This window comes from Sutcliffiella tianshenii, from assembly GCF_016908565.1.
GTDB lineage: Bacteria > Bacillota > Bacilli > Bacillales > Bacillaceae_I > Sutcliffiella_A > Sutcliffiella_A tianshenii.
The window spans coordinates 1-48,570 of the sequence record NZ_JAFBED010000018.1 but is presented as its reverse complement, the minus strand read 5'-3'; the positions used below and the strand labels follow the sequence as shown (position 1 = coordinate 48,570).

At 43.9% G+C, this 48,570-nt stretch carries 60 protein-coding genes, 2 pseudogenes and 2 other annotated features; all 62 genes and pseudogenes read left to right on the top strand.

Translation table 11 applies throughout. The annotated features are described in order from the left end of the window. Positions 1 to 205 precede the first annotated feature (205 nt). Positions 206 to 349: a hypothetical protein gene (locus tag JOC95_RS20860; RefSeq protein ID WP_204420083.1), complete on the top strand. Its 144-nt coding sequence runs from the start codon at positions 206 to 208 to the stop codon at positions 347 to 349. A gap of 1,044 nt (positions 350 to 1,393) precedes the next feature. Next, the gene (locus JOC95_RS20855) at positions 1,394 to 1,855 is read left to right on the top strand and encodes a CtsR family transcriptional regulator (protein ID WP_204420081.1); all 462 of its coding nucleotides are present in this window, start codon (positions 1,394 to 1,396) and stop codon (positions 1,853 to 1,855) included. 13 nt (positions 1,856 to 1,868) lie between these two features. Continuing rightward, a complete protein-coding gene (locus tag JOC95_RS20850; protein WP_204420078.1) occupies positions 1,869 to 2,417 on the top strand; it encodes a protein-arginine kinase activator protein McsA in 549 nt (182 codons plus the stop codon). After that, positions 2,418 to 3,482 (top strand): protein-arginine kinase McsB, encoded by a 1,065-nt coding sequence (locus JOC95_RS20845; protein WP_204420075.1) that lies wholly within the window; start codon positions 2,418 to 2,420, stop codon positions 3,480 to 3,482. A gap of 22 nt (positions 3,483 to 3,504) precedes the next feature. Further along, positions 3,505 to 5,943 carry an ATP-dependent protease ATP-binding subunit ClpC gene (gene clpC, locus JOC95_RS20840; RefSeq protein WP_204420073.1) on the top strand — a complete coding sequence of 813 codons (2,439 nt, stop codon included), beginning with the start codon at positions 3,505 to 3,507 and terminating at the stop codon, positions 5,941 to 5,943. Positions 5,944 to 6,123: 180 nt separating this feature from the next. Further along, positions 6,124 to 7,500 carry a DNA repair protein RadA gene (gene radA / locus JOC95_RS20835; RefSeq protein WP_204420071.1) on the top strand — a complete coding sequence of 459 codons (1,377 nt, stop codon included), beginning with the start codon at positions 6,124 to 6,126 and terminating at the stop codon, positions 7,498 to 7,500. A gap of 2 nt (positions 7,501 to 7,502) precedes the next feature. Beyond that, complete coding sequence (gene disA, locus JOC95_RS20830; protein ID WP_204420069.1) at positions 7,503 to 8,576, top strand: DNA integrity scanning diadenylate cyclase DisA; 1,074 nt, start codon at positions 7,503 to 7,505, stop codon at positions 8,574 to 8,576. Between the two features lie 123 nt (positions 8,577 to 8,699). Then, the gene (locus JOC95_RS20825) at positions 8,700 to 9,791 is read left to right on the top strand and encodes a PIN/TRAM domain-containing protein (protein WP_204420067.1); all 1,092 of its coding nucleotides are present in this window, start codon (positions 8,700 to 8,702) and stop codon (positions 9,789 to 9,791) included. A 113-nt stretch (positions 9,792 to 9,904) separates the two neighbouring features. Then, the gene (gene ispD / locus JOC95_RS20820) at positions 9,905 to 10,594 is read left to right on the top strand and encodes a 2-C-methyl-D-erythritol 4-phosphate cytidylyltransferase (RefSeq protein WP_204420065.1); all 690 of its coding nucleotides are present in this window, start codon (positions 9,905 to 9,907) and stop codon (positions 10,592 to 10,594) included. A 22-nt stretch (positions 10,595 to 10,616) separates the two neighbouring features. Continuing rightward, complete coding sequence (gene ispF / locus JOC95_RS20815) at positions 10,617 to 11,093, top strand: 2-C-methyl-D-erythritol 2,4-cyclodiphosphate synthase (RefSeq protein ID WP_204420063.1); 477 nt, start codon at positions 10,617 to 10,619, stop codon at positions 11,091 to 11,093. 99 nt (positions 11,094 to 11,192) lie between these two features. Next, on the top strand, positions 11,193 to 12,644 hold the full coding sequence (gene gltX / locus JOC95_RS20810) for a glutamate--tRNA ligase (protein ID WP_204420061.1): 1,452 nt from the start codon (positions 11,193 to 11,195) through the stop codon (positions 12,642 to 12,644). Between the two features lie 70 nt (positions 12,645 to 12,714). Next, positions 12,715 to 12,945, top strand: a binding site (T-box leader). 48 nt (positions 12,946 to 12,993) lie between these two features. Next, positions 12,994 to 13,659, top strand: coding sequence for a serine O-acetyltransferase (gene cysE / locus JOC95_RS20805; RefSeq protein ID WP_204420059.1), 666 nt, complete (start codon positions 12,994 to 12,996; stop codon positions 13,657 to 13,659). After that, positions 13,640 to 15,046, top strand: coding sequence for a cysteine--tRNA ligase (gene cysS / locus JOC95_RS20800; RefSeq protein WP_204420057.1), 1,407 nt, complete (start codon positions 13,640 to 13,642; stop codon positions 15,044 to 15,046). Before cysE ends, cysS begins: the two co-directional genes overlap by 20 nt. A gap of 7 nt (positions 15,047 to 15,053) precedes the next feature. Further along, positions 15,054 to 15,464 (top strand): Mini-ribonuclease 3, encoded by a 411-nt coding sequence (locus tag JOC95_RS20795; protein WP_204420055.1) that lies wholly within the window; start codon positions 15,054 to 15,056, stop codon positions 15,462 to 15,464. A 2-nt stretch (positions 15,465 to 15,466) separates the two neighbouring features. Beyond that, positions 15,467 to 16,210 carry a 23S rRNA (guanosine(2251)-2'-O)-methyltransferase RlmB gene (gene rlmB / locus JOC95_RS20790; protein WP_204420053.1) on the top strand — a complete coding sequence of 248 codons (744 nt, stop codon included), beginning with the start codon at positions 15,467 to 15,469 and terminating at the stop codon, positions 16,208 to 16,210. Between the two features lie 6 nt (positions 16,211 to 16,216). Then, positions 16,217 to 16,726 carry an NYN domain-containing protein gene (locus JOC95_RS20785; protein WP_204420051.1) on the top strand — a complete coding sequence of 170 codons (510 nt, stop codon included), beginning with the start codon at positions 16,217 to 16,219 and terminating at the stop codon, positions 16,724 to 16,726. Between the two features lie 68 nt (positions 16,727 to 16,794). Next, entirely contained in the window at positions 16,795 to 17,445 is a 651-nt protein-coding gene (gene sigH / locus JOC95_RS20780) for an RNA polymerase sporulation sigma factor SigH (RefSeq protein WP_224841279.1), read from the top strand. Positions 17,446 to 17,536: 91 nt separating this feature from the next. After that, on the top strand, positions 17,537 to 17,686 hold the full coding sequence (gene rpmG, locus JOC95_RS20775) for a 50S ribosomal protein L33 (RefSeq protein WP_204420049.1): 150 nt from the start codon (positions 17,537 to 17,539) through the stop codon (positions 17,684 to 17,686). Positions 17,687 to 17,719: 33 nt separating this feature from the next. Then, entirely contained in the window at positions 17,720 to 17,902 is a 183-nt protein-coding gene (gene secE, locus JOC95_RS20770) for a preprotein translocase subunit SecE (protein WP_204420047.1), read from the top strand. A gap of 223 nt (positions 17,903 to 18,125) precedes the next feature. Next, positions 18,126 to 18,659: a transcription termination/antitermination protein NusG gene (gene nusG, locus JOC95_RS20765; RefSeq protein ID WP_204420045.1), complete on the top strand. Its 534-nt coding sequence runs from the start codon at positions 18,126 to 18,128 to the stop codon at positions 18,657 to 18,659. Positions 18,660 to 18,830: 171 nt separating this feature from the next. Next, entirely contained in the window at positions 18,831 to 19,256 is a 426-nt protein-coding gene (gene rplK / locus JOC95_RS20760) for a 50S ribosomal protein L11 (RefSeq protein WP_141395235.1), read from the top strand. 115 nt (positions 19,257 to 19,371) lie between these two features. Beyond that, on the top strand, positions 19,372 to 20,076 hold the full coding sequence (gene rplA / locus JOC95_RS20755) for a 50S ribosomal protein L1 (RefSeq protein ID WP_204420043.1): 705 nt from the start codon (positions 19,372 to 19,374) through the stop codon (positions 20,074 to 20,076). A gap of 48 nt (positions 20,077 to 20,124) precedes the next feature. Continuing rightward, positions 20,125 to 20,273, top strand: a sequence feature (ribosomal protein L10 leader region). Positions 20,274 to 20,315: 42 nt separating this feature from the next. After that, positions 20,316 to 20,816 (top strand): 50S ribosomal protein L10, encoded by a 501-nt coding sequence (gene rplJ / locus JOC95_RS20750; protein WP_204420041.1) that lies wholly within the window; start codon positions 20,316 to 20,318, stop codon positions 20,814 to 20,816. Positions 20,817 to 20,881: 65 nt separating this feature from the next. Beyond that, complete coding sequence (rplL, locus tag JOC95_RS20745) at positions 20,882 to 21,241, top strand: 50S ribosomal protein L7/L12 (protein WP_204420039.1); 360 nt, start codon at positions 20,882 to 20,884, stop codon at positions 21,239 to 21,241. 139 nt (positions 21,242 to 21,380) lie between these two features. Then, positions 21,381 to 21,986 (top strand): class I SAM-dependent methyltransferase, encoded by a 606-nt coding sequence (locus tag JOC95_RS20740; RefSeq protein WP_204420087.1) that lies wholly within the window; start codon positions 21,381 to 21,383, stop codon positions 21,984 to 21,986. Between the two features lie 249 nt (positions 21,987 to 22,235). Beyond that, positions 22,236 to 25,793 carry a DNA-directed RNA polymerase subunit beta gene (gene rpoB, locus JOC95_RS20735; protein ID WP_204420038.1) on the top strand — a complete coding sequence of 1,186 codons (3,558 nt, stop codon included), beginning with the start codon at positions 22,236 to 22,238 and terminating at the stop codon, positions 25,791 to 25,793. Positions 25,794 to 25,859: 66 nt separating this feature from the next. Continuing rightward, on the top strand, positions 25,860 to 29,456 hold the full coding sequence (rpoC, locus tag JOC95_RS20730) for a DNA-directed RNA polymerase subunit beta' (protein ID WP_204420035.1): 3,597 nt from the start codon (positions 25,860 to 25,862) through the stop codon (positions 29,454 to 29,456). Between the two features lie 125 nt (positions 29,457 to 29,581). After that, complete coding sequence (locus tag JOC95_RS20725; protein ID WP_204420033.1) at positions 29,582 to 29,830, top strand: 50S ribosomal protein L7ae-like protein; 249 nt, start codon at positions 29,582 to 29,584, stop codon at positions 29,828 to 29,830. Between the two features lie 102 nt (positions 29,831 to 29,932). Continuing rightward, positions 29,933 to 30,355 carry a 30S ribosomal protein S12 gene (rpsL, locus tag JOC95_RS20720; protein WP_010191479.1) on the top strand — a complete coding sequence of 141 codons (423 nt, stop codon included), beginning with the start codon at positions 29,933 to 29,935 and terminating at the stop codon, positions 30,353 to 30,355. 49 nt (positions 30,356 to 30,404) lie between these two features. Then, a complete protein-coding gene (rpsG, locus tag JOC95_RS20715; RefSeq protein ID WP_010191480.1) occupies positions 30,405 to 30,875 on the top strand; it encodes a 30S ribosomal protein S7 in 471 nt (156 codons plus the stop codon). Positions 30,876 to 30,967: 92 nt separating this feature from the next. Beyond that, positions 30,968 to 33,046, top strand: coding sequence for an elongation factor G (gene fusA / locus JOC95_RS20710; RefSeq protein WP_204420031.1), 2,079 nt, complete (start codon positions 30,968 to 30,970; stop codon positions 33,044 to 33,046). A 116-nt stretch (positions 33,047 to 33,162) separates the two neighbouring features. Then, on the top strand, positions 33,163 to 34,353 hold the full coding sequence (gene tuf, locus JOC95_RS20705) for an elongation factor Tu (protein WP_204420029.1): 1,191 nt from the start codon (positions 33,163 to 33,165) through the stop codon (positions 34,351 to 34,353). Between the two features lie 686 nt (positions 34,354 to 35,039). Next, positions 35,040 to 35,348 (top strand): 30S ribosomal protein S10, encoded by a 309-nt coding sequence (gene rpsJ, locus JOC95_RS20700; protein ID WP_010191483.1) that lies wholly within the window; start codon positions 35,040 to 35,042, stop codon positions 35,346 to 35,348. 35 nt (positions 35,349 to 35,383) lie between these two features. Next, on the top strand, positions 35,384 to 36,013 hold the full coding sequence (gene rplC / locus JOC95_RS20695; protein WP_204420026.1) for a 50S ribosomal protein L3: 630 nt from the start codon (positions 35,384 to 35,386) through the stop codon (positions 36,011 to 36,013). A 26-nt stretch (positions 36,014 to 36,039) separates the two neighbouring features. Then, positions 36,040 to 36,663, top strand: a complete 624-nt coding sequence (gene rplD, locus JOC95_RS20690; RefSeq protein ID WP_204420024.1) for a 50S ribosomal protein L4 — start codon at positions 36,040 to 36,042, stop codon at positions 36,661 to 36,663. Continuing rightward, positions 36,663 to 36,950, top strand: coding sequence for a 50S ribosomal protein L23 (rplW, locus tag JOC95_RS20685; RefSeq protein ID WP_204420022.1), 288 nt, complete (start codon positions 36,663 to 36,665; stop codon positions 36,948 to 36,950). Before rplD ends, rplW begins: the two co-directional genes overlap by 1 nt. 38 nt (positions 36,951 to 36,988) lie before the next feature. Continuing rightward, positions 36,989 to 37,819, top strand: a complete 831-nt coding sequence (gene rplB / locus JOC95_RS20680) for a 50S ribosomal protein L2 (protein WP_204420085.1) — start codon at positions 36,989 to 36,991, stop codon at positions 37,817 to 37,819. Between the two features lie 57 nt (positions 37,820 to 37,876). Then, positions 37,877 to 38,155: a 30S ribosomal protein S19 gene (gene rpsS / locus JOC95_RS20675; protein ID WP_204420020.1), complete on the top strand. Its 279-nt coding sequence runs from the start codon at positions 37,877 to 37,879 to the stop codon at positions 38,153 to 38,155. Positions 38,156 to 38,174: 19 nt separating this feature from the next. After that, complete coding sequence (rplV, locus tag JOC95_RS20670) at positions 38,175 to 38,516, top strand: 50S ribosomal protein L22 (RefSeq protein ID WP_204420018.1); 342 nt, start codon at positions 38,175 to 38,177, stop codon at positions 38,514 to 38,516. Between the two features lie 3 nt (positions 38,517 to 38,519). Further along, positions 38,520 to 39,176 carry a 30S ribosomal protein S3 gene (gene rpsC / locus JOC95_RS20665; protein ID WP_204420016.1) on the top strand — a complete coding sequence of 219 codons (657 nt, stop codon included), beginning with the start codon at positions 38,520 to 38,522 and terminating at the stop codon, positions 39,174 to 39,176. 2 nt (positions 39,177 to 39,178) lie between these two features. After that, a complete protein-coding gene (gene rplP / locus JOC95_RS20660; RefSeq protein WP_204420014.1) occupies positions 39,179 to 39,613 on the top strand; it encodes a 50S ribosomal protein L16 in 435 nt (144 codons plus the stop codon). Then, entirely contained in the window at positions 39,603 to 39,803 is a 201-nt protein-coding gene (gene rpmC / locus JOC95_RS20655) for a 50S ribosomal protein L29 (protein ID WP_010191499.1), read from the top strand. The genes rplP and rpmC overlap by 11 nt, the downstream gene beginning before the upstream one ends. A 20-nt stretch (positions 39,804 to 39,823) precedes the next feature. Further along, positions 39,824 to 40,087: a 30S ribosomal protein S17 gene (gene rpsQ, locus JOC95_RS20650; protein WP_204420012.1), complete on the top strand. Its 264-nt coding sequence runs from the start codon at positions 39,824 to 39,826 to the stop codon at positions 40,085 to 40,087. 41 nt (positions 40,088 to 40,128) lie between these two features. Further along, positions 40,129 to 40,497, top strand: a complete 369-nt coding sequence (gene rplN, locus JOC95_RS20645; protein ID WP_010191501.1) for a 50S ribosomal protein L14 — start codon at positions 40,129 to 40,131, stop codon at positions 40,495 to 40,497. Positions 40,498 to 40,532: 35 nt separating this feature from the next. Beyond that, positions 40,533 to 40,844 (top strand): 50S ribosomal protein L24, encoded by a 312-nt coding sequence (gene rplX / locus JOC95_RS20640; protein WP_204420009.1) that lies wholly within the window; start codon positions 40,533 to 40,535, stop codon positions 40,842 to 40,844. A gap of 26 nt (positions 40,845 to 40,870) precedes the next feature. Continuing rightward, the gene (gene rplE, locus JOC95_RS20635) at positions 40,871 to 41,410 is read left to right on the top strand and encodes a 50S ribosomal protein L5 (RefSeq protein ID WP_204420007.1); all 540 of its coding nucleotides are present in this window, start codon (positions 40,871 to 40,873) and stop codon (positions 41,408 to 41,410) included. Positions 41,411 to 41,440: 30 nt separating this feature from the next. Further along, entirely contained in the window at positions 41,441 to 41,626 is a 186-nt protein-coding gene (locus tag JOC95_RS20630; RefSeq protein ID WP_010191505.1) for a type Z 30S ribosomal protein S14, read from the top strand. 30 nt (positions 41,627 to 41,656) lie between these two features. After that, positions 41,657 to 42,055 (top strand): 30S ribosomal protein S8, encoded by a 399-nt coding sequence (rpsH, locus tag JOC95_RS20625; protein WP_010191507.1) that lies wholly within the window; start codon positions 41,657 to 41,659, stop codon positions 42,053 to 42,055. Positions 42,056 to 42,087: 32 nt separating this feature from the next. Then, a complete protein-coding gene (gene rplF / locus JOC95_RS20620; protein ID WP_204420005.1) occupies positions 42,088 to 42,624 on the top strand; it encodes a 50S ribosomal protein L6 in 537 nt (178 codons plus the stop codon). 35 nt (positions 42,625 to 42,659) lie between these two features. Next, positions 42,660 to 43,019 (top strand): 50S ribosomal protein L18, encoded by a 360-nt coding sequence (rplR, locus tag JOC95_RS20615; RefSeq protein WP_204420003.1) that lies wholly within the window; start codon positions 42,660 to 42,662, stop codon positions 43,017 to 43,019. Positions 43,020 to 43,039: 20 nt separating this feature from the next. Continuing rightward, complete coding sequence (gene rpsE, locus JOC95_RS20610; protein ID WP_204420001.1) at positions 43,040 to 43,540, top strand: 30S ribosomal protein S5; 501 nt, start codon at positions 43,040 to 43,042, stop codon at positions 43,538 to 43,540. Between the two features lie 13 nt (positions 43,541 to 43,553). Beyond that, on the top strand, positions 43,554 to 43,736 hold the full coding sequence (rpmD, locus tag JOC95_RS20605) for a 50S ribosomal protein L30 (RefSeq protein WP_060666596.1): 183 nt from the start codon (positions 43,554 to 43,556) through the stop codon (positions 43,734 to 43,736). Between the two features lie 33 nt (positions 43,737 to 43,769). Continuing rightward, positions 43,770 to 44,210, top strand: coding sequence for a 50S ribosomal protein L15 (rplO, locus tag JOC95_RS20600; RefSeq protein WP_204419999.1), 441 nt, complete (start codon positions 43,770 to 43,772; stop codon positions 44,208 to 44,210). After that, positions 44,210 to 45,502 (top strand): preprotein translocase subunit SecY, encoded by a 1,293-nt coding sequence (gene secY / locus JOC95_RS20595; RefSeq protein ID WP_204419997.1) that lies wholly within the window; start codon positions 44,210 to 44,212, stop codon positions 45,500 to 45,502. The genes rplO and secY overlap by 1 nt, the downstream gene beginning before the upstream one ends. 60 nt (positions 45,503 to 45,562) lie before the next feature. Continuing rightward, positions 45,563 to 46,213, top strand: a complete 651-nt coding sequence (locus tag JOC95_RS20590) for an adenylate kinase (RefSeq protein WP_204419995.1) — start codon at positions 45,563 to 45,565, stop codon at positions 46,211 to 46,213. Further along, positions 46,213 to 46,959, top strand: coding sequence for a type I methionyl aminopeptidase (gene map, locus JOC95_RS20585; RefSeq protein WP_010191515.1), 747 nt, complete (start codon positions 46,213 to 46,215; stop codon positions 46,957 to 46,959). Before JOC95_RS20590 ends, map begins: the two co-directional genes overlap by 1 nt. Positions 46,960 to 46,984: 25 nt before the next feature. Beyond that, positions 46,985 to 47,139: pseudogene (locus JOC95_RS21480) on the top strand (KOW domain-containing RNA-binding protein); the annotation flags it as partial. Beyond that, on the top strand, positions 47,117 to 47,335 hold the full coding sequence (gene infA, locus JOC95_RS20580; protein WP_003348578.1) for a translation initiation factor IF-1: 219 nt from the start codon (positions 47,117 to 47,119) through the stop codon (positions 47,333 to 47,335). The pseudogene JOC95_RS21480 and the gene infA, both read left to right, overlap by 23 nt. A 41-nt stretch (positions 47,336 to 47,376) precedes the next feature. Continuing rightward, positions 47,377 to 47,490 (top strand): 50S ribosomal protein L36, encoded by a 114-nt coding sequence (rpmJ, locus tag JOC95_RS20575; protein WP_003156543.1) that lies wholly within the window; start codon positions 47,377 to 47,379, stop codon positions 47,488 to 47,490. A gap of 20 nt (positions 47,491 to 47,510) precedes the next feature. After that, positions 47,511 to 47,876 carry a 30S ribosomal protein S13 gene (rpsM, locus tag JOC95_RS20570; protein WP_078382537.1) on the top strand — a complete coding sequence of 122 codons (366 nt, stop codon included), beginning with the start codon at positions 47,511 to 47,513 and terminating at the stop codon, positions 47,874 to 47,876. 27 nt (positions 47,877 to 47,903) lie between these two features. After that, a complete protein-coding gene (gene rpsK, locus JOC95_RS20565) occupies positions 47,904 to 48,293 on the top strand; it encodes a 30S ribosomal protein S11 (RefSeq protein ID WP_204419993.1) in 390 nt (129 codons plus the stop codon). A 170-nt stretch (positions 48,294 to 48,463) separates the two neighbouring features. Continuing rightward, positions 48,464 to 48,570 (top strand): annotated as a pseudogene (locus JOC95_RS20560) (DNA-directed RNA polymerase subunit alpha); the annotation flags it as partial.

Below are 48,570 nucleotides of genomic sequence, written 5' to 3'. Positions count from 1 at the left end.
CTGTCCCCCTGTGAGAGTAGGACGTTGCCAGGCAAGTTTAGAGGAGAGATCAGCGCTTTGGGTGCTGGTCTTTTTTTGTGTTGGTTTGGGTTTGGATGGGGTGTTGTGTAGTGTTTGACATTGTATTTTTTGTTGTGGGGGGCGGTACTTATTAGTGCCAGGCCCCTCTTTTTTTGTTTTGGGGGAGAAAGAGGTTGGGTTGTGGATGGAGGGGCCTGGCACTAGCGAATGGTGGGAGGGTGAAGGAAGGATATGGCGTGTTTGGTACCGTGATAGCGGTGAAAAAGTGCGGGTGACTGTAAGGAAAGTGGGGATTCGTACCGTGATAACGGTAAAACAGCAGGCATGACGGTAAGAATAGGGGCTAATCGTGCCGCGATAATGGTGAAACAGCAGGAATGACGGTATGAAAGGGAGCTATTCGTACCGCGATAATGGTGAAACAGAAGGGATGACGGTAAGAAAAGGGGCTAATCGTGCCGCGATAGAGGTGAAACAGAAGGGATGACGGTAAGAAAGGGAGCGAATCGTACCGCGATAGAGGTGGATGACGGTAAGAAAGAGGAGCTGGCCTTTTTTGTGTTTTTTTTGGTTTGCAGCATCTTTAGATTTGCGTCCTTGGGGATGGTACTTATCAGTGCCAGGCCCCTCTTTTTTGTTTGGAGGAGAAAGAGGTTGGTTAGTGGGTGGAGGGGCCAGGCACTGGTGTTGTTGTGGGAGTTGTTTTTTGGTTCGCATCATTGGATTGGTGTAGTTAGGGGATGGTACTTATCAGTGCCAGGCCCCTCTTTTTTGTTTGGAGGAGAAATTGGTTGGTTAGTGGATGGAGGGGCCAGGCACTGGTGTTGTTGTGGGAGTTGTGTTTTGGTTCGCATCATTGGAGTTGCGTAGTTGTGGGATGGTACTTATCAGTGCCAGGCCCCTCTTTTTTGTTTGGAGGAGAAATTGGTTGGTTAGTGGATGGAGGGGCCAGGCACTGGTGTTGTTGTGGGAGTTGTGTTTTGGTTCGCATCATTGGAGTTGCGTAGTTGTGGGATGGTACTTATCAGTGCCAGGCCCCTCATTTTTGTTTGGAGGAGAAATTGGTTGGTTAGTGGGTGGAGGGGCCAGGCACTGGTGCGTTGTGAAACGTTGATTTTACTTGAGCCACCCCCGTGCCCGGCACACCACATTACACAATACCCACCCCCACCAAATCAACATTTAGCTCAGGCAGAACAACTCCTCTAGTACACACTTATCCAATTCTCTGAACAAATTTGACCAATTGATGTTTACATCGTGCCCAAAAGTGGAATTCTGTTGTTGTGAGAGATATTTATTGAAATTTTTTTGGTGGTCTTATATATTTTAATTATAGTCAAAGATAGTCAAGGTCAGATGGGGGGATAGCATGAGGAACATATCTGATGTCATTGAACAATATTTAAAGCAGGTTTTAGAGCGAAGCAGGGAAAATTCTGCGGAGATAAAACGGAGTGAGATTGCTGATAAGTTTGAATGTGTACCTTCTCAGATTAATTATGTGATAAATACTAGATTTACAATTGAACGTGGATATCTGGTGGAGAGTAAGCGCGGTGGTGGGGGATATATACGGATCATCAAGATAAAGACCCATGATCAACTGCATCTTATTGACCAGATAATTGAAATGATAGATGTGCGAGTTTCGCAGTCGAGTGCAGAGGATGTGATCTTCCGATTGGTGGAGGAGAAGGTGCTTTCTGCACGGGAGGCGAAGATAATGGTTAGTGTGATGGATCGTTCTGTTATCTATTTAGGGTTACCTGAGAGAGATGAGCTGCGGGCAAGAATGCTAAAAGCAATGCTTACTACTCTTAAGTACCGTTAAGGGGGAAAACACGATGGTGTGTCAGGAATGTAAGGAGCGACCTGCAACGTTGCATGTAACGAAAGTGATCAATGGTGAGAAATCGGAGGTCCATATCTGTGAGCAGTGTGCACAGGAAAAGGGAAATATGTCGATGTTCACCGGCGGATCGGGGTTTTCTTTAAACAATCTGATTGCTGGATTGCTAAATTCAGAGCAGGTGATTTCGAACAAAAAGCCGGAGGAGTTCAAGGAGAACAAGGTTCTGCAATGTGAACGATGCAAGATGACATTCGCGCAGTTCACCAAGATTGGGCGGTTTGGCTGTTCGGAATGCTATCGCACCTTTGAGGATAAGATGCAGCCGATACTGAAGAGGTTCCATAGTGGCAATACAATGCATGCAGGGAAGATTCCAAAGCGGATAGGCGGAAGCATGCATGTCAGAAAAGAGATAGATACATTAAAAGAAGAATTAAAAGAACTCATCTTACAGGAAGAGTTCGAAAGCGCAGCGAATATAAGAGATAAGATCAGAGAGTTGGAAAAGAAATTAAGTGATAAAAGAGGGGAGGAGCAATAAATGTCTCTTGAACACTTTTTAAATAATGAAGTAAGTTCCTGGATGAAGCAGGAGGGCCCCGCATCAGATATTGTGCTTAGTAGCAGGGTGAGGCTGGCCAGGAATCTTGAGGAAATGCGGTTTCCTACTGTTTCCAGCAACGAGGAAGCAAAGGAAATCGTCGAAACGATGAGAACGCATTTTTCCGAGCGGACCTTTCAGGAGCTCGGTGAGTTGGAGTTTCTTGTGATGGAGGATCTTAATGCGCTTCAGAAAAGGGTGCTGGTGGAGAAGCATCTGATCAGTCCCCAGCTTGCGGAACATTCGACGTATGGTGCATGTTTGCTATCACAGAATGAAGAAGTGAGCATTATGATAAATGAAGAGGACCATATTCGCATTCAATGCCTTTTTCCAGGACTGCAGTTGACTGAAGCATTACAGCTGGCCAATGGGCTCGATGATTGGCTGGAGGAAAAGATAGACTATGCGTTTGATGAGAAGCGGGGGTACTTGACCAGCTGTCCGACCAATGTTGGTACAGGGATGAGGGCTTCAGTGATGATGCACTTGCCGGCACTGGTCATGACTCAGCAAATGAACCGGATTATTCCGGCGATCAACCAATTGGGTTTGGTTGTTAGAGGGATTTACGGGGAAGGCAGCGAAGCTTTAGGAAACATTTTTCAAATTTCCAATCAACTTACACTGGGAAAATCGGAAGAGGATATTGTAAATGATCTGCTCAGTGTGGTGCAGCAACTAATTGCACAGGAGAGGTCGGCAAGGGAAGCATTAGTTAAAACTTCCAACATACAATTAGAAGACAGAGTTTTTCGTTCCTATGGCATATTGGCTCATAGCCGGGTGATGGAAACGAAGGAAGCGGCAAAATGCTTATCAGATGTACGACTTGGCATTGATTTGGGTTATATCGAAAATATATCGAGATCCATCTTGAATGAATTGATGATTTTGACGCAGCCAGGCTTTTTGCAGCAGTATGCTGGAGGTCCATTAAGACCAGATGAACGGGATATTCGTAGAGCGAGCTTAATTAGGGAAAGACTTCGATTAAATATTTAAATTACTCGGGAGGCGATTATATATGATGTTCGGTCGATTTACAGAGAGAGCACAAAAAGTACTTGCATTAGCACAAGAAGAGGCACTTCGTTTAAGCCATAATAATATTGGAACTGAGCATATCCTGTTGGGTCTTGTAAGAGAGGGCGAGGGAATTGCCGCAAAAGCGTTGATTGCGCTTGGACTTGGTCCTGAGAAAATCCAAAAAGAAGTGGAGAATTTGATTGGACGTGGACAAGATAGCGGACAATCCATTCCGCACTACACACCACGCGCGAAGAAAGTTATCGAACTTTCCATGGATGAAGCCCGTAAGCTTGGACATTCCTACGTCGGGACAGAGCATATCCTGCTTGGATTGATCCGAGAGGGCGAGGGAGTGGCGGCACGCGTGCTGAACAATCTTGGTGTCAGCTTGAACAAGGCCCGCCAGCAGGTGCTTCAGCTTCTTGGCAGCAATGAGTCTTCGGGAGGCCATCAGGGTGGGTCGTCACAGAATGTGAACACACCTACACTTGATAGTCTTGCACGTGACCTTACAGCTGTTGCAAGAGAAGGCAGCCTGGATCCGGTAATCGGAAGAAGCAAGGAAATCCAGCGTGTGATTGAAGTACTTAGCAGAAGAACAAAAAATAATCCGGTCCTGATTGGTGAGCCAGGGGTAGGTAAGACGGCTATTGCAGAAGGCCTCGCACAACAGATTGTCAATAATGAGGTGCCGGAGATCCTCCGTGATAAGCGTGTAATGACCCTTGATATGGGAACAGTGGTAGCTGGTACAAAGTATCGTGGTGAGTTTGAGGATCGCCTGAAAAAGGTGATGGATGAGATCCGCCAGGCAGGCAACATCATCCTGTTCATCGATGAGCTTCATACGTTGATTGGGGCAGGAGGGGCGGAAGGTGCCATTGATGCATCAAACATTTTGAAACCATCCCTTGCACGTGGAGAGCTTCAATGTATCGGTGCCACTACCTTGGATGAGTATCGTAAATATATCGAAAAGGATGCCGCGCTTGAAAGACGCTTCCAGCCTATCCAGGTGGATGAGCCAACAGCGCTTGAGTCCATTCAAATTCTGACAGGGCTTCGTGACCGCTATGAGGCGCATCACCGTGTATCCATCACGGATGAAGCGATTGAGCAGGCGGTAAAGCTATCAGATCGTTATATTTCGGACCGCTTCCTGCCGGATAAGGCGATTGACCTTATCGATGAGGCTGGCTCAAAAGTGAGATTGCGCTCCTTCACTACACCTCCTAATCTAAAGGAACTGGAAGTGAAGCTAGAATCCGTCCGCAACGAAAAGGATGCAGCTGTTCAAAGTCAGGAATTTGAAAAGGCGGCGTCCCTGCGTGATACAGAGCAGCGCTTGCGCGAGCAGCTTGAGGATACGAAGAAAACGTGGAAGGAAAAGCAGGGTCAGGAAAATTCAGAGGTGACAGTCGAGGACATTGCCATGGTCGTGTCCAGCTGGACGGGAATTCCGGTATCCAAGCTTGCCCAGACGGAAACAGATAAATTATTGAATATGGAACAGTTGCTTCACTCCCGTGTCATCGGCCAGGATGAAGCGGTGAAGGCAGTATCCAAAGCGGTGCGCCGTGCCCGCGCCGGATTGAAAGATCCGAAACGTCCAATCGGCTCCTTCATCTTCCTCGGCCCTACTGGGGTAGGTAAAACGGAACTTGCAAGAGCGTTGGCAGAGTCCATTTTCGGCGATGAGGATGCGATGATCCGCATCGATATGTCCGAGTATATGGAGAAGCACTCCACTTCCCGTCTTGTAGGCTCTCCTCCTGGATATGTGGGATATGATGAAGGTGGACAATTGACAGAGAAAGTCCGACGCAAGCCATATTCCGTCATTCTATTGGATGAAATAGAAAAAGCGCATCCGGATGTGTTCAACATTCTCCTGCAGGTGCTTGAGGATGGGCGTTTAACGGATTCAAAAGGACGTACGGTGGATTTCCGCAATACACTTGTGATCATGACATCCAACGTGGGAGCGGACGCATTAAAGCGCAACAAGTATGTTGGATTCAATGTACAGGATGATAATCAGAACTATAAGGACATGAAAGGGAAAGTGATGGATGAACTGAAAAAAGCGTTCCGTCCGGAGTTCCTGAACCGTGTCGATGAGATGATTGTCTTCCATTCCCTAGAAAAGACGCACCTGAAGGAAATTGTGACACTTCTGTCCGATCAGTTGACAAAGCGTCTGAAGGAACAGGATATCGAGCTGGAATTGACCGATGCGACGAAGGAGAAGATCGCCGAGGAGGGGTACGATCCGGAATACGGGGCAAGACCTTTGCGCCGGGCTATCCAGAAGCATGTGGAAGATAAGCTGTCCGAAGAGCTATTGAAAGGGAATATCGAAAAAGGCAAGAAGATTGTCATGGATGTGGTAGATGGAGAGTTTGTAGTCCGTGACGTGGAAATAGTAAAATAAAGAAGATGTCCTTGGTTTTCCAAGACCAAAATCATAGTGGAGGTAGGCCCTTATTTTCAGGGCTTTGCCTCCTTTCTTGTATATGCAGATTTTACGGCTTAAAATTGGCTTGTACGATAGGAAATAAGGTATCATAAAAAGAGGAAAACAATGGTATTTTAACATAGAGAGGATTTTTTCATGGCAAAACGGAAGACGAAATTCATTTGTCAGGAGTGCGGTTACGAATCTGCCAAATGGATGGGGAAATGTCCTGGATGTGGAACATGGAATAAAATGACCGAGGAAATGGAAGAATCCAAAACTCCAAGAAGAGGCGGTTTTACAACTTCCTCCCCGACACTTGTGAGAAAAGCGGAATCCATTACAAAGGTGGAAACGATAAAGGAAGCACGGATCCAAACTGATATGGCTGAATGCAATCGTGTACTCGGCGGTGGGTTGGTACAAGGCTCACTCGTCCTGATCGGTGGAGATCCGGGTATCGGGAAGAGCACACTCCTGCTGCAGGTATGCTGTCAGCTTGCCGTGAAAAAGCATCGTGTGCTCTATATTTCCGGAGAGGAATCTGTACAGCAGACGAAGCTCAGGGCGGACCGTCTGGGTGTGCAGGCAGATGAGCTGTTTGTATTATCGGAGACCGATTTTGAGCTGATCGGAAAGGCGATAGATGACGTCCAGCCGACCCTTCTTGTCATAGATTCCATTCAAACGGTCTATCACCCGGCAGTCACCTCTGCACCAGGCAGTGTATCTCAGGTCAGGGAATGTACGGCAGAGCTTATGAGGATTGCCAAAACGAAGAATATTGCGGTATTCATAGTAGGGCATGTAACGAAGGAAGGCTCTATTGCCGGACCTCGTTTGTTGGAGCATATGGTAGATACTGTGTTATATTTTGAGGGAGAGCGTCATCATACATATCGTATACTGCGATCTGTTAAAAATAGATTTGGTTCTACAAATGAAATTGGCATTTTTGAAATGAAGGAGGAGGGGTTGGAGGAAGTAAAGAACCCTTCTGAAATATTTCTGGAAGAGCGCTCCAAAGGGGCTGCAGGCTCTACTGTTGTAGCTTCGATGGAAGGTACACGCCCGGTGCTGGTGGAGATACAAGCCCTGATCTCCCCGACTGGATACGGAAATCCGAGAAGGATGGCCACTGGGATCGATCATAATCGTGTGTCACTGATCATGGCCGTATTGGAAAAAAGGGTAGGTCTACTTCTGCAAAATCAGGATGCTTATTTGAAGGTTGCCGGTGGCGTGAAGCTGGACGAACCGGCCATCGATTTGGCTGTTGCCGTCAGTATTGCGTCAAGTTTCCGCAACCAGGCATCAGAGCCTACGGATGTGGTGATAGGGGAAGTCGGACTGACCGGGGAAATCAGGCGGGTCTCCCGAATTGAACAAAGGGTGCAGGAGGCTGCAAAGCTTGGGTTTAAGCGTGTCATTATACCTTCCAAGAACCTTGGCGGGTGGACTGTTCCAAAAGAGGTCAATGTAATCGGCGTTGCCACCATTGACCAAGCGCTGCAATATGTACTAGGAGGATAGGGATGGAGGAACTACGTCTGAACGAAAAAATGATGGCGGATACGTTGCAATTTATCGCACCGGGTACACCGATCAGGGAAGGGATCAACAACATTCTCAGATCGCAGACAGGTGGTTTGGTGGTAGTCGGATTTAATGACAAAGTGAAAGACATGGTGGACGGAGGTTTCTCCATCAACTGTCCATTCAGCCCTGCCTATGTATATGAGTTGGCAAAAATGGATGGAGCCATTATATTAAATGAAAAAGGCACAAAGATCTTATACGCCAATGCACAGCTGACGCCAAACCCGACCATCATCTCCACGGAGACCGGGATGCGCCATAGAACGGCGGAGCGGGTGGCAAAGCAAACAGGCTGTCTTGTTGTTGCGATCTCACAAAGAAGGAATGTGATCACCTTGTATAAGGGTGATTTCCGGTACGCGCTGCGTGACATTGGCGTTATTTTCACAAAGGCGAATCAAGCCATCCAAACGCTGGAAAAATACAAGTCTGTCCTGGATCAGGGCATCACAAATCTTGGGGCACTCGAATTTGAGGAACAGGTTTCTTTATCGGAGCTGCTGCAGGTGATTCACCGGATCGAAATGGTGCTTCGCATCAAGAATGAGATTATCAGTTATATCAATGAGCTTGGAACTGAGGGAAGACTTATCCGGTTGCAGATGACCGAGCTTCTGGCGCATATAGAGGAAGAAGCGATTCTCTTGATTAAAGACTATTGTGTGGACAAAGACCGGGATGCATTTGTCATTTTGAAAAAACTGCAGGAGCTTGCCAATACAGATCTGCTGGATGATACCGTCATTTTGAAGATGCTCGGATATTCGGGCTTCATCAATCCGGATGACTTCGTGCTTCCGAGAGGATACCGTATCCTGCATAAGATTCCTAGGCTTCCGCCGCTTGTTATCGAAAACTTGATATGCAGATTCAAAAATATGAAACAAATCCTGATGGCAACCGTAGAAGAGTTGGATGAAGTGGATGGGATCGGGGAAGTGAGGGCCAGGAAAATAAAAGAAGGCCTTAAACGGATCCAGGATCAGCTTTTGATCGATCGTCAAATCTAGGCTGGACAACGGTGACAGGTTGTTTGCAATTACGTGTCAAATTTCTAACAAATGTAAAATTAAGCGCGTTTGGACGTTTTATTTAGAAGAAACTGTTTATAATGAATAAAGGGAGGTGAGGCAATGTTAAGGCGCATGGTTCAATTATTTTTTGTCATCCTTGGTGGGACATTGGGGATTTTCTTTATCCCGGAACTATTTTCCCTTTTAAACATAGGAGATATTCCTTTTCTTACAAAGCCTTATACTGTTGCGATACTAGGAGCAATCATATTTTATATCCTTACTTTTTGGTTAGTGGATTATGTGGTCGGAATTATCAAGTGGATAGAGGAGTCGCTCGTAAAAGCGCCGGTCACAGACGTGCTGTTTGGCAGCTTGGGTCTCATCTTTGGCTTGATTGTCGCCTACTTGGCCGTTATTCCATTGGAGCGGATCCCGTTCGTAAGCGTGATATTCCCGATCTTCATCACTATTTTATTGGGATATCTCGGGTTTCAGGTAGGATTCAAAAAACGTGACGAGCTTGTAAATCTATTTTCGATCTCTAGCAAATTCGGAAAGAAAAAAGCTAGTGATGAAGATGAGTTGGATCTTTCGTCCAAAAAGCTGAAAATCTTGGATACAAGTGTCATCATCGATGGAAGAGTGGCAGATATCTGTCAAACGGGGTTTCTTGAGGGGACCATTGTCATTCCGCGATTTGTCCTGGAGGAGCTGCAGCATATCGCAGATTCATCCGATGTCCTGAAAAGAAATCGTGGTAGACGCGGACTCGATATACTTAATCGGATCCAAAAAGAGCTGGCAATAAAAGTAGAGATCTATGAGGGTAACTTCGAAGATATTCAGGAAGTGGACTCAAAGCTTGTAAAACTGGCTAAACTCACTTCCGGTGTGGTCGTGACCAATGATTTCAATTTAAACAAAGTATGTGAGCTTCAGAGTGTGGAAGTATTGAATATCAATGACCTCGCTAATGCCGTAAAACCTGTTGTTCTTCCTGGTGAAGAGCTGACTGTCCAAGTGATCAAGGACGGGAAAGAGCATAATCAAGGGGTTGCCTATCTTGATGACGGTACGATGATCGTGGTGGAAGAAGGCCGTGATTATATCGGCAAGCATATCGAAGTCCTTGTCACAAGTGTACTTCAGACGTCTGCCGGGCGAATGATATTTGCCAAGCCCAAACAGCTTGAGCGTGCAGCACTATAATATGCGGATGGAGCAGGACACACCCATCCAACTATATGAAAAAACTACCCTCTCAAGCATTGCTAAGAGGGTAGAAGTTATTTTAGCATAGATATAATACGGGAGAGTTTAAGATGACATACGAAGTGATGGTTCTGGCTGCCGGTCAGGGGAAAAGGATGAAGGCAGGCAAGAACAAGCAGTTTATCGAGCTTGAAGGGAAGCCGGTCATTATCCATACGTTGACAGTGTTTGAGAATGACCCTATGTGTAAAGAAATCAAACTTGTCATCAATGAAAAAGAGGTCCCGCTTTTTGAAGCGCTATTGGAATCCTACGGGATATCCAAGGTAAGCGAAATGGTGCCCGGGGGCAAGGAGCGGCAGGATAGCGTCTACAATGGATTGCTTCGCATGGAAAATGCGGAAATTGTACTTGTACATGATGGGGCAAGGCCGTTTATCAGACAAGAGGTGATTCACCGCTTGGTGGAAAAGGCGAAGCGGGATGGAGCGGCCATCGTAGGGGTGCCGGTAAAGGATACGATAAAGAAGGTGAATGCTGACCTGCTGATCGAGGAGACGGTCGAGCGCGCCGCATTATGGATGATCCAGACGCCACAAGCCTTTCAATATTCCATTCTCCAAAAGGCCCATCTGCAGGCAAAGGAAGAACAATACATGGGGACGGATGAATCAAGCCTTGTAGAGCGGATCGGCATGCCCGTGCACATGGTCGAGGGTGATTATGAAAATATCAAATTGACCACTCCGGAAGATTTGATTGTTGCAGAAGCTATATTAAAAAAACAAAAGGCAGAATAGCCTCGTATAAAGGAGAAACCAAATGTTTCGAATAGGACAAGGATTTGATGTACATCAATTTGCAGAAGGAAGACCGCTGATACTGGGTGGAATCACGATCCCATACGAAAAGGGGCTGCTAGGTCACTCTGATGCGGATGTGCTTTTGCATACCATTTCAGATGCGTGCCTCGGTGCTGTGGGGGAAGGGGACATCGGCAAGCATTTCCCGGATACGGATCCCGCCTTTAAAAATGCAGATTCTGCAGTGTTAATGCAGCAGGTATGGGAGATAGTAAAAGAAAAAGGCTATACACTCGGGAATGTGGACTGTACGATCATTGCACAAAAACCGAAAATGGCCCCGCATATCGAAACGATGCGTGCAAGAATCGCGCAATTACTCGAAGCCGATATAGAGCAGGTGAATGTGAAAGCCACCACCACCGAAAAACTCGGATTCACCGGAAGAGAAGAAGGCATTGCAGCCCAGGCCGCTGTTTTATTAATAAAGAAATAGAGGCTTTCCCTTTACTTTTATGGTAGAATAATGCTTGGATTTTGAAAATACCCCCGTCAGAAGCCCGGCGGCTGACGGAAAAATGGAGGTAACCTCACTATGACAGTTCGCGTACGCTATGCCCCAAGTCCAACAGGGCACTTACATATAGGAAATGCACGTACCGCATTATTCAATTATCTTTTCGCCCGCAGCCAGAATGGGCAATTTATCATCCGTATAGAAGATACCGATAAAAAGCGCAACATTGAAGGCGGAGAAGAAAGCCAGCTGAAATATCTTAAATGGCTTGGCATGCAATGGGATGAGAGCGTGGATGTTGGTGGGGAATATGGGCCATACCGCCAATCCGAGCGCAATGACCTTTATGAAAAATATTATACAGAGCTTCTTGAGAAGGGGCTTGCCTATAAATGCTATTGTACGGAAGAAGAGCTTGAAGCGGAAAGGGAAGGTCAGATTGCACGCGGGGAAATGCCGCGTTACTCCGGCCAGCATCGCAACCTGACAGCCCAGGAGCAGCAGGCTTTTGAAGACGAAGGAAGAAAGCCGAGCATCCGTTTCCTTGTCCCTCAAGGAGAAGTGATCAAATTCAATGACATGGTTAAAGGTGAAGTATCCTTTGAAACAGATGGGATCGGTGACTTCGTTATTGTGAAAAAAGACGGCACGCCGACTTACAACTTTGCAGTCGCGGTGGATGACCACCTGATGAAGATTTCCCATGTGCTACGTGGTGATGATCATATTTCCAATACACCAAAGCAAATCATGATTTTCAACGCATTGGGCTGGGATGTTCCTGCATTCGGCCATATGACGTTGATCGTGAATGAAAGCCGCAAGAAACTGAGTAAGCGTGATGAGTCCATCATCCAGTTCATCGAGCAGTATGAGGAGCTTGGATATCTGCCGCAAACCTTGTTCAATTTCATTGCATTGCTCGGCTGGTCGCCGGTTGGGGAAGAAGAGATTTATTCCAAGGATGAGTTGACAGAGATCTTTGATGCTTCCCGCCTTTCCAAGTCTCCTGCAGTGTTCGATACACAGAAATTGGCATGGATGAACAACCAGTACATGAAGAAATTGGACCTGGATACTGTAGTGGGTATTTCCCTGCCTCACCTTGTGAAAGCTGGACGTTTCAGTGAAAACATGACGGAAGAAGAGAGAGAGTGGGCCAAAGAGCTGATTTCCCTGTATCAGGAGCAACTGAGCTTTGGAGCGGAAATCGTGGAATTAACAGAGATCTTCTTTAAAACCCATATTGAGTATGACGAAGAAGCGCAGGCTGTACTTGATGAAGAGCAGGTACCACAAGTGGTGACGGCATTCCGTGAGGAGCTGTTGGCATTGGAGGATTTCTCTGCTGAATCCATCCAAGCTTCCATCAAAGCGGTACAAAAAGCGACAGGCCAAAAAGGGAAAAAGCTGTTCATGCCAATCCGTGTGGCAACAACAGGGCAGACTCATGGCCGCGACTTGCCACAAACGATCCATCTGTTGGGCAAGGAAACAGTTATTGCCCGTTTGGAGAAGCTAATTAATTAACATTTTCAAGAAAACATAATATGATAGAACTATCTTAAATATTGTAGGCTATATATCAGGCTGAAAAATCATTTGAATGTAGATGAGGAGAGTAGAAGAAACTCCATCCGTTCCAGAGAGAATCGTCCCCGGCTGAAAACGATTCATGTGATGAATTCTTTGAAGTGCACCTCGGAGTCTATTGCTGAAAGGCTTCATGCTTACTAAGCGATAGCGGCTGCCTCCCGTTACGAGGAAGAGTGGGGATTGTGTATTTGTGCATCCCTAAACAGAGTGGAACCGCGCCATCAGCGTCTCTGTGTCTTTTGACACAGAGACTTTTTTTATATAAAGAAAGGAGGAAAGATGAATGCTACGAACATTGAAAGAGGATATAGATGTCATTTTCGAACAGGATCCTGCAGCAAGGAATTATTTTGAAGTCATTTTAACCTATTCAGGCCTGCATGCCATTTGGTCCCACCGATTGGCACATGCCTTTTTCCGGAAGAAACTGTTCTTCATTGCAAGATTGATTTCCCAGATCAGCCGCTTCTTTACAGGAATCGAGATCCATCCCGGAGCCAAGATAGGACGCCGTTTTTTCATTGACCACGGGATGGGTGTCGTAATCGGTGAAACCTGTGAAATCGGCAATAACGTAACCGTCTTCCAAGGTGTCACCCTGGGAGGAACGGGGAAAGAAAAAGGCAAAAGACACCCTACGATCCTCGATAATGCCCTTATTGCAGCAGGAGCAAAGGTACTAGGTTCCATCACTGTTGGGGAGAATTCTAAAGTAGGGGCAGGTTCGGTCGTACTGAAGGATGTTCCCAATAATTCCACGGTCGTAGGGATTCCGGGGAAGATTGTCATTCAGGATGGGGTAAGGATAAAGAAGGATTTCAATCACCAGAACATGCCTGACCCGACCGGAGACCGTTTCATCGCATTGGAAAAACAGATTGTCGAATTGCAGAAAGAGCTGCAACTTTTAAAAGAGAGGAAGAAAACAGATGACGATTCATCTTTATAATACCTTGACCCGCCAGAAGGAGAAATTCACCCCGCTTGAAGAGGGAAAGGTGAAAATGTATGTGTGCGGGCCTACTGTCTATAATTATATTCATATAGGTAATGCGAGACCGCCGATTGTGTTCGATACAGTAAGAAGATACCTTGAATACCGCGGATATGAAGTGAACTATGTATCCAATTTCACCGATGTCGATGACAAACTGATCAAAGCGGCGAATGAACTCGGCGAGGATGTGCCGACTATTGCGGAGCGTTTTATTGCAGCCTATCATGAGGATGTTTCCGCTTTGGGATGCAAGCAGGCAACCGTACACCCGCGCGTGACGGAAAATATGGATATAATCATTGAGTTCATCGAAGCATTGATTGAAAAGGGCTTTGCCTATGAGTCCGGCGGGGATGTGTATTACAGGACGCGGGAATTCAAGGAGTACGGAAAGCTTTCCCATCAGCCGATCGAGGACCTGCAGCTAGGTACCCGCATCGAAGTTGGGGAAAAGAAACAGGATGCTCTGGACTTTGTTCTTTGGAAAGCGGCAAAGGAAGGGGAAATCTTCTGGGAAAGCCCTTGGGGGAAAGGGCGTCCGGGATGGCATATCGAATGCTCTGCCATGGCGCGCAAGTATCTTGGCGATACGATTGATATCCATGCAGGCGGACAGGACCTTTCCTTCCCGCATCATGAAAACGAGATCGCCCAAACCGAGGCGCTTACAGGCAAGACGTTTGCGAAATACTGGCTGCATAATGGGTATATTAATATCGATAATGAGAAAATGTCTAAGTCACTCGGCAACTTTATCCTTGTGCATGACATCATAAAAAAGCATGATCCACAGCTGATCCGTTTCTTCATGCTTTCCGTTCATTATCGTCATCCGATCAACTATAATGATGAACTATTGGAAAGCACGAAAAACGGTCTGGAGAGAATCAGGACCGCCTACTCCAACCTGAAGCACCGCATGGACAGCAGTGCCAACCTGACGGAGGAGAGCGACGACAATCAATGGTTTGAGAAGGTGGATGCATTGAAGAAGGAGTTCATCTCGGTGATGGACGACGATTTCAATACAGCCAATGCCATTTCCGTCCTGTTTGATTTGGCGAAACAGGCAAACCTTTATGTGAGTGAAAAGAATACATCTGTCAAAGTGCTTCAGGCATTCATCACCCAGTTTGAAGAGCTGTTCGGTGTGCTGGGTGTAGCGCTGACAGAAGAAGCGGAATTGCTGGACGAAGAAATAGAAGCATTGATACAAAAGCGGATAGATGCAAGGAAGAACCGCGATTTTGCAACTTCAGATCAAATAAGGGATGAATTGAAAGAAAGAAATATCATCTTGGAGGATACGGCACAAGGTACGAGATGGAAAAGAGGGTAACACATACATGAGCACCAACAATGTAGATGCAAAGCAACTAAATAGCCTTGCCCTTGCTTATATGGGTGATGCGGTATATGAGACTTATATCCGTCATCACCTCCTGAAGCTCGGGAAAATAAGACCCAATCAGCTACATCGGACAGCAACTAGCTATGTGTCTGCCAAAGCGCAGGCACGCTTGCTGCACAAGTTGGCCGAAGCGGGATTTTTCACGGAGGAAGAGGAGGCGGTGATCAGGCGGGGACGCAATGCGAAGTCAGGTTCGGTACCGCGAAATACGGATGTTCAAACCTACCGCTACTCCACTGCCTTTGAGGCATTGATCGGATTTTTATACTTATCGGGGGCAACAGACAGAATGGAACAAGTCATCGGAGATTGCATTGGAATCGTAGATGAAGAAAGAGGTGAGTGAGGATGTCAAAAGAATTTATCATCGGAAGAAACCCTGTTTTAGAGGCATTGAAATCTAAACGGGAAATCAATAAGCTCTGGATAGCCGAAGGATCACAAAAAGGATCCATGCAACAGATCATCGACCTTGCAAAAGAAGCGAATGTACTGGTGCAATTTGTACCAAAAAAGAAAATCGACCAAATGGCAGAAGGAAACCATCAAGGTGTGGTGGCATCTGTTGCCGCATATGACTACGCGGAACTTGACGACCTTTTTCTCTTGGCGGAAAAAAGAAAGGAAACACCATTCTTTCTGATTTTGGATGAAATAGAAGATCCTCATAATCTGGGGTCGATCATGAGGACGGCAGATGCAGTAGGGGCACATGGCATCATCATTCCGAAGCGGCGTGCGGTAGGATTGACTGCAACGGTAGCAAAAGCTTCAACAGGCGCCATTGAGCATGTTCCGGTGGTCCGGGTCACCAACCTGGCTCGCACGGTGGACGAGCTCAAGGAAAAGGGATTATGGATTTTCGGTACAGATGCAAAAGGAACCGTAGATTACCGGAACATGGACGGGACCTTGCCGACTGGATTGATCATCGGGAGTGAAGGAAAAGGGATGGCAAGGCTGCTAAAGGATAAATGCGACTTCCTCATTTCCTTGCCGATGGTAGGAAAGGTCACTTCCCTGAACGCATCTGTGGCAGCAAGTCTTTTAATGTATGAGGTATACCGCAAACGACAGCCGGCAGGAGTATAACTAGCAATGGATATCTTGCTAGTTGATGGTTACAACATTATCGGCGCGTGGCCGGAGCTGAGGAAACTGAAGGATCAGGATCTTGCTCTGGCACGTGATATCCTTGTTTCAAAAATGGCGGAATACCAGGCTTATACCGGCTATCGGGTGATGGTGGTCTTTGATGCCCACCTATCCCAAGGCATTGAAACGAAATATAAAAACCATCGCGTGGAAGTCATCTATACTAGGGAAAATGAAACCGCAGACGAACGGATCGAGAAATTGGCAATCAGCCTCAGCGATATTCGCACACAGATCCATGTAGCAACGTCCGATTTCACCGAGCAGTGGGCGATATTCGGGCAGGGAGCGCTGAGAAAATCGGCACGCGAACTGCTGAATGAAACCAATGCCATTGAGAATCGGATAAAAAAGAAAGTAACAAATTTTACCAACGAAAAACCCTCAAAACGCATTGAATTAAACACTGAACTTTCAGCAATTTTCGAAAAATGGCGCAGAGGGCAGCGATGAGTGGTTGACGGTCAATTTAAGCCTACTGTATAATATTTCTATCTACTGTTTCGGTCGGAGGGATAGGTGTGATAGTGAGCGACCCAAGAAAAACTAGCAGGGTATTGGAATTAATGGAAGACGAGCAGGTAGTCGAACACGTGCATATGGGTGATAGTGAAGCGCTGGACTATTTAATCAACAAGTATAAAAACTTTGTAAGGGCGAAGGCTAGATCCTACTTTCTCATTGGTGCAGATCGCGAAGATATTGTGCAGGAAGGAATGATAGGTCTCTACAAGGCAATACGCGACTTCAGAGAGGACAAGCTTACCTCCTTCAAGGCGTTTGCCGAACTTTGTATTACCAGGCAGATCATTACAGCGATCAAGACAGCAACGAGACAAAAGCATATTCCACTTAATTCATACGTTTCACTGGACAAGCCTATATATGATGAGGAATCAGATCGTACGTTAATGGATGTGATCTCAGGGGCAAAGGTGATGGACCCTGAAGAACTGATCATTAACCAAGAGGAATTTGATGATATAGAAGTCAAAATGGCAGAGCTTTTGAGTGACCTAGAACGAAAGGTGCTTGTTCTCTATCTGGACGGAAGATCCTATCAGGAAATTTCAGAAGATTTAAACCGGCATGTGAAGTCGATCGATAATGCTCTGCAGCGGGTGAAAAGAAAGCTTGAGAGATACCTAGAATTAAGGGAGATTACGCTTTAATAAGTATCCGGCTCCATTTTGGTACCGTTGACATCCATGTTACAGGTATGTTACATTTTTATGGACATCTATGTATGTGGTGGTGTACTCAATGCAGAGTAAATTGGTGCTTGCCTGCGCGCAATGTGGTTCTAGGAACTACTCTACTGTAAAAGGGAACGCGCAAAGTGGCGAGCGTTTGGAAATAAAGAAGTTTTGTAAGGTTTGCAATGCTCATACCGTTCATCGGGAAACAAAATAGATAATAGTATTTATGGGGTTGGAGGTTACATGGATGCAACGTTTAACTAACTTCTTTCGTGGTGTGAACCGTGAAATGAAAAAGGTCAGTTGGCCTAAACGTAAGGAATTAACTCGCTATACAATCACAGTAGTAACTACCGTTGTTTTCGCAGCAGTGTTCTTCTATGTTGTAGATCTAGGGATTTCCGAGCTTATTCGTCTAGTAATACGATAAATTTCGCACTTATTCCTTTTACACTTGAATAAGTCATGTTATATCATGGTATAATGTGATTAATACTGTTTACAAAAAAACCCGTCCAACGGGTTTTTTCATTTGGAGAAAAATAGGTAGCTAGTAAGCCTATCTTTTATGATTAGTTGGCAGCAATGCAAATAAGAATCAATCAACAAAAAATAAAGATTAATGGGGAGGGACGGACAGTTAGTCCTATTACATGGAAAAAAGCTGGTACGTCGTTCATACTTATTCCGGTTACGAGAATAAAGTAAAAGCGAACTTAGAAAAAAGAGTAGAGTCTATGGGAATGCAAGACAAGATCTTCCGTGTCGTTGTTCCCGAAGAGGAAGAAACAGATATCAAGAACGGCAAGAAAAAAGTAACCAAGAAGAAAGTATTCCCAGGATACGTGCTTGTGGAAATCGTCATGACAGATGATTCCTGGTATGTAGTGCGTAACACACCTGGTGTAACCGGATTTGTAGGTTCAAGCGGATCAGGATCAAAACCTACCCCTCTATTGGATGATGAAATCCAATTCATCCTCAAGAGAATGGGCATGGCGGAGAAAATGGTCGAAGTGGATTTCGAAATGAAAGAAACGGTACGTGTAAAAGAAGGTCCTTTCGCAAACTTCACCGGACACATCACTGAGATGGATAAAGATAAGCACAAAGTGAAAGTCCTTGTTAATATGTTCGGCCGTGAAACCCCTGTGGAGCTTGACTTTACACAGATCGAAAAATTATAATGTAAAAAAACTTGAAATAATTTCGTAAAAGTGATATTATTTCAAAGGTCAGTATGTCTCTGAAAAGAGACTATCAATAAAAAAATATTCTTTATCTAATATATAAAGAATGAGTTGAGTGGGAGGGAGCAATCCCAGATACCACATCACGGACTTAAGGAGGTGTGTCTCGTGGCTAAAAAAGTAATCAAAATGGTAAAGCTACAAATTCCAGCAGCGAAAGCTAACCCAGCACCACCGGTTGGACCAGCACTAGGTCAAGCAGGTGTTAACATCATGGGTTTCTGTAAGGAGTTCAACGCTCGTACAGCGGACCAAGCTGGTCTAATTATCCCTGTTGAAATTACGGTTTTTGAAGACCGTTCATTTACATTTATTACGAAAACTCCACCTGCTGCAGTATTGCTTAAAGTAGCAGCTGGTATCCAGTCTGGTTCTGGTGAACCAAACCGTAATAAAGTTGCAACAGTTAAGCGTGACAAAGTACGCGAGATTGCGGAAACGAAAATGCCAGACCTTAACGCTGCCAGTGTAGAAGCTGCAATGCGCATGGTTGAAGGTACTGCTCGTAGCATGGGTATCGTCATCGAAGACTAATCCATCGCTATTGATTTAACTGCTGTTCGGGGTTGCGGATTCGGTCTATTGCCAATTCGCAACCTTTATTCGTGGGAGGTTATTCCGCTAAAACCACATAAGGAGGACATTTAAAATGGCTAAAAGAGGTAAAAAGTACATCGAAGCTGCGAAACTTGTAGACCGTCAAACGGCTTACTCTGTTAACGAAGCTATCGAATTAGTTAAGAAAACAAACACTGCGAAGTTCGACGCTACTGTGGAAGTTGCATTCCGCCTTGGAGTTGACCCTCGTAAAAACGACCAACAAATCCGTGGAGCAGTAGTTCTTCCTCACGGAACTGGTAAAACTCAAAAGGTTCTAGTATTTGCTAAAGGCGAGAAAGCGAAAGAAGCGGAAGCTGCTGGAGCTGACTACGTTGGAGATGCAGATATGATCCAAAAGATCAGCCAAGGTTGGTTCGACTTTGATGTAATCGTTGCTACTCCAGACATGATGGGTGAAGTTGGTAAGCTTGGTCGCGTATTGGGACCTAAAGGTTTAATGCCAAACCCTAAAACTGGTACTGTAACATTCGACGTAACGAAAGCTGTTAACGAAATCAAAGCTGGTAAAGTAGAATACCGCCTTGATAAATCCGGTAACATCCACGTTCCAATCGGTAAGATCTCTTTCGAAGATATCAAACTTGTTGAGAACTTCGGTACGATCTTCGAAACATTACAAAAAGCTAAACCAGCTGCTGCTAAAGGTACATTCATGAAGAACGTTGCCGTTACTTCAACAATGGGCCCTGGCGTAAAAGTTGATACTTCTACTGTTGTAGCTGTAAAAAACTAACATATTGACATAAGTTAACTACACGGTTATAATAATCGTTGTGTTTATAAAATGATATTGTTTGTACCGTAGACAGTAGGTGCTCGAATATGAGCTTAATTCCCTACCGAGGTGTAGATTTTACGATAAAAGGCTTTATGCTTTTTTAAACTAAAATTTCTGCCTCCATGTTACGTGGAGGCATTCTTTATGTACACCGGTCGGTATAAGTAGTAACCAACTATATAGGAGGTGTAACGATGAGCAAAGCAGTTGAAATCAAGAAGGAAATTGTTGGAGAAATCGCCGATAAGTTCAAAGGTTCCGTTTCTACAATCGTAGTTGACTACCGTGGACTTAACGTATCCGAAGTAACTGAACTTCGTAAACAACTTCGTGAAGCAGGTGTTGAGTTCAAGGTTTACAAAAACTCTTTAACTCGCCGCGCGGCTGAAGCAGCTGAACTAGCTGGACTAAACGACGCACTTACAGGACCTAACGCGATTGCGTTCTCTACTGAAGATGTTGTGGCTCCTGCTAAAATTTTGAATGACTTCGCTAAAAAGCATGAAGCATTGGAAATCAAAGCTGGTGTAATCGAAGGAAATGTAGCGACTGTGGAACAAGTGAAAGCTCTTGCTGAACTTCCATCCCGCGAAGGTCTACTTTCTATGTTGCTTAGCGTCCTTCAAGCTCCGATCCGTAACTTCGCTCTTGTTACAAAAGCAGTTGCAGAGCAAAAAGAAGAGCAAGGCGCTTAATATTCATCTAGCAAGTTAAGTAAGAAAAACAATAAAACCTATAATATTTAAGGAGGAAATTAACAATGACACACGAACAAATCATTGAAGCGGTTAAGAATATGACTGTTTTAGAATTAAACGACCTAGTAAAAGCAATCGAAGAAGAATTTGGTGTAACTGCTGCTGCTCCTGTAGCTGCTGCTGGTGTAGCTACTGAAGCTGCTGCTGAGCAAACTGAATTCGACGTAGTACTAGCTAGCGCTGGTGGACAAAAAATCAAGGTTATCAAAGTAGTTCGCGAACTTACTGGTCTTGGTTTGAAAGAAGCGAAAGAACTAGTTGACAACGCTCCTAAAGCTCTTAAAGAAGGCGTTGCTAAAGAAGAAGCTGAAGAAATCAAAGCTAAACTTGAAGAAGTTGGAGCTTCTGTAGAAGTTAAGTAATTACAGGCTCTTAGAAAGCTCGCTACCCGTTAGCGAGCTTTTTTTAAACTATCGATTCACCACAAAAAGATAGATAGTTTAGTTACTGTTTTTTTCAAACGTATTATTTGCATCAAAACTTGGAGTAAGGAGAATGACTATGGCTGCAGATCATTATTATACTAGTAAACCCTCCGTGGAAAGCAACAGACAACATTGGGATTTCGAGCTGAAAGGCCATAAGCTCATCTTTACTACGGATGCTGGTGTCTTTTCAAAAAAAGAAGTGGACTTCGGATCTAGAGTCCTGATCGAAGCTTTTGCGGAACCCGGAATTCCAGGGGATATCCTGGATGTCGGCTGCGGATATGGCCCGATCGGCCTTTCGCTTGCCAAGGCTTTTCCCGAAAGACGAGTAGATATGATAGATATCAATGAGAGAGCTGTGGAGTTGGCGAAAATCAATGCCGACAGAAACAGAATCGAAAATGTTAACATCTTTTCAAGTGATATATTTGAAAAGGTGACTTCGACAAAGTACGCGGCAATCCTTTCCAATCCGCCGATACGTGCGGGAAAAAAAGTGGTGCATGAAATCCTGGAGAAATCATTCAAGCATTTGGCCGTTGGTGGCGAACTGTGGATCGTGATCCAGAAAAAGCAAGGTGCGCCATCGGCAATGGAGAAGCTGGAGTCACTATTTGAAGAAGTTGACGTGGTTGTGAAGAAAAAAGGCTACTATATTATTAGATCAAAAAAAGGTTGACGTCACTTTTTTGTTGTGGTAGCATTGTTTAATGCCAATATGTATTTTTCTGAGCAATAATAATTTTATGTCAATCACATGTATAAAATTAGTACGCTTGGAAAAGATAGTAAAATCAATAGAGCGAATGTAAAAAAATGTGGTTTTCTGTATTGAAACCATTTTTCTTTTTTAACACGGTAGTTTTATGCTGTGTTGAAAAATTTTTTTGTTTGGCTTTAATAACGCTTGATACGAGGGGTGAATGAGTTGACAGGTCAACTAGTTCAATATGGACGACACCGCCAACGCAGAAGTTATGCTCGCATTAGTGAAGTATTAGAATTACCAAATCTAATAGAAATTCAAACCTCTTCTTATCAATGGTTCCTTGATGAGGGTTTGAGAGAAATGTTTCATGATATTTCTCCTATTGAGGACTTCACTGGAAATCTATCGTTAGAATTCATCGACTATAGCTTAGGGGAACCTAAATATTCCGTTGAAGAATCAAAGGAAAGAGATGTTACATACTCAGCTCCTTTACGTGTGAAGGTTCGTCTCATTAACAAAGAAACTGGTGAAGTAAAAGACCAGGATGTATTTATGGGTGATTTTCCGTTAATGACGGATACAGGAACATTCGTTATTAATGGAGCAGAACGTGTTATTGTATCTCAGTTAGTACGTTCTCCAAGTGTGTATTATAGCGGAAAAGTAGATAAAAATGGTAAAAAAGGCTTTTCGGCTACTGTTATTCCAAACCGTGGTGCATGGTTAGAGTATGAAACAGATGCAAAAGATGTTGTATATGTTCGTATTGATCGTACTCGTAAACTACCAGTAACGGTTCTTTTGCGTGCGCTTGGATTCGGATCCGACCAGGAGATCATTGATCTTCTAGGTGAAAACGAGTACCTCCGCAATACTTTAGATAAGGATAACACAGAAAGTACCGAAAAGGCATTACTAGAAATATACGAGCGTCTACGCCCTGGTGAACCGCCAACGGTCGAGAACGCAAAAAGCTTATTGGAATCTAGATTCTTCGATCCTAAACGCTATGATTTAGCAAGTGTTGGAAGATACAAGATTAATAAAAAGCTTCATATCAAGAACAGACTTTTCAACCAGCGTATTGCTGAAACGCTAGTGGACCCTGAAACAGGGGAAATTATCGTGGAAAAAGGTACACTGTTGGATCGCAGAACCCTGGACCGTATTTTGCCTAACCTTGAAGATGGCATCGGACTGACTTCTTTCCACCCGCATGCGGGAGTAGTGGAAGAAGAGGTTGCTATGCAATCCATTAAGATATATGCACCTAATGATGCAGAAGGCGAGAAGGAAATCCTGGTATTGGGCAATGGTTTCATCGAAGAGAAGGTGAAGCATATCGCACCTGCGGATATCATTTCTTCCATCAGTTATTTCTTCAACCTTTTACATGGTGTAGGCGATACAGACGATATCGATCACCTTGGTAACCGTCGTTTGCGTTCTGTTGGAGAGCTTCTTCAAAACCAGTTCCGCATCGGTTTATCCAGAATGGAGCGTGTAGTCCGTGAAAGAATGTCCATCCAGGACACTAACACGATCACGCCTCAACAATTGATCAATATCCGTCCGGTTATCGCATCGATCAAAGAGTTCTTTGGTAGCTCACAGCTTTCTCAGTTCATGGATCAAACGAATCCATTGGCAGAGTTAACACATAAACGTAGATTATCCGCGCTTGGACCTGGTGGATTGACGCGTGAGCGCGCCGGCTTTGAAGTGCGTGACGTTCACTATTCCCACTATGGACGTATGTGTCCGATCGAGACCCCAGAGGGACCAAACATCGGATTGATCAACTCCCTTTCTTCTTTTGCAAAAGTAAACAAGTTTGGATTCATTGAAACTCCATACCGCAGGGTCGACCCTGAAAGTGGAAGAGTGACAAACCAGATTGATTACTTGACGGCGGATGAAGAGGACAACTATGTAGTTGCCCAAGCGAATGCCCGTTTAGGGGAAGATGGAACATTCCTTGATCAGAATGTTGTTGCCCGTTTCCGCGGAGAGAACACCGTTGTAATCAGCGAAAGAATCGACTATATGGATGTATCTCCTAAACAGGTTGTTTCCGCTGCGACAGCGTGTATTCCTTTCTTGGAAAACGATGACTCCAACCGTGCGCTTATGGGAGCGAACATGCAACGTCAAGCTGTACCATTGATGCAACCGGAATCACCGATTGTCGGTACAGGTATGGAACACGTATCTGCAAGAGATTCAGGGGCGGCAGTCATCTGTAAGCACCCAGGTGTCGTAGAACGCGTTGAAGCACGTGAAGTATGGGTTCGCCGCATGGAAGAAGTAGATGGGCAGCAGGTTAAAGGGAATCTTGATAAGTACAGAATGCAAAAATTCATTCGTTCCAACCAAGGTACTTGCTATAACCAACGTCCAATCGTCTCTGTTGGCGATCAAGTAACAAAAGGTGAAATCCTTGCTGATGGTCCTTCCATGGAAAAAGGCGAGCTAGCGCTTGGCCGTAACGTAATGGTTGGATTCATGACATGGGATGGATATAACTATGAGGATGCGATCATCATGAGTGAGCGTCTGGTTAAAGATGATGTATACACTTCCATTCATATTGAAGAATATGAATCAGAAGCGCGTGATACAAAGCTTGGGCCGGAAGAAATCACTCGCGATATTCCAAACGTAGGGGAAGAAGCCCTGAAGAACTTGGATGATCGCGGAATCATCAGAGTCGGTGCCGAAGTGAAGGATGGCGACCTTCTTGTAGGAAAAGTAACGCCTAAAGGTGTAACGGAACTTACAGCGGAAGAGCGTCTATTGCACGCGATCTTCGGAGAGAAAGCAAGAGAAGTGCGTGATACATCACTGAGAGTCCCTCATGGTGGTGGCGGAATCGTACTTGATGTTAAAGTCTTCAACCGTGAAGACGGAGATGAACTGCCTCCAGGCGTAAACCAGCTTGTTCGTGCTTACATCGTTCAGAAGCGTAAAATTTCTGAAGGTGATAAAATGGCCGGACGACATGGTAACAAAGGGGTAATCTCCCGTATCTTACCGGAAGAAGATATGCCTTACCTGCCAGATGGCACACCAATCGACATCATGTTGAATCCACTAGGGGTTCCTTCCCGTATGAATATCGGTCAGGTATTGGAGCTTCACTTGGGTATGGCAGCGAGAACACTTGGTATCCACGTTGCTTCCGCCGTATTTGATGGCGCGCGTGAAGAAGATGTTTGGAGCACTTTAGAAGAAGCTGGCATGGCAAGAGATGCAAAAACTGTCCTTTATGACGGAAGAACCGGTGAACCGTTTGATAACCGTGTGTCTGTCGGGATCATGTATATGATCAAACTTGCCCACATGGTTGACGATAAATTGCATGCCCGTTCAACTGGACCTTACTCTCTAGTTACACAGCAGCCACTTGGCGGTAAAGCGCAATTTGGTGGACAGCGTTTCGGGGAGATGGAAGTTTGGGCACTTGAGGCGTATGGCGCTGCTTATACACTTCAAGAAATCTTGACTGTAAAATCGGATGACGTGGTAGGACGTGTGAAAACGTACGAAGCGATTGTAAAAGGTGAAAATGTTCCTGAACCTGGCGTTCCTGAATCTTTCAAAGTACTTATCAAAGAACTTCAAAGTTTGGGTATGGATGTCAAAATCCTGTCCGGCGATGAAAAAGAGATTGAAATGAGAGATATGGAAGATGAAGAAGAGCAATCTTCCGAAGGAATTTCTTTAGATTCAGAGCAAGTAGAAGAAGTAAAAGAAACTGTCGCTAAAGACTAATGACCAACAGGACTTTAAAGATAAGCATTTGGGTAGAACCTGTAGATTATAAGGGAGGTAGGCCCCTTGCTAGATGTTAACAATTTTGAGTATATGAAGATAGGCCTAGCTTCTCCGGATAAGATCAGATCCTGGTCTTTCGGAGAAGTGAAGAAGCCTGAAACAATCAACTATCGTACATTAAAGCCAGAAAAAGATGGGTTATTCTGCGAGCGCATCTTCGGTCCGACAAAGGACTGGGAATGTCACTGTGGTAAATACAAACGTGTCCGTTATAAGGGTGTTGTCTGTGACCGCTGTGGAGTGGAAGTAACAAGAGCGAAGGTTCGTCGTGAACGCATGGGTCACATCGAGCTAGCTGCCCCTGTATCCCATATCTGGTATTTCAAAGGTATTCCTAGCCGCATGGGACTTGTTCTTGACATGTCCCCGCGTGCGTTGGAAGAAGTAATCTACTTTGCGTCCTATGTAGTAACGGAAACAGGGGATACTCCTTTGGAAAAGAAACAACTTCTTTCCGAAAAAGAGTTCCGCGCTTACCGTGAAAAGTATGGCCAGACTTTCCAAGCATCCATGGGTGCAGAAGCGATCAAAAAGCTTCTTCATGACATCGATCTTGAGAGGGATGTAGACTCCTTGAAAGAAGAGCTTAAAACTGCTCAAGGACAACGTCGTACTAGAGCGATCAAGCGATTGGAAGTATTGGAATCCTTCAGGGGATCCGGCAATGAGCCATCTTGGATGATCCTGGATGTCCTTCCGGTCATTCCTCCTGAATTGCGCCCGATGGTTCAATTGGATGGCGGTCGTTTCGCGACTTCCGACTTGAACGATCTATACCGTCGTGTAATCAACCGTAACAACCGTTTAAAACGTTTGTTGGATCTTGGTGCTCCAAGCATCATCGTACAAAACGAAAAACGTATGCTACAAGAAGCTGTTGATGCATTGATTGATAATGGCCGTCGCGGCCGTCCTGTAACGGGTCCTGGTAACAGACCGTTGAAATCTCTTTCTCATATGCTGAAAGGGAAACAAGGACGTTTCCGTCAGAACCTGCTTGGTAAACGTGTTGACTATTCCGGTCGTTCCGTTATCGTAGTAGGGCCAAACTTAAAAATGTACCAGTGTGGTTTACCAAAAGAAATGGCTCTTGAGCTATTCAAACCATTCGTAATGAAAGAGCTTGTCGAACGCGGCCTTGCGCATAACATCAAAAGTGCGAAACGCAAGATAGAACGCGTGCAGCCAGAGGTTTGGGACGTATTGGAATCTGTCATCAGAGAGCATCCGGTATTACTGAACCGTGCACCAACCCTTCACAGACTGGGTATTCAAGCATTTGAACCTACACTTGTTGAAGGCCGTGCTATCCGTCTTCATCCACTAGTATGTACTGCATACAATGCGGACTTTGACGGAGACCAAATGGCAGTTCACGTACCGCTTTCTGCAGAAGCTCAGGCTGAGGCGCGCATCCTTATGCTTGCTGCCCAGAACATCCTTAACCCTAAGGATGGTAAGCCTGTAGTAACTCCTTCACAGGATATGGTACTTGGTAACTACTACTTAACCCTAGAGCGTGAAAATGCAGTTGGGGAAGGTATGGTATTCAAGGATACAAATGAAGCGTTGATCGCTTATGCAAATGGCTATGTTCACTTGCATACACGTGTAGCGGTTCATGCAGGGTCACTTGATAACGAAACCTTCACTCCTGAACAAAAGCAGAAGCTTCTTATTACAACTGTCGGAAAAATGATCTTCAATGAGATCTTGCCGCCATCTTTCCCTTACATCAACGAACCGACAAAGCATAATCTTGAGGTTAATACTCCGGACAAATACTTTGTTGAAAAGGGTGCGAATGTAAAAGAAGCGATTCAACAACAAGAGCTTATCGATCCATTTAAGAAGAAAATCCTTGGGAATATCATCGCTGAAGTATTCAAGCGTTTCAAGATCACAGAAACGTCCAAAATGCTTGACCGCATGAAAAACCTTGGATTCCGATACTCTACCAAAGCCGGTATTACGGTTGGTGTAGCTGACATCGTGGTTCTTAAAGAGAAAGAAGAAATCTTGGTTGAAGCACAAACGAAAGTAGATACAGTTCTTAAGCAGTTCCGTCGCGGACTTATCACAGAGGAAGAGCGCTATGATCGCGTTATTTCCATCTGGAGTGCAGCGAAGGATGTTATTCAGAACAAACTGATGCAATCTCTGCCACGCTTGAATCACATCTTCATGATGAGTGATTCCGGAGCCCGTGGTAACGCATCTAACTTTACACAATTGGCAGGTATGCGTGGACTGATGGCCAACCCGTCTGGACGTATCATCGAACTTCCGATCAAATCTAGTTTCCGTGAAGGTCTGACGGTATTGGAATACTTCATCTCCACACATGGTGCGCGTAAAGGTCTTGCCGATACAGCACTTAAAACTGCCGATTCAGGTTACTTGACCCGTCGTCTTGTTGACGTAGCACAGGATGTTATCGTCCGTGAAATGGACTGTGGGACAGACCGTGGATTGCACATCACATCTCTAAAAGATGGCACAGAGGTAGTCGAAAAGTTAGAAGAGCGTCTAATCGGCCGTTATGCTAGAAAAGCTGTCAAACACCCGGAAACTGGTGAAGTTCTTGTAGCAGAAAACGACTTGATTACAGAGGACATCGCAACAATCATCGTAGAAGCAGGCGTGGAAGATGTTTGGATCCGCTCTGTATTCACATGTAACACCCGTCATGGTGTGTGTAAGAAATGTTACGGCCGTAACTTGGCAACTGGTCTTGAGGTAGAAGTAGGGGAAGCAGTCGGTATCATCGCTGCCCAGTCTATCGGTGAGCCGGGAACTCAGTTAACGATGCGTACTTTCCATACAGGTGGGGTTGCTGGAGACGATATTACACAAGGTTTACCGCGTATCCAGGAGATTTTCGAAGCGCGTAATCCGAAAGGTCAAGCGGTCATCTCTGAAATTGATGGTGTTGTCACTAGCATCAACGAAGGAAAAGATCGTCAGCAAGAAATCACTGTACAAGGTGAAGTGGAAACGAGAAACTATACAGTACCTTATACTGCCCGCTTGAAAGTAGGCGTTAATGCCGAAGTGCTTCGCGGTCAGGAGCTGACAGAAGGTTCGATTGATCCAAAAGAGCTTCTGAAGGTAAAAGATATGGTCTCTGTACAGGAGTACCTACTGCTTGAAGTTCAAAAAGTATACCGTATGCAAGGGGTAGAAATCGGGGACAAACACGTAGAGGTTATGGTACGTCAAATGTTGCGTAAAGTACGTGTCATTGACGCTGGTGATACAGATGTATTGCCAGGCACTCTGCTTGACGTCCACCAATTCACTGATGCAAATGAACGTGTACTGATTGAAGGCAAAACACCTGCAACAGGCCGTCCTGTCTTACTCGGTATCACGAAAGCATCTCTTGAAACAGATTCGTTCTTGTCTGCGGCATCTTTCCAAGAAACGACCAGGGTCCTAACAGACGCTGCCATCAAAGGAAAGCGCGATGAGCTACTAGGATTGAAAGAGAATGTAATCATCGGTAAGCTGGTTCCAGCTGGTACTGGTATGAACCGTTACCGCAAATTCGATCTGACGAAAGAAGTCGGAAAAGAAGAACTTGTAACGGTAGAATAAATGAAGGATTGTCGGGGCGACCCGACAATCTTTTCAATGTTATTCAAGAAACGGGTTGACATCTAAAAAAAGAGATGGTACTATAGCAAAGGTGCTTATATAACCTGTTGCTTTGGAGGATATCAATGTCTTATGAAAAAGTGATACAGGCAAACACCTTCATTGTTGGTACTAAGCAAACAGTGAAGGCGCTGAAATCCGGAACAGTAAAAGAGGTTGTCATTGCGGAGGATGCCGATGTGATAGTAACACAGAAGGTTGTCCAAACTGCAAAGGAACATAATATTCCAATTGTGAAGGTTGACTCGATGAAAAAACTCGGGAAGGCTTGCGGGATTGAAGTAGGTGCCTCGGCTGTTGCGATCATTCAATAAAAACTGTTTTTGTGAGTAAAGATTCGCAAAGACTTTGTTTTTTGCCTTAAAATGAACCACCTGGATATGTGGTCTTAAAACATGAGGAAGGAGGAAAAATAAATGCCTACTATTAACCAGTTAGTACGTAAAGGTCGTACAAGCAAAGTTGTAAAGTCTAAATCTCCAGCTTTAAACAAAGGTTATAACAGTTTCAAGAAGGCGCAGACTGATGTGTCTTCACCTCAAAAACGTGGTGTATGTACTCGTGTTGGTACAATGACTCCGAAGAAACCGAACTCCGCATTACGTAAATATGCTCGTGTTCGTTTAACAAACCAAATTGAGGTAACTGCTTATATCCCAGGTATCGGTCACAACCTACAAGAGCATAGCGTAGTGTTGATCCGTGGCGGTCGTGTAAAAGACTTACCGGGAGTACGTTATCACATCGTACGTGGAGCACTTGATACTGCGGGAGTTAACAACCGTATGCAAGGTCGTTCTAAGTACGGAACAAAGAGACCAAAAGCGCCTAAAAAATAATAGAATGAGAATTGCTTAACATTAAGTTATGCGAAAGGAGGATATTAATATGCCACGTAAAGGCCCTGTTGCAAAAAGAGACGTATTACCAGATCCGTTATATAACTCCAAGTTAGTAACTCGTCTTGTAAACAAATTAATGATCGATGGTAAGAGAGGAAAATCTCAAGCTATCATCTATAATGCATTCAAACTAGTTGGTGAGCGTTCCGGACAAGAACCTATGGAAGTGTTCGAACAAGCGATGAAAAACATCATGCCTGTTCTTGAAGTTAGAGCACGTCGTGTAGGTGGAGCGAACTACCAAGTACCTGTAGAGGTGCGCCCAGATCGTCGTACTACTCTTGGACTACGTTACCTAGTTAACTACTCCCGTCTACGCGGAGAGAAAACTATGGAAGAGCGTTTAGCTAACGAAATCCTAGATGCAGCCAACAACACTGGAGCATCAGTTAAAAAGCGTGAAGATATGCACAAAATGGCAGAAGCGAACAAAGCGTTTGCTCACTACCGTTGGTAAAATCACATATTATCTAGAGCTGTTAAGACAAGTACTTAACAGCTTTAGGTATAAACAACAAAATTTCGATACTTAGGAAGGAGAAATACCATATGGCAAGAGAGTTCTCCTTAGATAAGACACGTAATATCGGTATCATGGCACACATTGATGCTGGTAAAACAACTACAACTGAGCGTGTTTTGTTCTACACAGGACGTATTCACAAAATCGGTGAAACTCATGAAGGTGCATCTCAAATGGACTGGATGGAGCAGGAGCAAGAGCGTGGAATCACGATCACATCTGCTGCGACAACAGCTCAATGGAAAGGCCACCGCGTAAACATTATCGATACACCTGGTCACGTAGACTTCACTGTTGAAGTTGAACGTTCCCTACGTGTACTTGATGGTGCGGTAGCTGTTCTTGATGCACAATCCGGTGTTGAGCCTCAAACAGAAACAGTTTGGCGCCAGGCAACAACTTATGGTGTACCACGTATCGTGTTCGTTAACAAAATGGACAAGATCGGTGCAGATTTCTTATATTCTGTAGGTACAATCCATGACCGCCTTCAAGCCAATGCTCATCCAATTCAACTTCCAATCGGAGCTGAAGATGAGTTTGAAGGTATCATCGACCTTGTAGAAATGGTTGCTTACTTCTACGAAGACGATTTAGGTACTCGTTCCGAAGCGAAAGAAATCCCGGCTGAGTACAAAGACCAAGCAGACGAGTATCGTCAACGCTTAGTCGAAGCAGTAGCAGAATTGGATGAAGAATTGATGATGAAGTACTTAGAAGGAGAAGAGCTAACAACTGAAGAGTTGAAAGCGACTATCCGTAAAGGTACTTGTGACGTTGAATTCTACCCGGTTATCTGTGGTTCTGCATTCAAAAACAAAGGTGTTCAATTAATGCTTGATGCTGTAATTGACTACCTGCCAGCACCAACTGACGTTCCAGCAATCAAAGGAACTTTACCGGATTCAGATGAAGAGGTAGCTCTTGAATCTTCCGATAATGGCCCATTTGCTGCTTTAGCGTTCAAAGTTATGACTGACCCTTATGTTGGTAAATTAACGTTCTTCCGTGTGTACTCAGGTTCACTGAACTCCGGATCTTACGTAATCAACTCAACAAAAGGTAAGCGTGAGCGTGTAGGACGTATCCTGCAAATGCACGCAAACAGCCGTGAAGAGATTCCAGTTGTTTATGCTGGTGACATCGCTGCTGCGGTTGGATTAAAGGACACTACTACTGGTGATACGTTATGTGACGATAAACACCAAGTAATCCTTGAGTCCATGGAGTTCCCTGAGCCGGTTATCCAATTATCCGTTGAGCCTAAATCCAAGGCTGACCAAGATAAGATGACTACTGCGCTTCAAAAGCTTCAAGAGGAAGATCCTACTTTCCGTGCACATACTGACCAGGAAACTGGGCAAACAATCATCGCAGGTATGGGTGAGCTTCACCTTGACATCCTGGTTGACCGTATGAGACGTGAATTCAAAGTAGAAGCAAACGTTGGTGCTCCTCAAGTAGCGTACCGTGAAACGTTCCGTGGATCTGCAAGAGTCGAGGGTAAATTTGCCCGTCAATCTGGTGGACGCGGTCAATTCGGACACGTTTGGATCGAATTCGAACCAAACGAAGAAGGAAAAGGGTTCGAATTTGAAAACAAAATCGTAGGTGGAGTAGTTCCTCGTGAATACGTACCTGCTGTTCAAGCTGGTCTTGAAGATTCCATGAAAAACGGAGTTCTTGCTGGTTACCCTCTAATCGATGTAAAAGCTGCATTGGTTGACGGTTCTTACCATGATGTTGACTCCTCTGAGATGGCGTTTAAAGTAGCTGCTTCATTAGCTCTTAAAAACGCAGTATCAAAATGTAGCCCGGTAATCCTTGAGCCTGTCATGAGAGTTGAAGTTGTAACTCCTGAAGAGTACATGGGAGACATCATGGGTGGTATCACTTCCCGTCGTGGACGCGTTGAAGGTATGGAAGCTCGCGGTAACGCTCAAGTTGTTCGCGCAATGGTTCCACTATCCGAAATGTTCGGATATGCAACATCCCTACGTTCTAACACACAAGGACGCGGAGTGTTCACAATGCATTTCGATCACTACGAAGAAGTACCAAAATCGATTTCTGAAGAAATCATCAAAAAAAATAAAGGTGAATAATTGATTTTCACCTAATCTTGTTTTATAAATAGTATGTAGGTTAATAAGTGGACATCACTTGTTAATGTATCATATAAAAATAAAAAAACTAATGAAACTCTAAGGAGGATATTCTAATGGGTAAAGAGAAATTCGATAGATCCAAAACGCATGCTAATATCGGTACAATCGGACACGTTGACCATGGTAAAACAACTTTAACAGCTGCAATCACAACTGTACTTGCAAAGCGCAGTGGTAAAGGTGCTGCAATGGCTTATGACATGATCGACGCGGCTCCAGAAGAAAGAGAGCGTGGAATCACTATTTCTACAGCTCACGTTGAGTACGAAACTGAAAACCGTCACTATGCACACGTTGACTGCCCAGGACATGCTGACTATGTTAAAAACATGATCACTGGTGCTGCTCAAATGGACGGCGGAATCCTAGTAGTATCTGCTGCTGACGGCCCAATGCCACAAACTCGTGAGCACATCCTTCTTTCTCGTCAAGTTGGTGTACCTCACCTAGTTGTATTCTTGAACAAATGCGACATGGTTGACGACGAAGAATTACTAGAATTAGTTGAAATGGAAGTTCGTGACCTTCTTTCTGAGTACGATTTCCCTGGAGACGATGTTCCTGTAATCAAAGGTTCTGCTCTTAAAGCTCTTGAAGGAGACGCTGAGTGGGAAGAAAGAATCGTTGAGCTTATGGCTGCAGTTGATGAGTACATCCCAACACCAGCTCGTGACACTGAAAAGCCATTCATGATGCCAGTTGAGGACGTGTTCTCTATCACTGGACGTGGAACAGTTGCTACTGGACGTGTTGAGCGTGGACAAGTTAAAGTTGGTGACACTGTTGCAATCATCGGTTTAACTGAAGAGCCTAAATCTACTACTGTAACTGGAGTAGAAATGTTCCGTAAGCTTCTTGACTATGCTGAAGCTGGAGACAACATCGGTGCACTTCTTCGTGGGGTTGCTCGTGACGATATCCAACGTGGACAAGTATTAGCTAAGCCTGGTACAATCACTCCACACACAAAGTTCAAAGCTGAAGTTTACGTATTGTCTAAAGAAGAGGGTGGACGTCACACTCCATTCTTCACAAACTACCGTCCTCAGTTCTACTTCCGTACAACTGACGTAACTGGTATTTGTAACCTTCCTGAAGGCGTAGAAATGGTTATGCCTGGTGACAACATCGAAATGACAGTTGAGCTTATCGCTCCAATCGCTATCGAAGAAGGAACTAAGTTCTCTATTCGTGAAGGTGGACGTACAGTAGGCGCTGGCGTAGTTGCTACTATCCAAGAGTAATTCTTGACCTGAATAGATCTTTCAAAGCCGGCATCCCAATGGGGTGCCGGTTTTTTTATATGTAGAAATTTTTTATTTTAAGAAATGCAATGTTCATTATTTATTTAGATCTTCATTAGTGAAGGTAAAGTATATTCTCACCTTTCAGTGAAACACATAATGAATTCCCACTCTCACCCTGTTGATTGAAGTGCAAGGGGTGAGACTCCTGCGGAAGCAGCGCGTCGAAGGAGACCCCACAGGCGCAAAGCGCCGAGGAGGCTCCAGAGACCGCCCGCGGAAAGCGAACCCCTGAAACGGAAATCAACAGGGGGCTTAGTAAGAATTGAAAAATTATTTTGATTCAGAGTTCAAACAAAACGACTTTCTTCTATATAAATAAACACAACAAATCAAGGATGTATAACAACAAACCATACTGGAAAAAACTGAAATGAATAATTCTTACAGTGCGTGTTGCATTAAACACAACTTCTCGTTATAATATGAAAAGTGCTCAGAGATTTTATATGAAATATAGTTGCATTGTCTATTGGTTAGTTGTATAATAGGTAATGTTGGTCTTTGACTGCGATGATGTGAAAGGTTGCTGACACACCCGGCCGCTTTGCCATGGCGAGTGTGGCAGGTTAATTTTCACGGAGAATGTCTATCAATAATATAGGCGAAAAAAGGAGGGAAAAATAATGGCAAAAGAAAAGATTCGCATTCGTTTAAAAGCTTATGATCACAGAATTCTAGATCAATCTTCTGAGAAGATCGTTGAAACTGCAAAACGTTCAGGTGCTACTGTTTCTGGTCCTATTCCGTTACCGACGGAAAGATCTGTATACACTATCTTACGTGCGGTACACAAATATAAAGATTCTCGTGAGCAATTCGAAATGCGCACTCATAAGCGCTTAATCGATATCATTAACCCAACACCACAAACGGTTGACAGCTTAATGCGCTTAGATCTTCCATCTGGTGTGGACATCGAAATCAAGCTTTAATCAATAAATACTTAATTATTCAGGAGGTGTGACTAATGACCAAAGGAATCTTAGGAAAAAAGATAGGTATGACTCAAGTTTTTGCTGCAAACGGCGATCTTATCCCTGTAACAGTAATCGAAGCTACTCCAAACGTAGTACTTCAAGTTAAAACTGTTGAAGCAGACGGTTATGAAGCAGTTCAAATCGGTTTTGCTGACAAGCGTGATAAATTAGCGAACAAGCCTGAAAAAGGACACGTTGCTAAAGCTAACACAGCACCTAAGCGCTTCATTCGTGAAATCAGTGGGGTAGACTTAGGAACTTACGAAGTTGGTCAGGAAGTCAAAGTTGATATTTTCGCAGAAGGCGATGTAGTAGATGTAACAGGAATCTCAAAGGGTAAAGGTTTCCAAGGCTCAATCAAGCGCCACGGACAATCTCGCGGCCCAATGACTCACGGTTCTCGTTATCACCGTCGTCCTGGTTCTATGGGACCTGTTGCTCCTAACCGCGTATTCAAAGGTAAACTTTTACCTGGACGCATGGGTGGAGAGCGCATCACTATCCAGAACCTTGAGATCGTGAAAGTAGACACAGAACGTAACCTGTTATTAGTAAAAGGTAACGTGCCTGGTCCTAGAAAAGCAATGATCACAATTAAAAGTGCGGTAAAAGCAAACTAATTGTTTAGGAAAGGAGGAACTACAAAATGCCTAAAGTAGCATTATACAATCAAGCTGGCTCCAATGTCGGTGAAATTGAATTAGCAGATGCTGTGTTCGGTATTGAGCCAAACAACAGCGTATTGTTCGATGCGATAGTAATGCAAAGAGCATCTCAACGTCAAGGTACTGCAAAAGTAAAAGGACGCTCTGAAGTAGCAGGTGGTGGACGCAAGCCATGGCGCCAAAAAGGTACTGGCCGTGCTCGTCAAGGATCTATCCGCTCTCCACAATGGCGTGGTGGTGGTATCGTATTCGGTCCTACACCAAGAAGCTACAGCTACAAACTTCCTAAGAAAGTTCGTCGCTTAGCTATCAAATCTGCATTGTCTTCCAAAGTATTGGAAAACGAATTGCTAGTATTAGAAGGATTAGCTTTTGATGCACCAAAAACAAAAGAAATGACTTCTGTACTTAAAGGTTTAGAAATCACTCGTAAAGCGTTAATCGTAACAGCTGACGACAGCGAAAACGTTGCTTTATCTGCTCGTAATATCCCTGGAGTAACTGTTGTTACTGTAAATGGTGTAAACGTACTAGACGTTGTAAACCATGACAAAGTAATCTTTACGAAAGACGCTGTTCAAAAATTAGAGGAGGTGCTTGCATAATGAGAGATCATCGTGATGTTCTTAAGCGCCCCGTGATTACTGAGCGTTCTACTGATTTAATGACAGAAAAGAAATACACTTTTGAAGTGGATGTTAGAGCTAACAAGACTGAAGTTAAAGATGCTGTCGAAGTGATCTTTGGCGTAACTGTCGAGAAAGTAAACATCATGAACTACAAAGGTAAATTCCGTCGTGTAGGTCGTCATAGCGGATTAACTAACCGTCGTAGAAAAGCTATTGTAACATTAAAAGAAAATAGCAAAGAAATCGAATTCTTCGAGGTTTAATAAAAAAATAAAATCATCAACGAAAAGGAGGGAACATGATGGCGATTAAAAAATACAAACCAACCTCTAATGGACGTCGTGGCATGACAGTTTCTGATTTTGCTGAGATCACTACAGACAAACCAGAAAAAAGCTTGCTACAACCGTTACACAGAAAAGGTGGTCGTAATAACCAAGGTAAATTGACTGTACGTCACCAAGGTGGTGGACACAAACGTCAATACCGCGTCATCGACTTCAAACGTGATAAAGATGGTATACCAGGACGCGTTGCTACAATTGAGTATGATCCAAACCGTTCCGCCAATATCGCGTTAATCAACTATGCAGATGGGGAAAAGCGCTACATTCTAGCTCCTAAGAACTTAGAAGTGGGAATGACAGTAATGTCTGGCCCTGAAGCAGATATCAAGGTGGGTAATGCACTACCACTAATCAACATCCCAGTAGGTACTGTAATCCACAACATCGAATTAAAACCAGGTAAAGGTGGACAATTGGTTCGCTCTGCAGGTACATCTGCACAAGTACTTGGTAAAGAAGGTAAATACGTACTTGTACGTTTAACTTCCGGTGAAACTCGCATGATTCTTTCCACTTGCCGCGCTTCTGTAGGTCAAGTTGGTAACGAACAGCACGAACTTATCAACATTGGTAAAGCAGGACGTTCCCGTTGGATGGGTATTCGCCCAACTGTACGTGGTTCTGTAATGAACCCTAACGATCACCCACACGGTGGTGGTGAAGGACGTTCACCAATCGGACGTAAGTCACCTATGACTCCTTGGGGTAAACCAACTCTTGGTTACAAAACTCGCAAGAAGAAAAACAAGTCTGACAAATTTATCGTTCGTCGTCGTAAAAAATAACGGGGTTGTACTACGGTTCACAGGAGCCGTAGAGCAATCACGAAGGGAGGTTTCCACATGGGTCGCAGCTTGAAAAAAGGGCCTTTTGTAGATGATCATTTAATGACAAAGATTGAAAAGTTAAATGAAACTGAGGGTAAACAAGTCGTAAAAACTTGGTCTCGTCGTTCTACTATTTTCCCACAATTTATCGGACATACAATCGCTGTATATGATGGCCGTAAACACGTACCAGTATATGTGACAGAAGACATGGTAGGTCACAAGCTTGGAGAATTCGCTCCATCTCGTACTTACAAAGGTCACGCTAATGATGATAAGAAAACAAAACGCTAATTAGAGAGGAGGCTTTTACATGCAAGCTAAAGCTGTTGCAAGAACAGTTCGTATTGCTCCTCGTAAAGCTCGTCTAGTTATGGATTTAATTCGAGGCAAGCAAGTAGGCGAAGCAGTAGCTATTTTGAAGTTAACTCCAAAGGCTGCTTCACCAGTAATCGAAAAAGTTCTCAAGTCCGCTATTGCTAACGCAGAGCACAATTTTGAAATGGACGCAAACGCCCTAATCGTTACTGAGGCATACGTGAATGAAGGACCAACTTTAAAACGTTTCCGCCCTCGTGCAATGGGTCGTGCGAGTCAAATTAACAAACGCACTAGCCACATTACAATCGTGGTATCAGAAAAGAAGGAGGGATAATCAGTGGGTCAAAAGGTAAATCCTATCGGTCTTCGTGTTGGTATCATTCGTGACTGGGAGTCCAAATGGTACGCAGGAAAAGATTATGCTAACCTGCTTCATGAAGATATCAAAGTTCGTGAATATATCGCAAAACGTCTGAATGACGCTTCTGTATCTAAAGTAGAAATCGAACGTGCTGCAAATCGCTTAAACGTTACTGTTCACACTGCTAAACCAGGAATGGTTATCGGTAAAGGCGGTACTGAAGTTGAAGCACTTCGTAAAGCATTGAACCAATTAACTGGTAAACGTGTACACATCAACATCCTTGAAATCAAGAGAGCTGATCTTGACGCTAAATTGGTAGCTGAAAACATCGCTCGTCAATTAGAAAACCGTGTATCTTTCCGTCGTGCACAAAAGCAATCACTTCAACGTGCAATGCGCGCTGGTGCGAAAGGTATTAAAACGATGGTATCTGGTCGCCTAGGCGGAGCAGACATCGCTCGTTCTGAACATTATAGTGAGGGTACAGTTCCACTTCATACTCTTCGCGCTGATATTGACTATGGTACAGCAGAAGCTGATACAACTTACGGTAAATTAGGTGTGAAAGTATGGATCTACCGTGGAGAGGTCCTTCCTACGAAGAAGAAAACTGAGGAAGGAGGAAAATAATTATGTTATTACCAAAACGCGTAAAATATCGCCGCGAACATCGTGGAAAAATGCGTGGTAAAGCGAAAGGCGGTACTGAGGTACACTTCGGAGAGTTCGGATTACAATCTCTTGAAGCATCTTGGATCACTAACCGTCAAATCGAAGCAGCACGTCGTGCGATGACTCGTTATATGAAACGTGGCGGTAAAGTTTGGATTAAAATTTTCCCTTCAAAACCATACACTGCAAAGCCTCTAGAGGTCCGAATGGGTTCCGGTAAAGGTGCTCCTGAAGGATGGGTAGCAGTTGTTAAACCTGGAAAGGTTATGTTTGAAATTTCAGGTGTATCTGAGGAAATTGCACGTGAAGCATTACGTTTGGCTGCGCACAAGCTACCAGTTAAATGTAAGTTCGTAAAACGTGAAGAAATTGGTGGTGAAACTAATGAAAGCTAATGAACTACGCGACTTAACCACTGCCGAGATTGAACAAAAAGTGAAATCTTTAAAAGAAGAGTTATTCAACCTACGCTTTCAATTAGCGACTGGTCAATTAGAAAACACTGCTCGTATTCGCGAAGTGCGTAAGTCAATCGCTCGTATGAAAACAGTAGTTCGCGAGAGAGAGATCGCTTCTAACAAATAATTAAGAGGAGGTTCGCGAAAATGAGTGAACGTAACCAACGTAAAGTTTACACTGGTCGTGTTGTTTCCGACAAAATGGATAAAACAATCACAGTACTAGTTGAAACTTACAAAACTCACACACTCTACGGCAAACGTGTTAAGTACTCTAAAAAGTACAAAGCGCATGATGAAACTGGCGCAGCTAAGACTGGCGATATCGTTAAGATCATGGAGACACGTCCGTTATCTTCAACAAAGCGTTTCCGTTTAGTAGAAGTAGTAGAGAAAGCTGTAATTATCTAATATTTAAGTTCGGATAGTAATTCCGAAGGGAGGTACCATGCATGATTCAACAAGAATCTCGTTTGAAAGTTGCTGATAACTCAGGTGCTCGTGAAGTACTGGCAATTAAAGTATTAGGTGGATCTGGTCGTCGTTACGCGAACATTGGTGATGTTATTGTTTGTACAGTGAAACAAGCAACACCAGGAGGCGTTGTTAAAAAAGGTGACGTAGTGAAGGCTGTAGTAGTTCGTACTAAACGTGGAGTTCGTCGTAATGACGGTTCATATATCCGTTTTGATGAGAACGCATGCGTAATTATCAAAGATGATAAGAGCCCTCGTGGAACTCGTATCTTCGGACCAGTTGCACGTGAATTACGTGATAACAACTACATGAAGATTGTATCTTTAGCTCCAGAAGTACTTTAATATAAGAAATGAATGTGTCAAGGAGGTGCGAAAGGATGCATGTAAAAAAAGGTGATAAAGTTGTAGTTATCTCTGGTAAGGATAAAGGTAAACAAGGAGTGATCCTTGAATCTTTTCCTAAGAAAGACCGTGTTCTTGTAGAAGGTATTAACATCGTGAAAAAGCATGCTAAACCATCACAAGAAAACCCTCAAGGTGGAATCATCAACCGTGAGGCGCCTATTCATGTATCAAACGTTATGCCTTTAGATCCGAAATCCGGTGAACCTACTCGTGTAGGATACAAGGTAGTTGACGGTAAAAAAGTACGTGTTGCAACAAAATCAGGTGAACAATTAGATAAATAGACTTTTGAAGAAAGGAGGTACTTTTGATGAACCGCCTAAAAGAAAAGTATCAAAGCGAAATTATTCCTGCTCTAATGGGCAAGTTTAACTATAAATCTGTGATGCAAGCTCCAAAGCTTGAGAAAATCGTTATCAACATGGGTGTTGGTGAAGCTGTTGCTAACTCTAAAGCGTTAGACGCTGCTGTAGAAGAATTATCTTCTATCACTGGTCAAAAACCTGTTGTAACTAGAGCGAAAAAATCTATCGCGGGCTTCCGTCTTCGTGAAGGAATGCCAATCGGCGCGAAAGTTACATTACGCGGTGAGCGTATGTACGAATTCCTAGATAAGTTAGTATCTGTATCTTTACCTCGTGTTCGTGACTTCCGTGGTATCTCTAAGAAGTCTTTCGACGGCCGTGGAAACTACACTCTTGGTGTTAAAGAGCAGCTTATCTTCCCGGAAATTGATTACGATAAAGTTAACAAGGTACGTGGTATGGATATCGTTATCGTTACTACTGCCAACACTGATGAAGAAGCTCGTGAGCTTTTGACATCATTCGGAATGCCATTCCAAAAATAATACCAGCGTGTGGTAGAGGGAGGCGAAAATGTGGCTAAAAAATCAATGATTGCGAAACAAAAACGCACACCTAAACATAATGTGCAAGCTTATACTCGTTGCGAACGTTGTGGTCGTCCCCACTCTGTAATCCGTAAATTTAAGCTTTGCCGTATTTGTTTCCGTGAATTAGCTTATAAAGGCCAAATTCCTGGCGTGAAAAAAGCAAGTTGGTAAAACCCGATAATTGGGAAGGAGGTAAATTAAATGGTTATGACAGATCCTATTGCAGATATGCTTACTCGCATCCGCAATGCGAACATGGTACGTCACGAGAAGCTTGAACTTCCTGCTTCTAAAATCAAAAAAGAAGTTGCTGAAATCTTAAAGCGTGAAGGTTTCGTACGTGACGTTGAATTTATCGAAGACAACAAACAAGGTATCATTCGTATTTTCTTGAAATACGGCGCTAACAACGAGCGTGTTATTACTGGTCTTAAGCGTATCAGTAAGCCTGGTCTTCGTGTATATGCAAAAGCTAACGAGGTACCTCGTGTATTAAACGGTTTAGGTATTGCGATCATCTCTACTTCTCAAGGTGTTATCACTGATAAAGAAGCTCGTCAAAAACAAGCTGGTGGAGAAGTATTAGCGTACGTTTGGTAATAATTTCTTTAAATGAACGGAGGTGTAACTAAATGTCACGTGTAGGTAAAAAACCTATTGAAATCCCGGCTGGGGTTACAATTACAAACGACAACAACACAGTTACCGTAAAAGGTCCTAAAGGTGAATTAACTCGTACATTCAGCCAAGATATGGCTATTACAATAGAAGAAAACGTACTAACAGTTGTGCGTCCTTCTGAAAGCAAAGAACACCGTACAATCCACGGAACAACTCGTGCACTTTTAAACAACATGGTTGAAGGTGTAACAAAAGGTTTCGAAAGAGGATTAGAACTTATCGGGGTTGGTTACCGTGCTTCCAAGCAAGGTAACAAGCTAGTTCTTAACGTTGGGTACTCTCATCCGGTTGAAATCACACCAGAAGAAGGTATCGAAGTCGAAGTTCCAACAAACACAAAGATCCTTATCAAAGGTATCAATAAAGAGCGCGTAGGTGCTTTAGCAGCTAACATCCGTGACGTTCGCCCACCAGAGCCTTACAAAGGTAAAGGTATTCGTTATGAAGGTGAACATGTACGTCGTAAAGAAGGTAAAACTGCGAAGTAAGACCGCATAAGCAGATAGAAAGGAGTGACTGCAAGATGATTACAAAACCTGATAAAAATTCTACTCGTAAGAAAAGACACACTCGTGTTCGTGCTAAGTTATCAGGAACTGCAACTCGTCCACGTTTAAATGTGTTCCGTTCAAACCAACACATTTATGCTCAAGTGATCGATGATTCGAACTCTGTGACAATCGTGAGTGCTTCTACACTTGATAAAGGCGTTGAGGCTAACGGAAGTAACGTTGAGTCCGCTAAAGCAGTTGGAGAACTAGTTGCGAAGCGCGCAATTGAAAAAGGAATTAAATCAGTAGTATTCGACCGCGGTGGATACTTATACCACGGACGTGTGAAAGCATTAGCAGATGCTGCACGTGAGGCTGGTTTAGAATTTTAATCGGAAAAGGAGGGACACTGATGCGTCGCATTGATCCAAACAAATTAGAACTTGAAGAACGCGTTGTTACGGTTAACCGCGTTGCGAAAGTAGTAAAAGGTGGACGTCGTTTCCGCTTTGCTGCTCTAGTAGTAGTAGGAGATAAGAACGGTAATGTTGGTTTCGGTACTGGTAAAGCTCAAGAAGTACCTGAAGCTATCCGTAAAGCAATTGAAGATGCGAAAAAGAACTTAGTTGCTGTACCTATCGTTGGTACAACAATTCCTCACCAAGTACTTGGAGAGTTCGGTTCTGGGGAAATCCTATTGAAGCCTGCTTCTGAGGGTACTGGGGTTATCGCTGGAGGACCAGTTCGTGCGGTACTTGAGTTAGCGGGTGTTCAAGACATCCTTTCTAAATCTTTAGGATCTAACACACCAATCAACATGATCCGTGCAACAATCGACGGATTGAAGCAATTGAAACGTGCAGAGGACGTTGCTAAATTGCGTGGTAAAACGGTAGAAGAACTGTTAGGATAAGGAGGGAAACAAAATGGCGAACAAATTAGCAATCACCCTCACTCGCAGTGTAATCGGTCGTCCACAAGATCAACGTGCGACTGTTCAAACTCTTGGTTTGAAGAAGATGCACCAAACAGTTGTCCATGAGGATAACGCAGCTATCCGTGGAATGATTAACAAGGTATCTCACCTTGTTACTGTGAAAGAGCAATAAAAGAAACGGTTTTTTAAATAAGGAGGTGCCACAATGAAACTTCATGAGTTAAAACCTAACGAAGGATCTCGTAAAGAACGTAACCGTGTTGGTCGCGGTACTGGTTCTGGTAACGGTAAAACTTCTGGTAAAGGTCATAAAGGTCAAAATGCACGCTCAGGCGGTGGCGTTCGTCCTGGATTCGAAGGTGGTCAAACACCTCTATTCCAACGCTTACCAAAGCGCGGATTCACGAACATTCATCGTAAAGAGTATGCAATCATCAACCTTGATGCGTTAAACCGCTTTGAAGATGGTACAGAAGTTACACCTGAATTACTTCTTGAAACAGGTTTAGTTAGCAAACTAAACGCTGGTTTGAAAGTATTGGGTAACGGTTCTATCGAGAAAAAGCTTACAGTTCGTGCTCATAAATTCTCCTCAGCAGCTAAAGAAGCTATCGAAGCAGCTGGCGGTTCAGTTGAGGTGATCTAATGTTCCAGACATTCTCCAATTTTATGCGCGTGGGTGATATAAGAAAGAAAATAGTCTTCACCCTACTAATGTTAATCATATTCCGTATCGGTACGTTTATCCCAGTACCAGGGGTAAACTCTGACATATTGAAATTTCAGGATGAGTTTAGTGTGTTCGGTATCTTGAATACCTTCGGTGGTGGAGCTTTACAAAACTTCTCAATTCTTGCCATGGGTATAATGCCATACATCACAGCATCAATCATTGTGCAGCTATTGCAAATGGATGTTGTTCCAAAGTTTACGGAATGGTCAAAACAAGGAGAAGTTGGACGTCGCAAATTAGCTCAATTCACTAGATACTTTACTATTGTGCTTGGATTTATCCAGGCAATTGGTATGTCTATCGGGTTTAATAACTTGGCTCAAGGCCAGCTTATTTCCAACCCGACACCCACTACTTATCTTTTAATCGCTTTAGTGTTGACAGCAGGAACGGCATTCTTAATGTGGCTTGGTGAGCAGATCACAGCACACGGAGTCGGGAATGGTATTTCCATCCTGATTTTCGCTGGTATCGTCGCTGCCATTCCAAATGGAGCCAACCAGATTTATGCACAACAAATTCAGGATGCTGGAGATCAGTTGTTCCTAAATCTAGTTATCGTTGCTCTTATTATCCTTGCAATCCTGGCTGTTATCGTAGGAGTAATCTTTATCCAACAAGCATTGCGTAAAATTCCGATCCAGTATGCAAAGAAAGTTTCGGGACGCAATCCTGTTGGCGGACATTCCTCACACTTACCATTAAAAGTGAATGCAGCAGGGGTAATTCCGGTTATCTTTGCAGTATCATTTATCATCACACCACCTACCATCGCGTCGTTCTTTGGGCCTAATGATGTAACTCAGTGGATCCAAAGCACATTCGATTACACGAAGCCGATCGGTATGGTAGTTTATGTAGCTCTTATTATTGCCTTTACTTATTTCTATACGTTTGTTCAGTCTAATCCTGAGCAGATGGCAGAAAACTTAAAGAAGCAAGGCGGATATATTCCAGGAATTCGTCCTGGTCAGAACACACAGGAATACCTGACTAAGATCATCTACCGACTGACTTTTGTTGGTGCGTTGTTCTTGGCTGGAATCTCTGTTCTACCTGTAATCTTTATGAAAATAGCTGACCTTCCGCCAGCCGTTCAGATTGGTGGTACTGGTATCCTCATCGTTGTAGGTGTTGCACTTGAAACGATGAAGCAACTTGAAAGTCAGTTAGTGAAGCGTCACTATAAAGGGTTTATCAAGTAATGAAGTAATTGGGATAGCATTATCCCAATATACTTCACAAGAGACTGAGGGGGCATTAAGATGAATTTAGTTCTAATGGGACTTCCGGGTGCCGGTAAAGGTACTCAAGCAGAACGAATTGTCGAAAAGTACAATATCCCTCATATCTCAACCGGAGATATGTTTCGTGCTGCTATGAAGGAAGGAACTGAACTAGGCCTTAAAGCAAAGTCTTTTATGGATCAAGGTCAGCTTGTTCCTGATGAAGTGACGATCGGTATCGTTCGTGAAAGACTTGAAAAAGAAGATTGCAAAAACGGATTCCTATTGGATGGCTTCCCAAGAACGGTTCCTCAAGCAGAAGCCTTGGAGCAAATGCTTGAAGATCTTGGCCGCAAAATTGATTATGTGATCAATGTTAATGTGGACCAAAGCATCTTGATGGAACGTCTTACTGGAAGAAGGATTTGCAAAGATTGCGGATCTACTTATCATCTTGTATTCAATCCTCCAAGTGAGGAAGGGGTTTGTGATAAGTGCGGCGGTGAACTTTATCAGCGTGCTGATGACAATGAAGAAACTGTCGGCAACCGTTTGGAAGTGAATGTGAAACAATCAAAGCCTCTATTGGACTTCTATGAGTCTAAAGGCTATCTTCAAAACATCGATGGACAGCAGCCAATCGGCGAAGTGTTCACTGATATTGAAAAACTTCTTGGAGGTCTTGCGTAATGATCATCTGTAAAACTCCTCGTGAGCTTGAAATCATGAGAGAAGCTGGCAGAATCGTTGCACTTACCCATCAAGAATTGAAAAAACATATTGTACCTGGCGTAACGACGAAACAATTGGATGATATTGCTGAGAAATTCATACGCAAACATGATGCAATTCCTTCGTTCAAAGGGTATAATGGTTTTCGCGGAAGCATTTGTGCTTCTGTTAACGAAGAACTTGTTCATGGTATCCCCGGCGATAGAGTATTAAAAGACGGTGATATCATTAGCATAGATATTGGTGCGAAGTATAATGGTTACCACGGCGATTCCGCCTGGACATATGCTGTCGGTAACATTTCCGATGAAACAAAGCGATTACTTGAAGTCACGGAGCAATCATTGTATGAAGGCATCAAGGAAGTAAAACCGGGCGCTCGTCTTTCTGACGTTTCTCATGCGATCCAAACGTATGCAGAAGCACATGATTTTTCAATCGTGAGAGAGTATGTAGGCCATGGAATTGGTCAAGACTTACATGAAGACCCGCAAATTCCACATTATGGACCTCCTAATAAAGGTCCACGGTTAAAACCTGGTATGGTCCTCGCAATTGAGCCAATGGTCAATGCAGGAACCCGCTACGTTAAAACGTTAGCAGATGACTGGACTGTTGTTACTGTTGACGGTAAAATGTGTGCTCATTTTGAACATACGGTCGCTATTACAGAAACAGGCTACGAGATCTTAACAAAAGCCTAATGCCTTAAAGGCTTGCGCAGAATGTTATGATTACGTGTCTCCAGAAGTTCAGAACAGTGATCGAAACAGGCCGTGTGACAAATGGGAAACTTAGGTTCGTGCTAACAAAGTTTGTCGATGTGCTTGTTACTGATTTGAAGAAGGGAGAACTTAATTAATGGCGAAAGACGATGTAATTGAAGTAGAAGGTACGGTCGTTGAGACTTTACCAAATGCTATGTTTAAAGTAGAATTGGAAAATGGTCATACGGTATTGGCTCATGTATCTGGGAAAATTCGTATGCACTTTATTCGAATCCTGCCAGGAGATAAAGTAACGGTGGAGCTTTCTCCATACGATTTAACACGCGGTAGAATTACGTATCGTTTTAAATAAACCTATTTTAGCACTCCGTACTATCAGGGAGGTAATATAAGATGAAAGTGAGACCATCTGTGAAGCCGATCTGCGAAAAATGTAAAGTTATTCGTAGAAAAGGCAAAGTTATGGTTATTTGTGAAAACCCGAAACACAAACAAAAACAAGGATAACTTGAGGGAGGTGCGCATATATGGCACGTATTGCTGGTGTTGATGTTCCTCGCGACAAGCGCGTTGTAATTTCATTAACATACATTTTCGGTATTGGTCGTCCAACAGCTGAGAAAGTTTTAGCTGAAGCAGGTGTTTCTGAGGAAACTCGTGTACGCGACTTAACGGAAGAAGAATTAGGAAAAATTCGTGATATCGTAGATAAAATTAAAGTTGAGGGTGACCTTCGTCGTGAAGTATCTCTTAACATTAAACGTCTAATCGAGATTGGTTGCTACCGTGGTCTTCGCCACCGTCGTGGTTTACCGGTTCGTGGTCAAAACACTAAAAACAATGCTCGTACACGTAAAGGTCCTCGTCGTACTGTAGCGAACAAAAAGAAATAATTTCAAGTAAGTAAGGAGGTAAGAAATATGGCACGTAAAACTAATACACGTAAACGCCGTGTGAAAAAGAATATTGATACTGGTATCGCGCATATCCGTTCTACATTCAATAACACAATCGTTACGATTACTGACTCTCACGGAAACGCAATTGGATGGTCCAGTGCAGGAGCTCTTGGCTTCAAAGGTTCTCGTAAATCCACTCCATTCGCAGCACAAATGGCAGCTGAAACTGCAGCTAAAGCTTGCATGGAGCACGGTTTGAAAACTCTTGAAGTTACAGTTAAAGGTCCTGGTGCAGGTCGTGAAGCAGCGATCCGTGCTTTACAAGCAGCTGGTCTTGAAGTAACTGCTATCAGAGACGTAACCCCAGTACCTCATAACGGTTGCCGCCCACCAAAACGTCGCCGTGTTTAATTTGTCTGTATAGAATTTGTATACATGTCAATAATGGCTGATGATACAGTTTGTAAATTATACAGATAATTAAATGTTGTTGTTGTGCACAATCGGGACATACCTATGGGGAATTTCGGTTAGACATCACTGTCTTTCCGGGGTTTCGACGTTTTGAAGGAGGGTTATGAATGTTAGAAATCGAAAAACCAAACCTCGAAACGGTTGAAATCAGCGATGACGCCAACTCTGGTAAATTCGTCGTCGAGCCACTTGAGCGTGGATATGGAACAACTTT

What these genes read in the sequence shown, in the direction of transcription:
- JOC95_RS20860 (WP_204420083.1), top strand. Translation starts at nt 206, where the DNA reads ATGGAGGGGCCTGGCACTAGCGAATGGTGGGAGGGTGAAGGAAGGATA.
- JOC95_RS20855 (WP_204420081.1), top strand. Translation starts at nt 1,394, where the DNA reads ATGAGGAACATATCTGATGTCATTGAACAATATTTAAAGCAGGTTTTA.
- JOC95_RS20850 (WP_204420078.1), top strand. Translation starts at nt 1,869, where the DNA reads ATGGTGTGTCAGGAATGTAAGGAGCGACCTGCAACGTTGCATGTAACG.
- JOC95_RS20845 (WP_204420075.1), top strand. Translation starts at nt 2,418, where the DNA reads ATGTCTCTTGAACACTTTTTAAATAATGAAGTAAGTTCCTGGATGAAG.
- clpC (WP_204420073.1), top strand. Translation starts at nt 3,505, where the DNA reads ATGATGTTCGGTCGATTTACAGAGAGAGCACAAAAAGTACTTGCATTA.
- radA (WP_204420071.1), top strand. Translation starts at nt 6,124, where the DNA reads ATGGCAAAACGGAAGACGAAATTCATTTGTCAGGAGTGCGGTTACGAA.
- disA (WP_204420069.1), top strand. Translation starts at nt 7,503, where the DNA reads ATGGAGGAACTACGTCTGAACGAAAAAATGATGGCGGATACGTTGCAA.
- JOC95_RS20825 (WP_204420067.1), top strand. Translation starts at nt 8,700, where the DNA reads ATGTTAAGGCGCATGGTTCAATTATTTTTTGTCATCCTTGGTGGGACA.
- ispD (WP_204420065.1), top strand. Translation starts at nt 9,905, where the DNA reads ATGACATACGAAGTGATGGTTCTGGCTGCCGGTCAGGGGAAAAGGATG.
- ispF (WP_204420063.1), top strand. Translation starts at nt 10,617, where the DNA reads ATGTTTCGAATAGGACAAGGATTTGATGTACATCAATTTGCAGAAGGA.
- gltX (WP_204420061.1), top strand. Translation starts at nt 11,193, where the DNA reads ATGACAGTTCGCGTACGCTATGCCCCAAGTCCAACAGGGCACTTACAT.
- cysE (WP_204420059.1), top strand. Translation starts at nt 12,994, where the DNA reads ATGCTACGAACATTGAAAGAGGATATAGATGTCATTTTCGAACAGGAT.
- cysS (WP_204420057.1), top strand. Translation starts at nt 13,640, where the DNA reads ATGACGATTCATCTTTATAATACCTTGACCCGCCAGAAGGAGAAATTC.
- JOC95_RS20795 (WP_204420055.1), top strand. Translation starts at nt 15,054, where the DNA reads ATGAGCACCAACAATGTAGATGCAAAGCAACTAAATAGCCTTGCCCTT.
- rlmB (WP_204420053.1), top strand. Translation starts at nt 15,467, where the DNA reads ATGTCAAAAGAATTTATCATCGGAAGAAACCCTGTTTTAGAGGCATTG.
- JOC95_RS20785 (WP_204420051.1), top strand. Translation starts at nt 16,217, where the DNA reads ATGGATATCTTGCTAGTTGATGGTTACAACATTATCGGCGCGTGGCCG.
- rpmG (WP_204420049.1), top strand. Translation starts at nt 17,537, where the DNA reads ATGCAGAGTAAATTGGTGCTTGCCTGCGCGCAATGTGGTTCTAGGAAC.
- secE (WP_204420047.1), top strand. Translation starts at nt 17,720, where the DNA reads ATGCAACGTTTAACTAACTTCTTTCGTGGTGTGAACCGTGAAATGAAA.
- nusG (WP_204420045.1), top strand. Translation starts at nt 18,126, where the DNA reads ATGGAAAAAAGCTGGTACGTCGTTCATACTTATTCCGGTTACGAGAAT.
- rplA (WP_204420043.1), top strand. Translation starts at nt 19,372, where the DNA reads ATGGCTAAAAGAGGTAAAAAGTACATCGAAGCTGCGAAACTTGTAGAC.
- rplJ (WP_204420041.1), top strand. Translation starts at nt 20,316, where the DNA reads ATGAGCAAAGCAGTTGAAATCAAGAAGGAAATTGTTGGAGAAATCGCC.
- rplL (WP_204420039.1), top strand. Translation starts at nt 20,882, where the DNA reads ATGACACACGAACAAATCATTGAAGCGGTTAAGAATATGACTGTTTTA.
- JOC95_RS20740 (WP_204420087.1), top strand. Translation starts at nt 21,381, where the DNA reads ATGGCTGCAGATCATTATTATACTAGTAAACCCTCCGTGGAAAGCAAC.
- JOC95_RS20725 (WP_204420033.1), top strand. Translation starts at nt 29,582, where the DNA reads ATGTCTTATGAAAAAGTGATACAGGCAAACACCTTCATTGTTGGTACT.
- rpsL (WP_010191479.1), top strand. Translation starts at nt 29,933, where the DNA reads ATGCCTACTATTAACCAGTTAGTACGTAAAGGTCGTACAAGCAAAGTT.
- rpsG (WP_010191480.1), top strand. Translation starts at nt 30,405, where the DNA reads ATGCCACGTAAAGGCCCTGTTGCAAAAAGAGACGTATTACCAGATCCG.
- fusA (WP_204420031.1), top strand. Translation starts at nt 30,968, where the DNA reads ATGGCAAGAGAGTTCTCCTTAGATAAGACACGTAATATCGGTATCATG.
- tuf (WP_204420029.1), top strand. Translation starts at nt 33,163, where the DNA reads ATGGGTAAAGAGAAATTCGATAGATCCAAAACGCATGCTAATATCGGT.
- rpsJ (WP_010191483.1), top strand. Translation starts at nt 35,040, where the DNA reads ATGGCAAAAGAAAAGATTCGCATTCGTTTAAAAGCTTATGATCACAGA.
- rplC (WP_204420026.1), top strand. Translation starts at nt 35,384, where the DNA reads ATGACCAAAGGAATCTTAGGAAAAAAGATAGGTATGACTCAAGTTTTT.
- rplD (WP_204420024.1), top strand. Translation starts at nt 36,040, where the DNA reads ATGCCTAAAGTAGCATTATACAATCAAGCTGGCTCCAATGTCGGTGAA.
- rplW (WP_204420022.1), top strand. Translation starts at nt 36,663, where the DNA reads ATGAGAGATCATCGTGATGTTCTTAAGCGCCCCGTGATTACTGAGCGT.
- rplB (WP_204420085.1), top strand. Translation starts at nt 36,989, where the DNA reads ATGGCGATTAAAAAATACAAACCAACCTCTAATGGACGTCGTGGCATG.
- rpsS (WP_204420020.1), top strand. Translation starts at nt 37,877, where the DNA reads ATGGGTCGCAGCTTGAAAAAAGGGCCTTTTGTAGATGATCATTTAATG.
- rplV (WP_204420018.1), top strand. Translation starts at nt 38,175, where the DNA reads ATGCAAGCTAAAGCTGTTGCAAGAACAGTTCGTATTGCTCCTCGTAAA.
- rplP (WP_204420014.1), top strand. Translation starts at nt 39,179, where the DNA reads ATGTTATTACCAAAACGCGTAAAATATCGCCGCGAACATCGTGGAAAA.
- rpmC (WP_010191499.1), top strand. Translation starts at nt 39,603, where the DNA reads ATGAAAGCTAATGAACTACGCGACTTAACCACTGCCGAGATTGAACAA.
- rpsQ (WP_204420012.1), top strand. Translation starts at nt 39,824, where the DNA reads ATGAGTGAACGTAACCAACGTAAAGTTTACACTGGTCGTGTTGTTTCC.
- rplN (WP_010191501.1), top strand. Translation starts at nt 40,129, where the DNA reads ATGATTCAACAAGAATCTCGTTTGAAAGTTGCTGATAACTCAGGTGCT.
- rplX (WP_204420009.1), top strand. Translation starts at nt 40,533, where the DNA reads ATGCATGTAAAAAAAGGTGATAAAGTTGTAGTTATCTCTGGTAAGGAT.
- rplE (WP_204420007.1), top strand. Translation starts at nt 40,871, where the DNA reads ATGAACCGCCTAAAAGAAAAGTATCAAAGCGAAATTATTCCTGCTCTA.
- rpsH (WP_010191507.1), top strand. Translation starts at nt 41,657, where the DNA reads ATGGTTATGACAGATCCTATTGCAGATATGCTTACTCGCATCCGCAAT.
- rplF (WP_204420005.1), top strand. Translation starts at nt 42,088, where the DNA reads ATGTCACGTGTAGGTAAAAAACCTATTGAAATCCCGGCTGGGGTTACA.
- rplR (WP_204420003.1), top strand. Translation starts at nt 42,660, where the DNA reads ATGATTACAAAACCTGATAAAAATTCTACTCGTAAGAAAAGACACACT.
- rpsE (WP_204420001.1), top strand. Translation starts at nt 43,040, where the DNA reads ATGCGTCGCATTGATCCAAACAAATTAGAACTTGAAGAACGCGTTGTT.
- rpmD (WP_060666596.1), top strand. Translation starts at nt 43,554, where the DNA reads ATGGCGAACAAATTAGCAATCACCCTCACTCGCAGTGTAATCGGTCGT.
- rplO (WP_204419999.1), top strand. Translation starts at nt 43,770, where the DNA reads ATGAAACTTCATGAGTTAAAACCTAACGAAGGATCTCGTAAAGAACGT.
- secY (WP_204419997.1), top strand. Translation starts at nt 44,210, where the DNA reads ATGTTCCAGACATTCTCCAATTTTATGCGCGTGGGTGATATAAGAAAG.
- JOC95_RS20590 (WP_204419995.1), top strand. Translation starts at nt 45,563, where the DNA reads ATGAATTTAGTTCTAATGGGACTTCCGGGTGCCGGTAAAGGTACTCAA.
- map (WP_010191515.1), top strand. Translation starts at nt 46,213, where the DNA reads ATGATCATCTGTAAAACTCCTCGTGAGCTTGAAATCATGAGAGAAGCT.
- infA (WP_003348578.1), top strand. Translation starts at nt 47,117, where the DNA reads ATGGCGAAAGACGATGTAATTGAAGTAGAAGGTACGGTCGTTGAGACT.
- rpmJ (WP_003156543.1), top strand. Translation starts at nt 47,377, where the DNA reads ATGAAAGTGAGACCATCTGTGAAGCCGATCTGCGAAAAATGTAAAGTT.
- rpsM (WP_078382537.1), top strand. Translation starts at nt 47,511, where the DNA reads ATGGCACGTATTGCTGGTGTTGATGTTCCTCGCGACAAGCGCGTTGTA.
- rpsK (WP_204419993.1), top strand. Translation starts at nt 47,904, where the DNA reads ATGGCACGTAAAACTAATACACGTAAACGCCGTGTGAAAAAGAATATT.